This window comes from Paraburkholderia tagetis, assembly GCF_022213065.1.
Classification (GTDB): domain Bacteria; phylum Pseudomonadota; class Gammaproteobacteria; order Burkholderiales; family Burkholderiaceae; genus Paraburkholderia; species Paraburkholderia tagetis.
Genome location: NZ_JAKLJA010000012.1, coordinates 57672 through 115342, shown reverse-complemented (window position 1 = coordinate 115342; position 57671 = coordinate 57672). Strand labels below are relative to the sequence as shown.

Here is a 57671-nt window from a genome sequence, read left to right as displayed (position 1 = left end):
TGGTGGCGTCGAACGGCGTGGCCGTGGGCACGGTGGACTGCGCGTTCAGGTTCAACTGGGCCGTGATGCTGCTCGTCGTGACCGGCGAGATATTGGTCGTGGGCACCTGAAGCGGCACCGTCTGCGCCGAGTTCACGACGCTGTTCGTGCCGGCCGCGTAGCCCATCAGGTCGTTACCCGCCGCGTCGGTGATATAGCCGTCCTTGTTGAGCTGGAACACGCCATTGCGCGAATAGGTGACGGTGCCGTTGTTCGACATCTGGAAGAAGCCGTTGCCGTTGATGGCGACGTCGAGCGCCTGGCCGGTCGTGGTGATCGTGCCTTGCGAGAAGTTCTGCTGTACTTGCGAGAGCGCCGCGCCCAGGCCGATCTGCGTGTTGACCGAGGTGGCGACGGTATTCGCATAGACGTCCGCGAACTGCGCCGTGCTCTGCTTGAAGCCCACCGTGTTCGCGTTGGCAATGTTGTTGCCGATGACGTCGAGATCGTTCGACGCAGCGGCGAGGCCGCTCAATCCTTGCTGGTAGCCCATGAGTGTCTACTCCGCGTGTGTCTTGTCTGGTTCAGAGAATGCCGGCCACGCCCGAGAGCGAGACCGTCTTGCCGTTGGCGAGCGAGAGGCTCGCGCCGCCGTCCGATTGCTGGATCACGGCCTGCACCTTGCTCGCGACGAGCGCCGTGGCCGTGCCGGCCTGGCCGTTGACGGTCGCGCTCGCGCTCACCGTGTAGGTGCCGTCGGCGACGGCGTTGCCCGCCGCGTCGGTGCCGTTCCAGGTGATGGGCACCGTGCCCGCCGACTGCGCGCCGAGATCGAGCGTGTTGACGACCTGGCCCGCCGCGTTGGTGATCGTGAGCTTCACGTCCGAGGCCGCCGAGGGCAGCGTCACGCCCAGTTGCGGCGCCGCGCCGCTCGCCACCGTCATGCTGTTGCCCGGCGCGAGCACGGTCGAGCCGATCAGCAGCGCGGCCTGCGCGTTCTGGCCCGCCGAAAGTTGCGTCGACAACGACGAGAGCGACGTGTTGAGCTGCTGGATGCCCGTGACCGTGTTGATCTGCGCGAGCTGCGAGGTCATCTGCGAGCTGTCCATCGGATTGGTCGGATCCTGGTTCTTCAACTGCGTGACGAGCAGTTGCAGGAAGGTGTTTTGCAGATCGCTGCCGCTCGTGCCGCTCGTCGAGGATTTGCCCGAAGCGCCCGACGTGCCCGATGCGGCCGACGGGTTCATGGTGTCGAGCAGTTGCTGCGACACGGTGGCGGAGCTGCCGCCGATGGTGGTGTTGCTGGAGGTCAACGCGTTCTCCTCGGATACGCTCGGTGTTGCTCGATGTTGCGCGGTGTTGCGCGATGTCCCGTTCTCGCGCAGCGCTGCTCAGGTGCCGACGCTCAGGTGCCGATGGTCAGCGTCTTGAGCATCAGCGTCTTGGCGGTGTTCAGGGTTTCGATGTTGGCTTGATACGAGCGCGAGGCCGAGATCATGTTCACCATCTCCTGCACCGGGTCCACGTTCGGCATCGTGACGTAGCCATTGGCATCCGCCGCGGGGTTGTCGGGCTCGTAGCTCTGCTTCATGGGCGTCGGATCGTCGATCACGCCCGTCACTTTCACGCCGCCCACCTGCTGGCCCGACGCGGTGTGCGCGCCGCCGAGCGGGTTGACCGCGAACACGACCTGCTTGGCCTTGTAGGGCTGGCCGTCGGGGCCGGTCGTGCTGTCGGCGTTGGCGAGATTGGACGCCGTCACGTTCAGGCGCTGCGACTCCGCCGACATGGCGGAGCCCGCAACGCTGAAGATATTCATCAGGGATGGCATGGTTTCGTTGTCCTTTCGGATGGCTATTGCGTCTTTGCCTGCTTAACGTTTGTGTCAGCTCGAACCCGACTGGATCGCCGAGAGCATCGTCTTGATCTGTTGCGAAAGCACCGTCATGCCCGACTCGAAGTGCAGCGCGTTGTCGGCGAACTGCACGCGCTCGGTGTCGAGATCGACGGTGTTGCCGTCGAGCGCGGGCTGCGTCGGGATGCGGTACATCACCGGGCTTTTGTAGGTGTCCGCCGGGCCGCCGGTCGGGATCAGCTTCGCGTTGCCGCCCATGTGGCCCGCCTCGGTCGCGGCCATCGACATGCCGCTCGTCACGCCGGCAGGCTGCGCCAGCGCGAGCGGCTGGAAGTTGCCGCGGGCTCCACCCGCTGCACCCGTTGCGGCGGAAGCGCCCGGCGTAGCGACGCCCGACGTAGCGACGCCCGGCGTGGCCGCGCCCGCCTGTTTGAGCGCACCCGCGAGCGAAGCCGAAAAATCGACATCGCGTGCCCGGTAGCCCGGCGTATCGGCGTTCGCGATGTTCGAGGACAGCAACGCCTGGCGCGTTGCGCGCACATCGAGCGCTTCGCGGCCAAAGGCGAATTCGGCGTCGAGTTTGTCCAGCATCGGGCGTTCTCCGTGACTCGAAATGAGGGGCTGCGCGGGGCGCGCATGAGCGCATGCATTGCGCATCCGGCAACCGGGCAAGGCGCAAAGGCCTTTTCGCATGGAGACGAATGTTAGGCGTGGCTGGCAAGAACCAATCGGACGAATAGCCGGTAAAGGCCCCCTCTATTCGACGCAAGCGCGCAGGGTGCGCCGCCTAGAATGCGAGGCGTGTCAATGCAATGAATGGAGAACGACGATGCCGCAGACAGCCCCCTTGCGCGCGCGCCGCGCGGCAGCGGCGAGCCGCGCGCACCGAGGTTCGGCCATGCGCGCGCTGGCTCCCGCGCTTGCGGCGCTGGGCGTCGCCGCCGCATTGACCCTGAGCGGCGCGGCGCACGCGCAAAGCGAAGCGCCAGATCAGCAGATCTATATTGCGGGGCCCGGCGATCGCGCGGGCTCGGACGCCGCGCAGATGAACGCGATGCTCGCCCAGGCGAGCAAGGCGAAGCCGGGCGGCGGTGCCGGCTCGATGGGGGCCTCGGTCAATGGCAACGTCAACGCCAACGCCAACATCAACGCAAACGCCTATGCGCAGAACGCGGCCATGCTCGCGCGCGGCGCGCAAAGCGATGCACTAAACCGGCAACAAGAGCTGGCGCAAGCGCAAAGCCAGCCGGGCATGATCACGATCCCCGGGCCCGGCGAGCGCGGACGTACAGCCGAAGCGGCGACGCCCGAGATCGTCACGATTCCCGCGCCGGGCGCACCTGGTACACCTGGCGTACCGGCAACGCCCGCGATGCGTCCCGCTCTAGCGCGCGCCGTGCAGCCGATGCGCGTGAACGTCGTCACGCCGTCGCGCGCCGTTGCGCCCGTCGTCGTCGAAACCGCCGCGCCGGCTGGCGCCGCAAGACTGCCCGCCGTGCCGGTGTCGCGTGCGCCGGAAACGCGTGCGCCGACTGTTGCCGCCCGTCCTTCGCCCGCCGCAAGCATCAGCGCCGTGGCCTACGGCCAGACCGCGCAAATACCGGCCGGCCAGGAAGACGGCGAGCGCATCCGCGCCACCGCGCTCGCCTTCCTCCAGCAGCAATCAGCGGGCTTGCCGGGCAAGGTGAGCATCACGGTCGGGACGGTCTTCCCGCGCGGCCTCGCCGCCTGCGCCGCGCTCGAGCCCTTCATGCCGCCCGGCGCGCGCATGTGGGGCCGCACGACCGTGGGCGTGCGCTGCGTCGGCGCGAAGCCGTGGACGCTCTACGTGGTGGGGCGCGTGGCCGTCGACATCACTTATTACGTGGCCGCCCGCCAAGTCGACGCGGGCCAGACGCTCTCCGCCGCCGACTTCGCGCCGCGCGAGGGCGACCTCGCGAGCCTGCCGCGAACCATCATCACCGATCCCACGCAAGCCAATGGCGCGGTCGCGCTCGCGCGCATCACGGCAGGCCTGCCGCTGCGCACGGACATGCTGCGCAGCGCCTCCTCGGTGGTGATCGGCCAGACGGTCAAGGTGATCGCCGTGGGCTCGAACTTCACGATTTCCTCGGAAGGCAGCGTGCTCAACAACGCCGCGCCCGGCCAGATGGTGCGCGTGCGCACAGCCGGCGGGCAGATCATCAGCGGTGTCGTGAAAGACGCCGCAACGGTGCAGGTGCAAATTTAGGGCGCGAGTCCTGGAAACCGCGGATTCTGGAAACCTCGCGGATCGGGGAAAGCTCGGAAAACGCGGTGTGGCGAAGGTGTGGCGGAGGGGGCGGCAGTGGGCGCAAGGATACGTAACAGCATGTAACGGCAGGATTTTCGCGCTAAAGTTCGCGCGAGCCGTTGCCGTTATCAAGGCCATACGGATCAGGAAGCCATATCGTGAAAATCGACCCCTCCCCTCGCAACGACGCGCGCTCGCTCCAGGATGGCCCGGCGCGCACTCAGCAAGGCGAATCCGCGAGCGCGCTGGGCGCCAGCGGCACGGCATCCGGCGCCGCATCGAGCGCCATTGCATCGGGCACCAGCGGAGATGCCAACGTGAGTCTTTCGTCGCTTTCCTCCTCGCTGCGCTCGCTCGCAGCGAGCGGCGCCGCCGACATCGACATGGGTCAGGTCCAGTCGATCAAGGACGCCATCAAGAACGGCACGCTGCAAATCGACGCCGGCAAGATCGCCGACGGCATTATCGAAACCGCGCGCGGCCTGCTCAAGCCGGCCTCGGGCGGCTAACAGCACAGGCGGGCACGGGCGCGGGAGCACCGCGGCACGCGCCGGCCCGCAATCCGCATTTTCAGGTGGTCCCCGATGAAAGACGCGCTTCTCGCCACATTGATCGACGAACACGCCGCGGTTGAGGCGTTCGCCTCGCTGCTCGCCTTCGAGGAGAAGGCGCTCACGACGGCGGACGGCATCGGCACGCTGCCGCGCATCGTCGAAGAGAAGGCGACGCTCACGCAGCGTCTCGCGGGGCTTGAGAAGGCGCGCGACGCGCAACTGGCCGGGCTCGGCCTGCCGGGCGGACGCAAAGGCATCGAGATGGCCTGCGACGGCGACGCGCGGCTCGCGGGTCAATGGGCGCTGCTCAAGGGCTCGACCGAGCGCGCGCGCCGCCAGAACCTCACGATCGGCATGATGATCCGCACGCGCATGGAACATAACCGCCGGGCGCTCGCGATCCTGCGTGGTGAAACGGGTGGCGGTGGGTCGATGTTGTATGGGCCGGATGGACGGTTGCCGGCGTTTGGGTTGTAGGCGGGGTTTTTGTGCGGTGAGGGGTTGGGTGGGGGATTGGAAAGCCGAAGCGGGCGGGCTTCGGCTTTTTTGTTTTGGGGCGCAGCGTGGGGTGCACTGGGGGTGCACTGGGAGTGCGCCGCGAACGTCCGGAGCACTGGAATTGTCCGGTTGAATGTAGGGATCGGCGGGCGCAAAAATGACTCGCAACCCATTGATTTATATTGCCTTCTTCTGAATATTGCAGCGGCCAATGTAGGTTTCAATGTCGCGTAGCAAGCCGTCTCAGCAAAGTCCTCAGGCCGCGCTCACGACAACAAAAAAAGCCGGGACGCTCCCGCGCCCCGGCTTCCCCTCCCTGTCGGGCGCCCAAACCCCGGCGCCGCGCCTGATGATTAATTCTCCGTGTCCGCCCAGGCCATCTCGCGCAGCCGCGCGCGCAGGCGCGCGACGGCCTGGCTGTGCAACTGGCACACGCGCGACTCGCTCACCTCCAGCACCGCACCAATCTCGCGCAGGTTCATGCCGCGCTCGTAGTAGAGCGACATGAGCAGCTTCTCGCGCTCGGGCAGCCGCTCGATCGCTTCGACCAGCGCGCCGCGCAGGCTGTCGTCGAGCAGCGCCGAGAGCGGGTCCGAGTGATCGACGCAATAGCGGTCGAGGAACGGCTCGTCGTCGGCGGCGCGGTCGAAGTCCTCGTAGTAGATGAGCTGGCTGCCGTGCAGGTCCTGCAACATGCTCTGGAACTCGTCGAGCGGCATCTGCAAATGCTCGGCGATCTCGGTTTCGCTCGCCGAGCGGCCAAGCCGCTGCTCCACCTTATGCACCGCGCTTTCCACTTCGCGCGAGGTGCGCCGCAGGCTGCGCGGCAGCCAGTCGTTGCTGCGCAGTTCGTCGAGCATCGCGCCGCGAATGCGCTGGCTCGCGTAAGTCTCGAACTGCGCGCCCTGGTCTTCCTTGTAGCGATTCGCCGCGTCGAGCAAGCCGATCATGCCGGCCTGAATCAAGTCGTCGAGATCCACGCTCGCCGGCATCTTCGCCACGAGTTGCAGTCCCAGCCGCCGTACCAGCGGCGCGTATTTCGCGAGCACAGCGGCCTGCGAAATCTTTCCCTGAGCGTTGTACATCTGGCTCTCCTATGTCCGTCACGCGTGCTGATGGGCCGTGCGCTGCACGGGCGGGTCCGCCCGCCATCGCGCATGAGCCGGCGCAGGCGCGGATGGAACGCCCGTGACCGATGAAACGAATGAATCTGCTGAATTGGCCGGGTTTGCCGCGTTTGCCGGAAGTGCCTGGGCGTCGCCCGAGGCCGCAAGCGCGGGGCGCATCGGCCAGTGCGGCAACTCGGCGGCCACGTGGCGAAAATCGCGCGCGGCGGCCGTCGACGGAAATGCATCGACGATGCAGCGCGCCAGTTGCAGCGCGCGCGGCATGTGCGGGTCGGCGGCCACGCTGCCCGCGCTTTCGAGCGACACCGTGAGGTAGCGGCTCGCCACGTCCGCGAGATTCTCGAGTGCGGCTTGCGCGTCGGTGGTGCTCGCCACGTGGTTTGCGAGTACGCGGAACTGGCCGATCGCGTGCGCGAAATGCAGCCGCTTTATGCATGCGTAGGCGTCGGTGATCGCCTGCGCGGCCACGCGCATCACGATCAGCACGTCGTGCGCATGCAGTGCGAGCGGCGAGAGCGCGCCTTCGGCGTCGAGTTGAGCGTCGATCAGCACGAAATCGGCGGGACCGGCCAGCACTTTGCTCAACTGCGCGTTCATCTGCGCCTGCGTGTACGGCGCGCGCGGCTCGCGCGGCGCGGCCAGCACGCCGAAGCCGAGCGCATGGCGCCCCACGGCTTCGTCCAGCGCCATCTCCCCGCGCATCACCGCCGCGAAGTTATCTGCGAGGCTTCTGGCGACGTTGCCTGCGAGGCTTCCTGCAAAGCGGCCGGAGGTGCTGCCCGCGCCGCGCACGCCGCCGAGCTGCGCGTTCACCGAGCGCGGGCCGAGGCATTCGTCGATGACGAGCACGTCCTTGCCCTGGGCCGTGAGCGCAGCCGCAAGATTGATCACGACGGTCGTGCGCCCGGGAGCGCCGGGGCCGCCCGCCACGGCGATCACGCGCGAGCCTTCGCGCGCGAGCAGCCGTCGCAGGCCTTCTGCCTGATCGATCACGAACTTATCCAAACCGGACCTCGGGGGCTTGTGTGTTCGAACGCGTCGAGAGCGCGGAGAGCAGCGCGGGAATGTCGTCCTCGTGCGGCACGAACGGCGAGCGCTCGCGCGGCACGCAGAACGCGCTGCGCACGAGGAAGCGGCGCGTGGCCACGTACAGGTTCTCGGGCACCTTCTGGCCTGTCGAGACGTAGTGCACCGGCAGCTTGTAGCGCAGGACCGTGTCGAGCGTGCTGCCGAGGTTGGTCGCCTCGTCGAGCTTGGTGAGGATGCAGCCCGTGAGCGGCGAGTTGTCCGGGCCGCTCTGGTACGCCTGCACGACTTCGTTGAGCGTGTCGCCGTGGCTCGTCGCCGAAAGCAGCAGCAGGCGCTGCACCGGACGGCCCGCGCTGCACAGCATGGCGATCTGGTCGGCCACGGCGCGGTCGCGCTGGCTCATGCCGATCGTATCGATCAGCACGATGTGCTTGCTCTTGAGTTCGGTGAGCGCGAGTTGCAGATCCGCGCCGTCGCGCACCGCGTGCACGGAAACGCCGAGGATCTTGCCGAAGATGCGCAGTTGCTCGTGGCCGCCGATACGGTAGCTGTCGGTCGTGAGCAGCGCGACCTTGCTCGCGCCGAAGCGCATCACGCAGCGCGCGGCGAGCTTCGCCGTGGTCGTGGTCTTGCCCACGCCGGTCGGACCCATCAGCGCGAACACGCCGCCGCGCTCCATGAGCGACTCTTCGTCTTCGAGCACGGGCAGGTTCGCTTCGAGCACCGACTGCACCCATTCCATGCCGGCTTCTTCGGTTTCCACGCTGGGCAGGCGGTCGACCACCATCTTCACGAGCTGCGCCGAGAAACCGGCCGCGAAAAGCTGCTTCGTGAGCGTGCTCTGCACCGGGTTGCGGCGCTGGCGCTCGCCCCACAGGAGGCCCGCGAACTGCTCTTCCATCATGCCGCGCATGGAGGCGAGCTCATGCATGACGGTTTCGTTGACGACCTGCTCGATGCGCGCGCGGATCGCCTCGCTCACTGTGTGTGCGGTGCTGGACGCGGCGGGCTGGGCCATTGATGCGGCCGTGGTGGTTGCGGTGGCCGAGGCGTGCTGCGCGGCGTGGGTGACATGAGCAACGTTGGCGACATTGGCGGCGCCATGGGCGACGGGTGCCGGGCCGGCCGCATCCGGGCTCTGGCCGATGCTGCGGGCGGCGCGACGCGCCGCGACGTGCGCGGCCTGGCGCGCCCATTCGGGGGTGCTCGCCTCGACATCGGCGGCATGCACGGGGTCGGCGGCCACGCCGAGACCGCGCGCCATGGCGGCTGCGGGCGTCATGCCGGCCTGCTGGGCTTGATCCTGCTGGCCCGACTGCTGGCTCGCAATGCGGCGTGCGTGATCGATCAGCCAGGGGTTCGATTCGGCCATCGTGCGCGGCGCGCCAGATGGATCGGCTAGCGGCTGTGTGGCAGCCTGTTCGAGCCGCATGGCGGCGTCGCGGTCCGCTACGCTCGCCAGAGCGCGGCTCATGGCGCTAGCAGTCCGCGCGGCGCCGAACGGCTGGGCGGCTTGCATCGTCTGCGCGGTCGGCGGCATCGTCAACTGCTGCGCGGCCTGGGCGGCTGCTGCACGCGAGGCCGCGAACGGCTGCGCCACGGCTTCGGAGGCTTCGGCGCTGAGCTTCGCCTGGGTGGCTTGCGCGAGCGAGACGGTGGCGTCGTCGCCGCCGTCGGCTTCGTCGTGCGCTTCGTCGTGCGCGTGGGCGTTCGATCCGGTGGCGTCGCGCTCGACACCCACTTCCGGGCTCGCGCCGAACACCGACGAGAACACGTCGGGCATGCCGCCGCTTGCGTAGGGGTTGCCCACGGGAGCGGCCACGGCGGCGGGTACCGCTGCGTTCGCGGCGGGCTGTGCGCCAAAGGCAGTACGCGGCGGCTTTGCCGCGAAGCCCGCGCCGCCTTGTGCCTGACCGTTGCCGAACGCAGCGCCTGCGGAAGGCGCGCCGCCAGAGGGCGCTCCGCCATCCGCCGGCGCGATCGCCGCGAGGTCGCGGTCCGCGAGCGCGACGATCTCGACGCTGCCATCGTCGAGCGTACGGTTCGACAGCACGACGGCGTCCGCACCCAGCGCTTCGCGCACGAGGCGCAACGCGTCGCGGCTGGTGCCACCGATGAATTTGCGAATGTTCAAGCTATGCCCCTGATGAGGTGGGCGGCCTGTGCCGCCGGTCGATCACGTCTGGATGGCTGCGAGCCTGGCGCTCTCGCGCGGACCCTTCTCCGATGTTGGAATTATTTCGAAGGTGAGCCCTCGACGATCGGTGGATCAGGGCGGGGAAAGGTGGGTAATTCGGGGGATGGGGGGAGGCGCCTGTGGTTGTGCGCGAGGCGGCGGTGCAGGTCGATCATCGGGGCCATGCGCCTTGATTCGAAGCAAGGCGTAGGTCGGTGCGGAGCCCTTAAAGTGGCGCCCTGGCCCCGGCGAAGGCCATGTTGCGCAACCGCCAGCCCCTGCCTTTCACCACGGAGAATCCACACGATGGAAACGCTAACCCCTCAGGATTCAGTCGACATCGAAGACCTGAAAACCCGCCTCGAAGCCATTGTGGCGTCGGCCGATCATCCGGTGGCCGTCCTGCAAGACAGCAAGCCCGTGGCGTTCCTCGTGCCGGCTGGATTGTGGGAGACGCTATGCGAGGCGCTCGAAGATATCGAGCTGTGCCGCATCGTCAGGGCTCGCCAGAACGAACCCATGGTCGCGGTGAAAGTGAGCGAGCTGTGAGTTGAAAAAGCGACAAGGCCCGCGTTGAGCAGGCCCGCTTCCAATTTGGGCGCGCGTCAGCGCCCCCACCTCACCCCGCCCCCACCCCATTCACCACCCGCACATTGCGCGTATCCGGCACCTCGGCATACGAGAGCACCTTCAACTGCGGCAGACTCCGGCGCAAAAAGCGCGAGAGCATCGGCCGCAGCGCATGCTGCACCAGCAGCACGGGCGCGAGTCCCAGCGCCTGCTGACGCCCCATCGCCATTTCGGTCTGCGTGAGCAGCGTATGCGCGAGGCCCGGCTCCAGCCCCGGGTTTGGCCCGGAGGTGAGTGTCTGCGACAGCACGCGTTCGAGATTGGCGTCGAGCCCCATCACCTGCATGTCGCCGTTGCCGGGGAACCACTGCTGCGTGATCGCGCGGCCCAGCGAGATGCGCACCGCCGCCGTGAGGTCGTGCGCGTCGGGCATGCGCGGCGCGTGCTCCGCCAGCGACTCCATGATCGTGCGCATGTCGCGAATCGGCACGCCTTCTTCCAGCAGGTTCTGCAGCACCTTTTGCAGCGTCGTGAGCGCCAGCACCTTCGGCACGAGGTCGTCCACGAGCGATGGCGTGTCCTTCTGCACGCGCTCGATGAGCGCCTGCACTTCGCGGCGCCCGAGCAGTTCGGCGGCGTGCGTCACCACGAGGTGATTGAGGTGCGTCGCCACCACGGTGCTCGAATCGACCACGGTATAGCCGAACACCTGGGCCTGCTCGCGCATGTTCGAGTCGATCCAGATCGCGGGCAGCCCGAACGCCGGGTCGGTGGTCGGCGTGCCGGGCACCACCGCGCTCACCTGCCCCGGATTGATCGCGAGCCACTGGCCCGGAAACGCCTCGCCCGAGCCCACTTCCACGCCCTTGAGCGCGATGCGGTAGGCGTTCGGGCGTAGCTCCAGGTTGTCGCGAATATGAATGACCGGCGGCAAAAAGCCGATTTCCTGCGCGAACTTCTTGCGGATGCTCTTGATGCGCTTGAGCAGTTCGCCGTCGGTGTTTTTGTCGACGAGCGGAATGATGCGGTAGCCCACTTCGAGCCCGAGCGTGTCGATGAGCGCCACGTCGTCCCAGCTCGCCTCCGCGTTCTCGGTGGGGGCGGCTGCGGCCGGCAAGACTTCCGCGAGCACGGCGCTCGCCTTCTTCGCCTCGGCGCTCTTTTTCATCACGCGGCCGAGCTGGATCGCGCCCGCGCCCAGCAGCAAGAACGCGAAGTGCGGCATGCCCGGAATCAGGCCCATCACGAGGATGATGGTGCCGGTGATCATCAGCACGCGCGGGTTCGTGAAAAGCTGGCCGGTAAGCTGCGTGCCGATGTCCTCGTTGGTCGCCACGCGCGAGACGATCACGCCCGCTGCCGTCGAGATCACGAGCGACGGGATCTGCGCGACGAGGCCATCGCCGATGGTAAGCAGCGTGTAGGTCTCGCCCGCCGCCGCGAACGGCATGCCGTGCTGCACGACGCCCACAATCAGCCCGCCGATGATGTTGATCGCCATGATCAAGAGGCCCGCGATGGCGTCGCCGCGCACGAACTTGCTTGCGCCGTCCATCGAGCCGTAGAACTCGGCTTCCTGGGCGATCTCGGTGCGGCGCTTGCGCGCGGCTTCCTCGTTGATGAGGCCGGCGTTGAGGTCGGCGTCGATCGCCATCTGCTTGCCGGGCATGGCGTCGAGCGTGAAGCGCGCCGACACTTCCGCGATCCGCCCCGCGCCCTTGGTGATCACCATGAAGTTGATCACCATGAGGATCACGAACACGACGATACCCACGGCGAAGTTGCCGCCCACGAGGAAGTGGCCGAACGACTCGATCACCTGGCCGGCCGCGCCCGGGCCGGTGTGGCCTTCGAGCAGCACGACGCGCGTGGAGGCCACGTTCAGCGAGAGGCGCAAGAGCGTGGAGAACAGCAGCACGCTCGGGAACGCCGCGAAATCGAGCGGCTTCATGGTGTACATGCTGACGAGCAGCACCATCACCGAAAGCGCGATGTTGAAGGTGAACAGCAGATCGAGCAGGAACGGCGGCAACGGCAGAATCATCATGCCGAGGATCATGCAGATCAGGATCGGTCCAGCGAGCGCGCGCAGATTCGTGCTTTGCAGCACCTCCGGGCGCCGCGCGAGGAAACCGGTGCGGGCGTTCATTCTGTGGCTCCTTCATTGCCGCCGCGCGCGTTATTGCTCGCTGCGTTGCGCGTGTCAGTGCGATTCGCATTGGAATCCGCGTTGCGCGCGGTATTCGTTGATGCGGTGCTTGATGCTGTGCTTGATGCGGTATTCGATGCCGCGTTTGGTGCGCTACCGGGTGCCTTGCCGCTGGCCGTGCGGTCCTCGGGCGAGAGCGCCTCGTCGGCTTCGTCGGCGGCGTCTTCGTCGCTTATGGCGCCCTTGTCTAGCTCAGGCGGCACGTCGAGATCGGTCGGCGCCATCGGCACGTCGCCGCCATGTTCGCGAAAGCGCTTCAACTGGTAGACCCACGCGAGCACCTGCGCGACCGCGCCATAGAGCGGGCCGGGAATCTCGCGGTTGATATCGACGTTGTAGTAGAGCGCGCGGGCGAGCGGCGGCGCTTCGAGCAGCGGCACGTTGTGCTCGGCGGCGAGTTCGCGGATACGCGCCGCCACGAGGTTCACGCCCTTGGCGACCACTTTGGGCGCACGCATTTCGCCATCGGTGTATTGGAGCGCGACGGCGAAGTGCGTCGGGTTGGTCACCACGACGTCGGCCTTGGGCACCTGCGTCATCATGCGGCGGCGCGCCATGGCGCGCTGCTGCTGGCGAATGCGGCCTTTCACGTGCGGGTCGCCTTCGTTCTCGCGGTGCTCGCGCTTCACTTCTTCCTTGGTCATGCGCAGCTTGCGGTGATACGACCAGAGCTGGTACGGCACGTCGATGGCGGCCACCACGAACATGCCCGCGACGGTCGTGCCGCAGCACACGGCGATCAGATGGAATGCTTCGGCGAATGCGCGCGGCGGGGGCTGCATGGCGAGGCCGAGGATCTCGTCGCGCCGCACCCACAGCGCCGAGCCGCCGATGCCGCCCACCACGAGCGTCTTCGCGAGCGACATGCCAAGCTGGATCGGCCCGTTCACCGAAAAGATGCGCCCGAGCCCGGACACCGGATTGAGGCGGCTGAATTTCATCTCCAGCGACCGGGTCGAGAACAGCCAGCCGCCCAGCGCCATGGGCGCGAGCAGCGCGGCCGCGCCGGTCAGCAACAGCACGGGCAAGAGCGCGAAGAGGCCTTCGCGCGCGGCCACGCCGGCGCCCGTGAGCATGCGTTTCGTCTCGAAGGCGCCCGCGTGGTTGAAGGTGAGCGCGCCGCGCAACATCGTTTGCAGATGCTCGCCGATGGTGCCCGAGAGCATCCACGCGCCAAAGCAGCCCGCCGAGAGCAGCGCGAACGTGGCAAGCTCCCGCGAACGCGCGACCTGCCCCTCCTCACGCGCCTTTTCGAGGCGCTTGGGAGTGGCTGATTCGGTCTTTTCGAGGTCGCTGTCCTCTGCCACGGATGCTCCGGTCGGCGGCGCACGCGCACCCGCCACCCCTGCGGTGACGGCGCACGCCCTTTTTCAGTGAGAGCGATTATTGCCTCGGGGCGCAAGCGGCGATTGGCGGAGTAAGGCAGGGAAACCGGGGTATTTCGCGGGATGGGATTGCTGCGCGGGAAGCGGAGAACGAAGGGAGAACGAAGGCAGGAGAACAAAAGCGCCCGGCACGCATCGGGCGGTGTGCCAGGCATGCGCGCCCGCCACAGCGGCGGCGGACGCGCAGAAGACACGGCGTGTCAGAAGGTCAGAAGGCCACGTAGGGCTTCTGCGTGCCCGTTGCGTTGATCGCCTGATCCTGGCCGTAATACACATAGCGCCCGTAGAAGAACGGCAAACCGAGGTCGAGGTCTGCGCTCGACCCAAACGATCCGGCGAGGTCGTTGAGCGCGAAGTTGCTGCCGCTGTTGAGCAGCGCCGACGCGCTCACCACGTTGAAGTTCACGTTGCCCGAAATGCCGTTCGCGTCGGTGAGCGTCGCGCTGAGCGCGAGCGGCTTGGCCGGGCAGTAGAACGTGCCGAGATTGCCGCCGCACTGCGCAATGCCGCCATCGGAGAAAAAGATGCCGTTCGAGCCCGAGTCGAGGAACGCCCCTAGCGAACGCCCGTTGTACGAGCCGGTCATATTGCCCCAATGGTTGGTCGCGAAGCGCTGCACGGAGGTCGGTATCGCGTTGTTCGACTGCGTGCCGATGCCGAACACCAGCGTGCCCGTGGCCGAGGCCTGCCCGCTGTTGGAGATGGGCGGCATCTGCAGGATCACGCCGTTGTTGTCGACGGGGAGGTGCGGGACGGGATTGGCCACCTGGTTGTTCAGCGCAACGGCCGTGGTGGCGCAGTTGTTACTGTTGGTGCCGTTGGGGCACGCGTAGTAATTGCTCGTGCTGGCGCTCGTGCAACCCGAGCCGCAATCCCACGGTGCAACGCCGACACCGAGAATGCCGTTCGCGCCGAGCGCCTGCGTGGAATTCTGCGCGGGGCCGAAGTTCGAGCAGGCCGTCGGGACCGTGGACGTTGCGAGGTCGCCGATCACCTGGATCGGAATGCCGCTGGCCGTCTCGCCACCGATCTTCACGTCGGCGCTACGCACCGTGCCCCACGTGTAGCCGTCGGCGAACGCTGTGCATTCCGCGAGCGTGGCGCCGTTGCTGGTGGTCGTGGGCAAGGTGCTGTTGAAGGTGCCGAGCGCCGAGGCAAGCACGCGCAGACCGAACGAAGCCGTGTCGACCTGAATGTTGTTGATCGTCTGGCACGTGCCGGTACTTGGCACGCAGATCGTCACGCTCACCGTGGGAATGTTGGGCATGTTGCCGGTGATGCCCCGGTTCACGGTCACGGCCACGGTGTTCGCAGCCGTGGCGGCGATGGGCTGCTGCTGGGGACCCGCGGGCAGCGAGGCGATGTCGCCACTGCTACCGCTTGCGCCGCTGCTAGCAGAGCTGCTGGAGCCGCCATTGGAAGAGCCGCCACCGCCGCCGCAGGCGGCAAGGCCCGCCGTGAGCGCGAGCAGCGCGGCAAAGAGGAACGAACGCGAGAAGGAACGCGAGAAAGAACACGAAAAGGCGCGCGGCGCGCGCAGCGCGCGAACGAAGGCGTTGAGGATTCCGTAGCTGGACACGTCGCCTCCCGGTCGTTATTGGATATCGGACGTGCTGACGCCGGCCGGCAGCGCCTGCGGCAGCCACGCCTGGCCGGAGAAGGCGCCCATGTGGCCGCCCGAGTGCACGACGAGGCCGCTGTTATCGACCGTGCCGGAACCGCGCACGCCTCTCGCGCGATTGGCCTCCACGCCTGAGACGTACTGCGGGAAATAGCTGCCGAGCAGCGCCGCGAGGTCGGGCGGCTGCGGCCCGCTCCAGGCCACGCCGAACACGGTGCCCGCCTGCGAGAGGTACTCGCGCACGACGGTGCCGTTCGCGAGCGTGGTCTGCTTCACGCTATACGCGGCCGAGCCGCCGGTAGCCGAGGCAGAGGATGCCGCGCTGGCCTGGGCCGCCTGACGCATGAGCGCGGACGAAGCGCCCTGGCCCGCCGCGCTGGCTGCGGCATCCGGCACGGTGACGCTCGCGCCCGGAGGCGTGCTCATGGGCGCGCCGCCCAGCGCGGCGCTGGCCGGCTGGGCGATCCCCCACGTCCCTATTGCGCATGCGAGCGTGGCGGCAAGACGCCATGCCGCGCTGCGGCTGCGGGCGACCCAACGCCGGCGCCGGGCCGAACCATGCGCTGAAAGCGAAGCTGAAGATGACGATGAACTGGACACGCCAGGCGTTCCGTCCGAACGGGACGAGCCGGCATAGTGAGGCGCGCGAGGCGCGGTGGACACAACGGTCGATGCGTGCGAAGACAAGATGGCCCTCCCCCTTTCTCGGTCGCACGTTCCTCCGCGCGGCGCCCGCGCTGCACGACTGGCGGCTACGGGCGACGTCTTGACGGAGAACGGCTGGCAACGCTGCAATGCATCATCGTGGCGAGCGCCACGACAGCAATCAGCGAATGGGCTCTAGTATGCCTGTGCTACATGACATTCGGGGACTAGCCGCACGGCCAGGCAACCGGCCCGCCGTGCAACCGCCTCGCAACCGCTGCGCAATCGTCACCGGACGGTCGCGCAATCGCTGCGCGACCACGGCGCACTCCACGCGTTAAAACCCAAGGCTCGCAAGCAGGTCGTCCACCTGAGCCTGATCCTGCATCACATCGGCCTTGCCTTCGGGATTGATCTGCGGGCCGTTCAGGAGCGCTTCGGGGCTACCGGTGCCGCCAGCCGCCTCCGCGAGCAGCGCGGCGGTCGCCGCGAACTGCTCGCGCCGCTCCGGTGCGATGTTCTCGACCAGCACCGTCAGCAGTTGCTGCTCGATTAGATAGACCACGTCCATGATCTTCTTGATCACCTGGCCGGTCAGGTCCTGGAAGTCCTGCGCGAGCATGATTTCAAGCAGTTGCTGATTGGTGGCCGCCGTGGACTGCGGCACGCCCTCCAGAAACTGGCGCGTGTCGTCCATCAGCAGGCGCACTTCCTCGCGGCCGATTGGCGCGTCGTACCACGTGGCCCAACGCGTCGAAAGCACCTTCGCGTCGCTTTCGAGCTGGACCTGGATCGGCTTGGCGACCTCGATCGCGGAGAGCACGCGCTCGGCGGCCTGCTCCGTCATGTTGGCGACGTAGCGCAGCCGGTCGCGCGCGTCGGGCACCGCCTCGGCCGCGCGCTCCACGTGCTTGTCGAGACCGAGCTCGCGCATGGAGTCGCGCAGCGTGCGCGTGAGCTGGCCGATGCGCGCGAGAATGCGGTCCGATGCGAACTCACCCGTTTCGGCGCTGGCGTTGTCGAGCACGCCAGCGAGCGCGGCGGCGGCCTGCACGTCGGTGGACTCGTTCACGTCAGCTCCCTGCCTTCGCCATCTTTTCGAGAATCTTGTTGAGTTTCTCGTCGAGCGTCGCCGCTGTGAACGGCTTCACGACATAGCCGCTCGCGCCCGCCTGCGCTGCGGCAATGATGTTTTCCTTCTTCGACTCCGCCGTCACCATCAGCACTGGCAGATTCGAAAGCGTTGCGTCGGCGCGAATGGCCTTGAGCATCGCGAGGCCGTCGAGGTTCGGCATGTTCCAGTCGGAGATCACGAAGTCGTAGCTGCCGCCGCGCAGGCGCGCGAGGCCCGCTGCGCCGTCTTCGGCTTCGTCGACGTTCGCATAGCCCAGTTCCTTGAGCAGGTTGCGGACGATCCGGCGCATCGTCGGAAAATCGTCCACCACCAGAATCTTCATTCCCTTATCCATCTCGGTTCCATTCCTCCAGGTCACAACCCGGGCAGTGATCCAGACGAGCCCAACGCCCTTCCGGATCGATTCATCGTCATCGAGCGTGTGTGCCTTGCATGGCCACACGCTCGCTCAATACGCTACACGCGCTGCACGCGCTCGCCCATGCTGGCAAGGCGCGTCATCACGCGGCGGCTCATCTCTGCGAGGGGAGCGATCTCGTCGGCGGCGCCCATTGCGATTGCCTCGCGCGGCATGCCGAACACGATGCAGCTCGCCTCGTCCTGCGCGAGTGTGAACGCGCCGGCCTGGCGCATCTCCAGCAGACCGGCCGCACCGTCGCGGCCCATGCCCGTGAGAATCACGCCGATCGCGTTCTTGCCCGCGTGCAGCGCCGCCGAGCGGAACAGCACGTCCACCGAAGGCCGGTGCCGGTTCACGGGCGGCTCGTCGGACAGATGGGCGATATAGTTCGCGCCGCTTCGCGCGAGCAGCAAATGCGCGTGGCCCGGTGCGATATACGCATGGCCGGGCAGCACGCGCTCGCCATGCTCCGCTTCCTTCACGGTGATGCGGCACAGGCCGTTCAGGCGCTGCGCGAACGACTTCGTGAAGCCGGGCGGCATGTGCTGCGCGATGAGCACGGCGGGCGCGTCGGGCGGCAGCGGCTGGAGCACTTCGCGGATGGCCTCGGTGCCGCCCGTCGACGCCCCGACGATCACGAGCTTCTCGGTCGAGACGAGCGGGTTGTTGAGCATCGGCGCGGCGTGAGCCGGGGCGTGCGCGCTGTGCGCTGCGTGAGCGGCGACGCCGGAGGCCGCCGTCGTCGCAGCCGTAGCGCCGGTTGCCGTGGCTGCCGTGGCAACCACGGGCGCATGCGCCCGCGCGGCGGGACGCACGCGCGCGCGCGCGGCGGCGCGCACCTTGTCGGCGAGTTTTTCGGCGTATTCGAGCATGCCGTCGCGAATGCCCACTTTCGGCTTGGTCACGAAGTCGACCGCGCCCAGCTCCAGCGCGCGCAGCGTGATTTCGTTGCCGCGCTCGGTGAGCGAGGACACCATCACGACCGGCATCGGCCGCAGGCGCATGAGCTTCTCGAGAAAGTCGAGACCATCCATGCGCGGCATTTCGACGTCGAGCGTGAGCACGTCGGGGTTGTGCTGCTTGATGAGCTCGCGCGCCACGAGCGGGTCGGGCGCGGTGGCGACGACAGTCATGTCCGGCTGGCTGTTGATGATCTCCGTCATCAGGCTGCGGATCAGCGCCGAATCGTCGACACATAGAACCTTGATTTTCTGCACGGCGTTCACGCCTCCTCTACTGTCCTGGCGTTGTTTTGACCGGATAGCCGCGAAGCCTGCGACGAACGCGCACCGAACAATTCGATGCGCGGACGCGCCGGCTGCGGCGGGGATGATTGAAATGTGCTGAGGTTCGCGGCGGCACTGCCTGCACTAACCGCGCTAACCGAATTGGCGTCGCCCGGGTTCGCAGCGCCGCTGCGCGCCGCGCTGCCGAGACCGAACAGCTCCACGCGCGCGCGGGCCCGCGCGAGACGCTCGGCGCGCGCTTCGGGCGTTTCGGGCAGCCGGCGCGCGAGTTGCTGCTCGCGCTCGGCCACGCTGGCCTCCTGCGAGAGGCGCAGCTTCTTGACCATGACCTGGCCCGTGCGCGGCAGGAACGCCACCTTGCGCGGGTGCGAGCCCTGCAAGTCCTCGGCGACGATGCGGATGCTCTCGGTCGCGAGATAACGGCGCACGAACGCGGCATTGCGGTCGCCGATATTCATCGTCGTCATGCCCGCGAGCACGGCCGCGCCGCCGAACACCTTGGCCTCGAAACGCTCGCGCCGGCCGCCCGCCTTGATCAGCTCGTTGATGAGCACTTCCATCGCGTAGGCGCCGTAGCGCATTGCGTCGGAGGCGGCGGGCAGTGTGTTGCTGGCGTCGGCGCCGTCGTCGGGCAGCATGAAGTGATTCATGCCGCCGATGCCCGCCGTGCGGTCCTGAATGCAGGCGGCCACGCACGAGCCGAGCACGGTGACTAGCACCATGTCGTCGCTCGTGGTGAAAAACTCGTTGGGCAGCAGCTTCACGCCGGGGCGCTGGAAGTGCGAGTCGAAATAGCGATTGGTCGCGATCGGCAGGCTGGCACTCATGCGCTCGCCCCCACCGGTTCGGCTTGCGCGCCGTGGCGTGCGGCGGCAACACCGGCGAGCGCGCCCGGCACACGTTCATACACGGTCTGGCCGCGCAGGCGGAAGGCCTGGGTCACATAGGTGAAATTTTCCGAATGCCCCGCGAACAGCAAGCCATCCGGCTTCATCAGCGGCTCGAAGCGCGCGAGCACCTGGGCCTGGGTCGGCTTGTCGAAGTAGATCATCACGTTGCGGCAGAAGATGGCGTCGAACGTCGTGCGCAAACCATAGTCCGCGTTGGTGAGATTCAGTTGCTCGAAGCGGACCATCTGGCGCAGCTCCGGGCGCACTTTCACGAGGCCCGCGTGCCCACCCGTGCCCTTGAGGAAAAAGCGCTTCAGGCGCTCTTGCGAGAGATGCTTCACCTGGTCGAAGGCGTACACGCCCGCGTCGGCTTTCGCGAGCACCTGGGTGTCGAGATCGGTCGCGAGCACGCGTGCCTCGCGCGCGCCGCGCTCGCCGAGCGCTTCGATCAACGTCATCGCAATCGAATACGGCTCCTCGCCCGTCGAGGCCGCCGAACACCACACCGAGACCTGCGAGCGGCGCTTGACGAAATCGGCGAGGATCGGGAAGTGATGCGCCTCGCGAAAGAACGCCGTGAGGTTGGTGGTGAGCGCGTTGGTGAACGCCTCCCACTCGCTCGCGTCGTTGCGCTGCTCGAGTTCGTCGAGATACGCGCGGAAACTCTCGTGGCCGAGCGCGCGCAAACGCCGCGCGAGACGGCTGTATGCCATGTCGCGCTTGTGGTCCGAGAGCGAGATGCCCGCGCGGCGATGGATCAGCGCGCGAATGCGCTCGAAGTCCGCCGATGTGAACTCGAAGTCGCGTGCGGCGCCTTCGCCTGGTGTGCCCGGTGCACCCTGTTCGCCTGCCGCCCCGGACATCGACGTGCGGGGGGCCTCACCACGCTCCACGCGCTCCACGCGTTCCGTGCGAGCGGTGCGGGAAAAACGCAGTGCCTTCATGACACCGCTCCTGCGAGCAGCGTGCGCCCTGTCGGCATTTGCGCCGCCGTGCCATTCACTACCGCAGCGGCATGCCCGCCCCTCTGCAATGCGTGCGGCGCGCGCCCGGCGTGCAGCGCCTGCGCCGCCTCGTGGGCCGCGTTGCGGTGCAAATCTTGCCGTTTCTGTGCGCTCATGTGCATTGCCGTGCTCGTTACTGTGCTCGTTACTTGTGCTCGTTGCCTTGTTCGTTTCAGCGTGCGTCAGCCTGGTCGGGCTTGATCCCGCTATCCAGAGCGACTCAGAACGTTTCCCAATCGGCATCGTCCTTCACGGACGCCGCCGCGCTAACCGCTTGCGGCTCGACTCGTGCCGCTGCAACCGGCTTCTTCTGCGGCCGCGCTGCAACCGCGTCGGCAGCAGCAGCCGGCTTGGCGCTCGAACCCGCCGTGCTGCCAGCCGTCGACGGCGTGCGCCTTGCCGCTGTAGCTGCTGTAGCCGCCGTCGCCGGCGCCGCCCTGACTTCGGACTTCACCGCATGCGCGCTCGCCGCCGCTGCGCTGGGCACGCCCGCCGCGCGTGCTTCGCCGCCGTGGCTGCCCGCGTGGTGGGTCCCATTCGTGCGCCAGGTTCCCAGCACCGCCTGCAGATTGCGCGTCTGCTCTTCGAGCGACGCCGCCGCCGCCGCCGCCTCTTCCACGAGTGCCGCGTTCTGCTGCGTGACGGTGTCCATCTGCGTGACGGCGCGGTTCACCTGCTCGATGCCGCCCGACTGCTCCACCGAAGCCGCGCTGATCTCGCCCATGATGTCGGTCACGCGACGCACGGCCTGAAGAATGTCCTCCATCGTCGTGCCGGCTCGGCCCACCAATTCCGATCCGCTTTGCACCTTCTGCGCCGAATCGTTGATGAGATCCTTGATTTCCTTGGCCGCGCTCGCGCTGCGCTGCGCGAGGCTGCGCACTTCGCCCGCGACCACCGCGAAGCCGCGCCCCTGCTCGCCCGCGCGCGCGGCTTCCACGGCCGCGTTGAGCGCGAGAATGTTGGTCTGGAACGCGATGCCCTCGATCACGCTGATGATGTCCACGACCTTCGCCGAGCTAGTGGCAATGTCCTGCATCGTGTCGACGACTTCGCCCACCACCACGCCGCCGCGCGTCGCGATATCCGATGCGTTGACGGCAAGCTGGCTCGCCTGGCGCGCGTTCTCGGCGTTCTGGCGCACGGTGCCGGTGAGCTGCTCCATGCTCGACGCCGTCTCCTGCAACGACGCGGCCTGCTGCTCGGTGCGCTGCGAGAGGTCGGTGTTGCCCATCGCGATCTCGCGCGCGCCCACGTCGATGGAGCCCGCCCCCGTATGGATGGCCGAGACCAGCGTGACGAGGCTTTCCTGCATGCGCTTGATGCCCGCGAACAGACGCCCCATCTCGTTCTTGCTGTACACCTCGATGCGCTCGGTGAGGTCGCCGTGCGCGATGCGCTCGAACGACTGCACGGCATCTTCGAGCGGCTGCACGATGAGGCCGCGCAGCGCGAAGCGAATCGCCACCACGAGCACGAGCGCCACCGCAATCGCCACGCCGATCAGTGTGCGCATGAGCGAGATTTGCGCACGCGCGCTTTGCTCGCGCGCTTGCGCGCCGTCCTGCAACTGCTGCGCGATTGGCGCGGCGGAGTTGTCGTACTCGACGAACATCGGGCTGATCTTCGTGCGCGCGATCGCCTGGTATGCGGCGATATCGCTTGCGCGCAGGGCCGCGAATTCGGGCTGCACGCCGTCTTGCAGCAGGCTCGCGTGCTTTGCGTTGAGCGTATCGAGCGACCCGGCTTCGATGCCCTGCTTGGGCGCGGACTGGAACGCCTTCCATGCCTCGTTCGACTTGCCGAGCAGAAAGTCGGCGCGGTCGATGACCTTCTTTGCCTCGTCGCTCTGCCCTGCCTCGGTCAGCGAATTCGCACGGTCGAGCGAGACGCGCGCGCGCAGCAGATACGACGACGAATCGCTGAGCGAATGCATGGCGACGAGGTCGCCGCGCGCGATCGTGCCGAGCGACTCGCTCGCATTGCCGAGCGCGACAAGCCCGAGTGCGCCGACGAGCGCCGTCAGCGCCAGCAGAATGACTCCGACGCCCGTGAGCGTCGTGCGGATCGACCACCTGTTCAACATCTCGTTTGCTCCTGTCCTGTGTGGCGGGTGCCCGATGCCTGCAAAGCGCGAAAAGCATGGCGGTGCGCCGCTCTTGTCCGTGCGCGTGACTGCGTGCGCCGGCGGCTTTCCGCTCTTCCTCTATCGCAGGCCTCGTGGCCCGACCCCCGTAGCAACTCTGCTTTTTGCGTTCTTGCCGATGAAGCCCGGGCTCACGCGCCGAGCGCTTCGATCAGCGCCATCTCGCGGCTCGTCATGAGCTTTTCGATGTCCATCAGGATCAGCATGCGGCCGTCCACGGTGCCGAGCCCCGTGAGGTACTCGGTCGTGAGCGTCGCGCCGAACTCGGGCGCGGGCATGATCTGATCCGTTTGCAGCGTGAGCACATCGGACACGCCGTCCACCACCATGCCCACCACGCGATGCGCGACGTTCAGGATGATCACGACGGTCTGGTGGTCGTACTCGACGCGGCCCAGATGGAACTTGATGCGCATGTCCACGATCGGCACGATGATGCCGCGCAGATTGATCACGCCCTTGATGAACTCAGGCGCGTTCGCGATGCGCGTCACGCTCTCGTAGCCGCGGATCTCCTGGACCTTGAGAATGTCGATGCCGTACTCTTCCGCGCCCAGCGTGAAGACGAGGAATTCCTGGCCGCCTGCATCGGCTTGTTGCGCGTCGCGGCGGTGCGCGCCAGCTACGGCGCCTTGTGCGCCGCTGCCGTGAATGGATTGGACTTCTGCCACGTTAGCCCCTGAACGGTTGGGAAATGGTTGGTTGACTGCGTGCTCAAGCGAATTCGACGAACGACCCTGCGTTGTTGGCGAAACTCGCGCCGGCATGCGCGCCCATGCTTACGCCGTGCGAAGCGCGCGTCTCGCGGTTGAGCGCGGCCACGTCGACGATCAACGCGACGCTGCCGTCGCCGAGAATGGTCGCCGCCGAAATGCCGTGCACCTTGCGATAGTTCGTTTCGAGGTTTTTCACCACGACCTGCTGCTGGCCCACGAGCTCGTCGATGAGCATCGCGAAGCGCCGGCCTTCCGTCTCCATGATGGTGACGATGCCCTGGGTGGGATCCGTGCGCGCGCCTTCCACGTTGAACACCTGGTGCAGCGCCACGAGCGGCAGATATTCGCCGCGCACGCGCACCACGCGGTCGCCGTTGGTGACGGTGTAGATGTCTTCGTGACGCGGCTGCAGCGACTCCATCACGAAGTTCAGCGGCAGAATGAAAATCTCGTTGCCGACCTTCACCGACATGCCGTCGAGAATCGCCAGCGTGAGCGGCAGCACGATGCGCGTCGTGGTGCCCTTGCCCGCGTGCGAGGTGATCTCCACGTGGCCGCCCATCGACTGGATGTTGCGCTTGACCACGTCCATGCCCACACCGCGGCCCGAGACGTCCGTCACCTGCTCGGCGGTCGAGAAGCCCGGCATGAAGATGAGATTCCAGACCTCTTCGTCGGCCATGGTCTCGCTCACCTGCATGCCCTGCTTGATCGCCTTCGCGAGGATCTTGTCGCGGCGCAGGCCCGCGCCGTCGTCGCTCACTTCGATCACGATATTGCCGCCGTGGTGCGCGGCGGAAAGCACGAGCTGGCCCATGCCGTCCTTGCCTGCTGCGCGGCGCGCCTCCACGGTTTCGATGCCGTGGTCGAGCGAGTTGCGCACGAGGTGCGTGAGCGGGTCGATGATGCGCTCGATGAGGCTCTTGTCGAGCTCGGTCGCCTGGCCGAACGTGACCAGCTCCACTTCCTTGCCGAGCTTCGCGGCGAGATCGCGCACGAGACGCGGGAAGCGGCTGAACACGTAGTCCATCGGCATCATGCGGATCGACATCACCGCTTCCTGCAAGTCGCGCGCGTTGCGCTCGAGTTGCGCCATGCCGTTGAAGAGGCGGTCGTGCAACGCCGGGTCGAAGGCGCTGGTGGTTTCCGCCAGCATCGCCTGGGTGATGACGAGCTCGCCCACGAGGTTGATGAGCTGATCGACCTTCTCCACGCCCACGCGAATCGAGCTGCCTTCGGTCGATACCGCCGATGCGGCTGCTGCCGCGCGCGGCTTGCGGTCGTGGTCGGCGGCCGGGGCGGCCGGTGCGGCCGTGACGGGGGGGCTCGCTTCGGCTTGCGCTTGCGGTGCGGGTGCCGGTGCGGACGTGGGCACGGATGTGGACACTACGGCCGGGGCCGCCTGGATTGCTTGCGCCGCCGGGGCCGCCTGCTTCGTGGGTTCGAACGCGGGTTCGAATGCTTGCGCATGCGCAGGCTCATGTTCAAGCGCGGCTGCGGGTGCGGCAACGGCGCTCGCCTGCGCAGCAGACGCCGCATTGTCCTCGCCTTGCGGCGGCGAGCCGCGACCGATCACGATCTGGCTTTCGTCGATCACAAAGCAGCACACGGCGATGATGTCGTCGGCGGACACATCGGTTTCGAGCCACAGCGTGAGGTCGTCGCCGGTCTTCATCTGGCCGACAACGCGGCCCAGGTTGGCGAATTCCTCGGCGAGCAGTTCCTGATCTTTTGCATCCACGCTGCGCAGCGTGATGCGCAGGTGCGGGCCTTCGGCCCCACCGCCCGCCGCTGCACCCGCCGGCGCGGCGGCCATCGCCTCGTCCACCACGTGCTCGGGAGCGCCGGGCATCGCTACATCGGGCGTCGCAGCGCCGGGCGTCGCCACGCTTGCGCGCGCAGCCATTGCCGCCGGCAGGTTCGCTTCGAACGCGGCTTCGAGATCCTCTTCGGAGTCGGCTGCGGAGTCGACCCCGGAGTCGGCTGCGGACACAGAAGCGGGCACGGCCATAACCGCCTCAACGACCGCCTCAACTACCGGCGCGGGCGCTGGCGCGGCGAGGCCGCGGCTTTCCGCGTGGAGCCGTTCGAGCTTCGCGCGCACGGCGGCAGCGGCCGCCGCATCGGGCTCGGCGCTCGCGCGATAGGCCGCGAGCTGGTCGGAGAGCACGTCCTTCGTTTCAAGGAACGTGTCGATCATGTCCTTGCGCAGCACGAGTTCGTTGTTGCGCGCGCGGTCGAGCAGCGACTCCAGGATGTGGGTCGTCTCGGTGAGCGCCGTGAAGCCGAACGTGGCCGCGCCGCCCTTGATCGAGTGCGCCGCACGGAAGATCGCCGCCAGGTCCTCGGGGTCGGGCTGGCCGACGTTCAGGTTCAGCAGGAGCTGCTCCATCTGCGCGAGCAGCTCGTCCGCCTCGTCGAAGAACGTCTGATAGAACTGAGTGATGTCGAGAGTCATTGCTCTTTCGCCGCGATAATTGCGTGACCGGCGCTGGTGCGTCGGCCCACATGCCTCGTGTATTTGCTCATTGGTCCGCTTCGCCAAGCGCGCTCGCCAGATCGACGAGCAGCTCGGGGTCCACCGGTTTTTCGATCCAGCCCGTTGCGCCCGCATCGCGCACCGCCGCCTTGAAGCCTTCATCCGATTCCGTGGTCAACACGAGAATCGGCGTTTCCTGGTACGACGGGTTCGCGCGCAAGTGCTTGATCAGGTCGAGCCCGCCCATGCGCGGCATATACAGATCGGTGAGCACCAGATCGAAGCGCTGCGCGAGCGCGTGCTCGAGCCCGTCCTCGCCGTCGTTGGCCACCGTCACTTCGTAACCCGCCGATCCGAACGCCGCACACAGGATCTCCCGCATGGACGCCGAATCGTCGATCGCCAGAATATTTCTGATCATCCTTTCCTCGTTCGCGCACGCTTTCGGTTCGCGCATTGAGTTCGCGCATTGGGTTCGCGTTGCCGGTTCGCGCGTTTTCGCCTGCGTTTTCGCCTGTCGTTGCGTCGTTCCCGCCGTTCCCGCCGTGCCCATCCTTCCCGCCGTCACTCCCGTCTCGCCCGCGCCTCACTGCTCCAGCGGCTTGCCCGGCATGCCGGGCGCCTCGGGTGCCAGCGCGGGCGCCACCGACTGCGCCACCGGCGTGAGCTTCACGCCCGCCGGCGCGGCGTTGGGCAACGGCGCGGGCGCGAGCGCCGGCAACCGCGCAGGCGGCACCTTCATCGCACCGCCCGCGCCCGTCACGAGTCCGGGCAACTGCCCAGGCAGCAGCGTCTTGCCCGAGCGCGCTGCGTCGTCGGAGAGCGTGGTGGTCGTGGTGTCGTCGCGCATCAGCGCGTCTTCCGATTTCCGGTTGAGCACGATGATGCTGATGCGGCGGTTCTCCGGGTCAAGCGGGTCGGCCTTGTTCAGGTTCTGCGTCGAGGCAAGGCCCAGCACGCGCAGCACCTTCGCTTCATCCATGCCGCCCGCGACCAGCTCGCGGCGCGACGCGTTGGCGCGATCCGCCGAAAGCTCCCAGTTGCTGTAGCCGCGCTCGCCGCCCGCATAGGGCACGGCGTCGGTGTGACCCTGCACGACGATGCGGTTGGGCACGTCGTTCAGCGTCTTGCCGATCGCTTGCAGGATGTCGCGCATGTATGGCTCGACCACGTCGCGCGCGGTCGCGAACATCGGCCGCTTCTGCGAGTCGACAATCTCGATGCGCAGGCCCTGCAACGTCGAGTCGATACGAATCTGCTGCTTGAACTGGCGCAGCACCGGGTTCGCCTCGATGGCGGCCATCAGCTTGACCTGGAGGTCGTGCAGGCGCACCTGCTCCTGGCGCTCGAGCGAGCCTTCCTGCTTGTTCTGCGACTGGTCGTCGGCGTGCGTGACGGTGCGCTCGGCATGCGCTCGCGTTCCGTCGCTGCGGCGCGTGACGCCCTGCTCCTGCGAGGAGATATCGCGCCCGCCGCCCTTCACGATGCTCGAATCCTCGGCGCTGCGATCGCCGCCCCAGAGCGTGATCTTCAGCGGCTGATTGAAGTAGTCGGCAATGCCGCGCAACTGCACCGTCGAGGCCGACGAAAGCAGCCACATCAGCAGGAAGAACGCCATCATCGCGGTCATGAAGTCCGCGTAGGCGAGCTTCCATGCGCCGCCGTGATGGCCGCCCTTCTTCGGCGCGGCGCGCTTCACCACGATGGCGCGGTCCTTGTTGGCGCTCATCGGCCGCCTCCCGTGTTCATTGGCTGCATCGCGTGCTGCTCGTCTGTCTCGTGCATTGCTGGCTTCATGATCGTCGCTGCCCTCGCTGCGCTGCCGCGCTTGCTTCGCCCTTGCTCGCTTCGCCCTTATTTCGCCCTTATTTGGCCTTCACGCGGCGCACGTGCTCTTCGAGCTCCGTGAACGACGGACGCTCGGTCGAGAACAGCACCTTGCGGCCGAACTCGACGGCAATGGCGGGCGCGTAGCCGTTCAGGCTCGCGAGGATCGTCACCTTGATGCACTGGAACATCTTGGTCGACTCGGTCACGCGCTGCTCCGCGAGGCTCGCGAGCGGGCCGATCAGACCATACGAAAGCAGAATGCCGAGGAAGGTGCCCACCAGCGCCTGGGCGATCATCTCGCCGAGGATCGCGGGCGGCTTGTCGGCGGAAGCCATGGTGTGCACGACGCCCATCACCGCCGCGACGATGCCGAACGCCGGCATCGCGTCGCCCACCTTCGCGAGCGCGTGCGCGGGCGCCTCGCCTTCGGCGTGGTGCGTCTCGATCTCCTCGTCCATGAGGCTCTCGATCTCGAAGGCGTTCATGTTGCCGCCCACCATGAGCCGCAGGTAGTCGGTGAGAAATTCGACGATGTGATGGTCGGCCAGGATCTTCGGGTATTGCGTGAAGATCGGGCTCTTCTGCGGATCGTCGATATCGGCTTCGAGCGTGAGCGTGCCTTCCTTGCGCGCCTTCGCGAGCAGGACATAGAGCAGCGCGAGCAGCTCCATGTACACGTCCTTGTTGTACTTGGCGCCCTTGAAGAGCGACGGGAGGACGCGCAGCGTCCCCTTGATCGTCTTCATGCCGTTGCCGAGGATGAACGCGCCGACGCCCGCGCCGCCGATCATCAACAGCTCCATCGGCTGCATGAGAGCCGCCAGATGGCCGCCCTCCAGCGCATAGCCGCCGAAGACGCAGACGATCGTCACGAGTGTTCCCACGATAATCAGCACAGCGGTCCTCACTGGAAAATTGCGCCGCGAGCCGCCATCGGCCCGCGCCCTTGATTGGGTTTACGGCACCGGCGCGGAAAACTTTGAGAGCGGGCAGACGCGCGTTTACCGCAGGTGCAAACGGTTTGAGGGCCGGGTCGGCAAGCCGCGCCGCGCGGACAGGGTTACGAACCCGGCGGCGCACTGGCGACGAGCGCGTCGCCAGCAGGCGAAACGGCGGGAATGAAACCTTGGTCGGGAACCCGTCAGACGGGAACTGCGCGCAAAACGGCGCGCAGGCGGAACGGCGCGGGAATGACGTATGGGCAGACGCGGGACGGCGTGGATGTCGGCGTGGATCGGCGTAGACGTGGTGGCTCAGCCGGCCTGCTCGACGCCTTCAGCGGCCATGAGTATGGCCGCGCGGACCTTCGCGGCTTTGCCCTTCTCGGCGAGCGCGCTCAGGATGGCGTGCTCGTCGAAGCGAAAGCGGCACAGGAGCTGGCTGGCCGCGGCAAGGCGCGCGGTTTGCGCAGCGGTAAGCCGGATCAGCACGTCGGCCAGTTGCTCCGAGATGCCCATGCGGAACATGCCGGCCGGCCGGTCTTCGCGCAGCAGCCGTTGCGCGAGCAACAGGTACGACAGATTGACTTCATTGATCTCGCTGAGCATGTCGCTTGGCGTCGTCGCGCTCATGGATTCCCCCCGAATTCGAAACGTAGCGGCTGGTCAGGCCTGTAGCGGAAACGTTTGCTCGTTCGTTCAGACGCTCACAGTGCGCATCAGGCGCACGGCAGGACGAACGGCCCGTTTAGTGGTCGTCCGAGCATTGTGGCGAGGGTGCAGACAAATGGAAATCGGACGGATGCCGCGACGCACTGCGAGAAAAAACTTCCTTTTTATGTAGGAATTTTTCTGACAAACAACGGGGATCGAGATGGGAGGCTGCGCGAAGGATGCTTCAGACATATTTTCGCTAGACAGTCCAGCGATTATAAAAGCCTTTTCATTGATGCGTAACAAATATGTGCTCAGGGTCGGACCGTATTTAGCGTATAGGCACGCAAATTGCGCTCAGCCGCGCTTCTGTGCGTCACGCTTTGCAATGGCTGCTTACAGGCGGTGTTTCCCCCTGTAACAACATTAAGTGATTGCAAAACCGCTCGTATTGCACATGCGGATGTTCATAATCGAGCTCAGGGATTACCCGACACAACAGTGCCCGCATCAGCCGAGTGCGTCTGACCGGTCACATTGCAATGTCAGTCGCACACCAAGCGGCATTTGCCAAGGAGAGCCAGCCAATGCGAATCGCACAAATTGCGCCACTTTACGAAGCCGTTCCGCCGAAGCTCTATGGCGGCACCGAACGCGTCGTGTCCTATCTGACCGAAGCGCTCGTCGACCTCGGCCATGACGTGACGCTGTTCGCCAGCGGCGATTCGGTCACCAAGGCAAAGCTCGACGCCGCCTGGCCGCGCGCGCTGCGCCTGGATCCGACGATCCGCGACGCGCTGGCCCCGCACATCGTCCTGCTCGAGCGCGTGCGCCGCATGGCGCACGAGTTCGACGTGCTGCACTTTCACCTCGACTATCTGCCGTTCCCGCTGTTCTCGACGCTCGACACGCCGTTCGTGACGACGCTGCACGGCCGTCTCGACCTGCCCGAGCTGCAGCCGGTGTTCGACTCGTTCTCCGAGGCGCCCGTGATTTCGATTTCGGATTCGCAGCGCCAGCCGCTTGGCCAAGCCAACTGGCTGAACACGATCTATCACGGCCTGCCGAAGAACCTGCTCACGCCGCAAACCAGCCGCAAGCCCGAGTACCTCGCGTTCCTCGGTCGCATCTGCCCCGAAAAGCGCGTGGACACCGCCATCAAGATCGCGGCGCTCTCGGGCCTGCCGCTGAAGATCGCGGCGAAGGTGGACAAAGTCGACCAGGACTACTTCAAGACCGAGATCGAGCCGCTGCTTTCGCAGGCGCACGTGGAATTCGTCGGCGAAATCAACGAAGCGCAGAAACCCGAGTTCCTCTCGGGCGCCAAGGCGCTGCTGTTCCCGATCGACTGGTCCGAGCCGTTCGGCCTCGTCATGATCGAGGCGATGGCGTGCGGTACGCCCGTGGTCGCCTTCAACCGCGGCTCGGTGCCCGAAGTGATCGATCCGGGCCTGACCGGCTATATCTGCGAAGACGTGCAGGGCGCCGTGGCGGCGCTGCAGAACATTGATTCTCTTTCACGCGAAGCCATTCGCGCGCAGTTCGAGCAGCGCTTCACGTCGCACATCATGGCCAGCAATTATGTTGAAAGCTATTCGGCCCTGATCGAAGCCACCCGTCGTCCTGTGCTTCGCCGTGTCGCAGCCGCGGGCTGAATGCGCGCAATGCCTCACTTTGAGATAAAAAGGCAAAAAAAAGCCGCATGAATCGTTTGCGCACAGTGCAATAGCACGATTGTCCGCACGCAAAAAAGAGCCGCATGTTACATGCGGCTCTTTTTATTTGGATAAGTGAACGCGCCAGGGTTGTCTCGCGCGACCCGCCCGGCATCGCGCGACCTGACAATTACATAACGGCAATCACGCGATCAAATAACGCTCGCGATTCTTTCCCGCGATCCATTTGGGCGGCTTTCCGCGCCCGCTCCAGGTCGAGCCCGTCTTCGGATCCTGATAGCGCGGAGGCAGCGGAGCCTTCTTGGGCGGGCGTCCGCGCTTTGCGGCTGCCGCAAAGCCAAGGTCCTGGGCAGACAGCCCGTACTCGACGATCTTCTCGCGGATCATCGTGATGACATCGGCGATTTCGGTGCGCCGCGCTTCTTCGGCCTGCGTCTGAAGTTTGGCGATCTGGGCTTTGAGTTCTGAATATTGCGACATCCCCCCTCCCCTTCATTGTCGACTTAAGTGAGTCGATCCGAGATTAGACGTAAATAAGAGAATTAGCAATTGAGACTAATACTGTTTTATCAGGACGCTTTAACAATTGCGCTCTGGAAGCGGCATTCGATGTGCACCTGCCGCAATAATAAGAGCAATTACGGCAGAATTGACAATCCTTGACACCCCCACTTTTCGTGATTCCCTAGAATCTGGCCTCTGCTGGCGCCGGCATTTTTTACTGGCTTCCGTCAAATATCTTTTCGAGGCATCACGAAATGCACTTATCCAAACGACTTCTCGCCGAACTATTCGGCACCTTCTGGCTCGTGCTCGGCGGCTGCGGCAGCGCCGTGCTCGCTGCTCATTTCGACGGCCCGGTGCAAGGGCTCGGCATCGGCTTCGTGGGCGTCGCACTCGCGTTCGGCCTGACGGTGCTCACCATGGCATTCGCCATCGGCCATATTTCGGGCTGCCATCTGAATCCCGCAGTGAGCGTCGGCCTCATGGTCGCCGGCCGCTTCCCGGCACGCGACCTCGTGCCTTACATCGTGGCGCAGCTGATCGGCGCCACGCTCGGCGCGGCCGCGCTCGCGTGCATCGCCAGCGGCAAGCCGGGCTTCGACCTCGTCGCGAGCGGCTTCGCCACCAACGGCTACGACCTGCGCTCGCCGGGCCACTACACGATGGTCGCGGCATTCGTCTGCGAAGTCGTGATGACGGCGTTCTTCCTCTTTGTGATCCTCGGCGCGACCGACAAGCGTGCGCCCGCAGGCTTCGCGCCGATCGCCATCGGCCTGTGCCTCACGCTCATCCACTTGATCTCGATTCCGGTCACCAACACGTCCGTGAACCCGGCGCGCTCGACCGGTCCGGCGCTGTTCGTGGGCGGCGAGGCAATCTCGCAGCTGTGGCTGTTCTGGGTCGCACCGATCATCGGCGCAGCGATCGCCGGCGTGGTCTATCCGATGATCGCGGGCCTCCGCGAAGCCGTGGCGGAACTGCCGGCGCGCGTGCAGGCATAGCCGGCACAGGCGTGGTTCGGTACACGGGCGCTTCACGAGCACTTCACGGGCACTTCGGTGCCCGTTTTTTTGCTTTCGCGTTTCTTCTCGCTCCCGGCGAGATGCGAGGCCAGGCGAAGCAGTTGAGACGGCGCTGCTAGAATCGGGCGATCTCTTATCCCGAATTCAAGGCGCACCGCATGAAGCGTTCACGACATTCGCCGGGCCGCTTCGCCATATCGACGGGACGTGCCGCTTTGGCGCCTCGATCGGTCTGGCGCAAAGCGGCGATTCTGGCGACGACGTTCGCGATAGCCAGCGGCGGCGTACTCGCGAGTGCGAGCGCAGCGTTCGCCGAAAGCACACAGGACATCGAAACACTTGTTTTCGTGCGTCATGGCGAAAAGCCCGCCGAAGGGCTCGGCCAGCTCAACTGCAAGGGATTGAACCGGGCACTCGCGCTGCCCGCGGTGATTGCGGCGAAGTACGGCAAGCCCGACGCGATCTACGCGCCGGACCCAAGCGAGCTGAAAGACGACCGCGGGCATGCTTATTACTATGTGCGCCCGCTGGCGACCGTCGAGCCCGCGGCCATCCAGTTCGGCCTGCCGATTCAGACGCCCTGGGGCTATGCCCAGACCGACGCGCTCGAAAAAGCGCTGCTCGATCCGGCGTGGCGCAACCGCACGGTGCTGATCGGATGGGAGCATCGCGAAATCGAGACGCTGGTGCGCAAGATCGTGGCCGAGCATGGCGGGCAGGCGTCCGACGTGCCCAAATGGAAGAGCGCTGACTTCGACAGCATCTACGTGGTGCGCATCGACTGGAGCAGCGCCACACCGCGCGTGCGCTTCAGCCACGACCGCGAGGGCCTCGACGGCCGCTCGGACGATTGCCCGTGCGCGGCGCTTCCCATGGCGCAATAAGCGAGGTGGGAAACACGCACGCCGGCTCCGCGCCCGCGCATCGCGGAGTCGCGACGCGCGACGGTTAGCGTGGGGTAGCGGGGATTAGCACGGCGAGCGTGGATTAGCGCGCCAGTTCGTCGTCCAGCGCGAAGAGCTTACGCAGATGATGGGCGACACCCGCCTCGAAGTTATTGCCGATGCGCGGCACCTGAGGCAGGCGCGCGATCAAATCCGGATTGGCGTTGTTCATCATGAACGGATGGCCCGCCGTTTCGAGCAGATCGATGTCGTTCATGTTGTCGCCGAACGCCACGCAACGCGCGGCATCCAGATTCAGGCGGTCGAGCACGACGCGCAACGCGCGCCCCTTCGAAACGCCGGCGACCATCACCTCCAGGCAATCGGGCAGGGAGTAGGTGATATAGAGCGCGTCGCCAAACTCGCGCTCGAGACGGCGCTGAATGGGCGCGAGGTCGGCCGGGTCGCCAATATAGAGCGTCTTGGCAACGCCCGCGCCGCCGAGCGCGCCGAGATCCTCCGTCACGCGATACGTGAAGCCCGAATCCTGGTGGTAGGCGAGCAGTTCGGGCGCATCGCGGTTGATGAACCACTCCTTGTCGGTAAAGAGGCTCACGATCACGCGGCCATGCGCGCCCACGGTGTCCGGCGCGACGAGGCGGCGCACCACCGGATCGGGCAGGTCGCGCGTGTGGATGAGCGCGTCGTCCGGACCGTGCACGCGCGCGCCGTTCGAGGTAATCAGATACGCGGAAACGCCGAGCAAGCCGCGGATGCTCGCCACGTCGCAGTAGTGACGGCCGGTCGCGATGATGAACTGCAACCCTTGTGCGTCGAGCTTGTTGAACGTGGCAACCGTGAACGGATCCAGTTGATGGTCGGCATTGAGCAGCGTTCCGTCGAGATCGGTTGCGATGACCTTGTACATGGCGATTCGGGGGGCGGGGGAAACCCGTAATGCTAGCACCTGACGGCGGGCACCGCCCCAGAGGCCATTTTTGCGATTGCTCCCGGTCGCATTGCCGATGGCGGCTGCATTTTTGGCCTTGCCACCCGAGCATCGCAACCCGAGCGCAAAGTGACGACGTTGGCCGCCCGTCGCCCGCGCTGCGGTTAAGGTCTGCGGTTAAGAGCTGCGCTTGAGGGCAGCGCTTAAGGTCTACGGTTAAGTGCTGCGATCAAGCTCCACCTCTAAGCGCCCGCGAGTCGTTCGGCCTCATGCTGTGCGAGCCACAAGGCCCCGCAGGCGGAATCGGCGAGGGGTTCGCGCAGCCGCTCGCGCACGGCTTGCGGCACCCATTCGCGCAGCGGCGCGCCAAGCCCGCCGGCCAGCGCCGCGGGCAACGCGGCTTCGGGATCGAGCGCCACGATGAGGCGCGCCACGGCCTCGCCGGCCTCGGCCAGCAGCTTCGCCACGAACGGGTGGTCGCAGTGCGCGAGCACCACGGGCGCGAGGCTCGCATACGCAGTCTGATTGGCCGCGCATTGCCAGACGATCAGGCTCTCGCGGTCGGCCGCGCCGACCTGGGCGAGCAGCGCTCGCGAAAGCGCATCGGGCTCGACGCGGCCATCGAGCGACTGCTGAGCCCACACGATCGCGCGCAAGCCGAACCATGCGCCGCTCGCCTCGTCGCCCGATGGAAAGCCGAAGCCGCCCGCGATGCGACACGCGCCATGCGCATCGAGCGCGGCGGCGATGCTGCCCGTGCCGAGCGCGACGACCACGCCCGGCTCGCCGCCGTGCGCGCCGAGCAGCGTCGTGTAGGCGTCGCTCTCGACGGCGAGGCCCGCGACGGGTGGGGCCGCCGCGCGAAATGCGGCAAGCCAGTCGGGATTGTTCACGCCGGCGAGACCGCAGCCGAGCACGCAGCGCGACCAGTCGAACGCCAGCCCGGCTTGCGCAAAGGCGTCGCGCGCGCCTGCTTCGATCGACTGCCAGGCGCGTGCGATGCCGAGCCCAAGCCCCGAAGGGCCCGCGGACGCGCGTGCGAGTTCCGTGCCATTGAGGTCGCCCAGCGCGACGCGCGTGCCGGTGCCGCCGCCATCCACGCCGATCAACCAGGAATATTTCTGCATGATGTTTGCCGCGCCGTGCGCGAGCCAGTGAGTTGAGGGGCATCGAGCGATGTGCCGTGCCGCAGAGACTAACGGCTCGGCGCCTTTCGCACAATTGGCCGGACGGCCAGGTGGCGGCGCATGGTCAATCCGCTATCCTTGCTGGGCTACTCGCAAGGAGAACTCACCGTGACACACCGCTGCAACTGGGTAACGGCCGGCGCGTCGCCGCAGTATGTGCAATACCACGACGAGGAGTGGGGCGTGCCCTCGCGCGACGACCAGCACCTCTATGAAATGCTCGTGCTCGAAGGCGCGCAGGCGGGGCTGTCGTGGTCGACGATTCTCAACAAGCGCGAGGGCTATCGCCGCGCATTCGCCAACTTCGACATCGAAAAGGTCGCGCGCTTCACGCCCAAGCACGTGGAGGCACTTCTGCAGGACGCCTCGATCGTACGCAACCGCGCCAAGATCGAGGCCGCCATTCTGAACGCGCGCGCCGTGCAGCAAATCCAGGCGGAGCATGGCTCGCTTGCGGCATTCGTCTGGTCGTTCGTCGACAACAACCCCATCCAGAACGATCTCGCCTCGTATCGCGACGCGCCTGCATCCACCGAAATCTCCGACGCGCTCAGCAAGGCGCTCAAGAAGTACGGCTGCAAGTTCGTCGGCACCACCATCTGCTATGCATTCATGCAGGCCGTCGGCATGGTCAACGACCACGAGCGCGACTGCATCTGCCGCAAAACCTGTGCTGCGCTCGGCGGCGTTACATCGCGGGCGAAAGGCAAGACCGCAGCCACGAAGGCGCGCACCGCAGCCGGTGCCTGAGTCACCGCTCGAGCCGCCAACTGAGCAGCCAACTGCGCCCTCACCGAGCCCCCACCCGAGCCGGCGCGACCGGCCCCGATCCGAAGTTGCACGAGCTGCGATCGGCGCGAGTTCCTCCCGCCTTGGTGTGCGGCCTAACGGTTTTCTTCCGGTGCGCCGTTATAACTGACAACGGATACGTCTGCCGTTGTTGCGTCGACAGAAGGCGCAACGCGGGGAGCGCCCGCCGCGAGGCACGCGGCGGCGTATCTGCAGGACCTTACCGCTGTGCGTCGCGCAGGGGGCTGAAATGAAAAACGTGCACTTCCTGACTCATCAGGAAATTTTCGACCGCGCCGTGGCGCATCTTCATGGGCAAGGGCGCACCGCGCTCCTGCCTTGCGGCGGCGGGGCCTACCGGGGTGGCTACAGCGGCGGCTCGCGCAACTACGGCGGCTGCCCGGTCGGCAGCTTTATCCGCGTGCGCGACTACATGAGCGCGATGGAAGGCATCCCTGTGCGCTATCTCGCTCGCGAGGCAAACGAGGTACCGGCCTGGATGGACGTGGGCCTCGCCGCCCTGAAAAAGGCACTCCTGCGCGCCCACATCAACATATACGATCCCAACACCATTGCTCTTCTGAGCTGCCTGCAAAACGTCCACGACGTATTCGGCGTCTGGGAATGGGACGACCGGCTATTTTCGATCGCCACGCAGTTCGGGCTTTCGCCGCAGCGGCTCCGGGACGCCGCCTGTGCCGGGGCGGCATAACGCAGCGCGACCCACGCGCCGCGCCTGCACTCACACGATCGAACCCAAACCGGCGCCAGAAACCGGCACCAGAAACGCAAACGGCGGCGCAGCTTCTTTCGAAGCATGCGCCGCCGTCTGGCGGAAGCTGAAGCGGGCTCTTAGTGGAGCTTCTTCGGCAGCATCTGGCTACGCAGACGCTTGTGCAGGCGCTTCACAGCAGCTGCCTTCTTGCGCTTGCGCACGGCCGTCGGCTTTTCGTAAGACTGACGCTCACGCAGCTCGGCGATCAGGCCATTCTTTTCGATTGCACGGCGGAAGCGGCGAATGGCCACTTCGAACGGCTCGTTTTCCTTCAGAAGAATCGTCGTCATGTATTTCCTAACTCAATCGCTTGATACGGTTCAAAGGCGCAAACGGCAAAACCCGTTCACGCACCGGCCCTCCGGTCGTTCGCCACGATGGGGCGTAACGAGAGGCAAGGCGGCCACGGAGGCCGGAAAAGAGAAGTAGGGGGTTCACAGCGGAACGCGATCAGGTCGACCTTGCTGCAACACACCTGACCGCCGGTTTGCGGCCGCCAACAGTAACGAACACGGCAACAAAACAGGCAAAGATCTCAATTCACTCTCAATGATATCAGGAAAAGATCTCACCAGCCAGGCTTTCTTGATTCTACTCAGACACTTGCGTGACGGCCCCGCCCAACGGGACCGTCACATACCTTCAGGAGTCCTGGATGAGCGCTTTTCGCACCAGTCCGAGGCGAGATCGAGGATTTTAAGCGCTGGCGTCGTTGAGCGCCTGGATGTCCGCCGGGTCGAGCTTCAGGCGCACTGCCGCCACGAGACTATCGAGTTGCTCGAGCGACGTCGCACTCGCGATCGGCGCTGTGATGCTCGGCCGCGCGATCAGCCACGCGAGCGCCACGGCCGCCAGCGAGCTGCCATGGCGTCCGGCCACGAAATCGAGCGCCGCGAGAATGCGCACCCCACGATGGTCGAGATAGCGCTCGACGCGCGAGCCGCGCGTGCTCTTCGCGAGATCTTCGCGCGAACGATACTTGCCCGACAGAAAGCCGCTTGCGAGGCTGTAATAGGGCACGACCGCGAGCTTCTGCGCGAGTGCCACCGGCTCGATATCGGCCTCGTAGGCCGCGCGGTCGTACAGGTTGTATTCGGGCTGGACGATCTGATACGCGGGCAGTCCGGTCTTGCGCGCAAGCGCGAGCGCTTCCTCGATGCGCGCGCCCGTATAGTTCGACGCGCCCACCACACGCACCTTGCCCGCTTCAATAAGACGCTGGTACGTGCCGAGTGTCTCCTCGAACGGCACCTTCTGGTCGTCCTCGTGCGAGAAATAGACGTCGATGTAGTCGGTTTGCAGGCGGCGCAGCGAGTCTTCCACGGCCGCCTGAATATTCGCGGCCGAGAGGCCGGGGCGGCGCGGGTCCTTCGCCACCTTCGTTGCGATCACCACCTTTTCGCGCTTGCCGCTTTTGGCGAGCCATTTGCCGATGACGGTCTCCGACTCGCCGCCCTGGTTGCCGGGCGCCCAGGCCGAGTAGACGTCCGCGGTATCGATGAAATTCAGGCCGGCGTCGGTGAACGCATCGAGAATCGAGAACGAGGTGACCTCGTCGGCGGTCCAGCCGAACACGTTGCCGCCGAACATGAGTGGTGCGACCTGCAAGGCCGAAGTGCCGATCCTGCGTAGTTCCATGATTGCTCCTATGTCGGCCAGAGTTAGTGCTTCAGCACTTACTCGGGTCCCATGCAGAGCTGTCGGCCAGAGCGGGTGCGAAAGCGCAAAGGGTTGAGCATACGCCCGCTCGCGCGATGCCGCAGCGCGTCGCGCCGTTACGGACATGCGCCCTGCCGCATAGCGAGTGCCCGCTCCGGCACTCGCGCAAAATTGCTGCCGCAAATAGAAAAACCGCGTGGCCGGGATCGCACCGGTCACGCGGCATTGCTGGCGCCACGCGCCAATCAGCCAATCAGCCAATCAGTTCAATCAGCCCTTCACCGGCCCCGGGTCGCTCTGGCTCGGCCGGCCCGTCTCGAGATGGCCCGCAAAGCGGCGCACGACTTTGTCTGACGCGCCGCCTACCGTCGTCGCCGAGATATTCAGGTCGTACCAACCATGGCTCGAGCTGAGCTCCCAGTGGTCCTGCATCGTCTGGCCGGCTTGCACCGTGTACTGGCGTGAGTTGGCGTTGCTGTACGCGTTGTCGACGCTCACGCTGCACGCAGCGGCGCCCGTGTTGCGCAGTTCGAGATACACGTGGCGATTGCGCACGTCATAGCCGATGCGCGCCTCCGGGCTCGCGTGGTGGCCATCGGTCGCGATTTGCACGTTGCCCTGGAATTCGCACAGGTATCCGTTCGGGCCGTAGACCGCGAGATGGTACGCACCCTGCGCAGCCGTCGTGCTCCAGTAATCGGAGAGTTGATCGCGCGCCGCGACCGTGTAGCGGCGCGGCGGATTAGCTGCGTTCAGGCGGTCGTAGACGTAGAACGCCGCGCCTGCCGCACCGCTGTTCGCGAAATCGAGCCACAGATTGCCGTCATGGCCGCTCACCCGGCTGTGAACGAACACTTCGTAGGGCAGCGCCCGCGCCGGGCGCGCGCCGGGCTCCTGCGCCGGCATGCTCTGCTGCGCGGGCACCTGATACGCCTGGCCGGCCGTCTGAATGTGCTTAGGCACCGCGAAGCTCACCGTCGACGTGTCCGGCTTGCCGGAGAAGTCGAACGCGGACGTGAGGTCGCCGCAAACCGAACGGCGCCACGCGCTGATATTGGGCTCCTGCACGCCGAAGCGCGCCTCCAGAAAACGCAGCACCGACGTGTGATCGAACGTCTCCGAGCATACCCAGCCGCCCTTCGACCACGGCGAGATCGCGATCAGCGGCACGCGCGGGCCGAGGCCGATTGGCTGGACGCCGCCAGGATCGGCGCCCGGGATCAGCGGCCCCATCTCCTGCGGATACCGGCCGAGGTCGAGGAATTCGTCGCCGATATTCGAGAGCAGGCTCGACGACATCATCCCCTGGCCGTTCGGCCCGCTCATGAGCGGCGGCACCGGCGGCACGACGTGGTCGAACAGGCCGTCGTTCTCGTCATAGTTGAGGATGAACACGGTCTTCGCCCACACGTCCGGGTTCGACGTCAGCGCCTCGAGAACCATGTTGATGTAGAACGCGCCGTCGGTGGGCGACGCGGACGGATGCTCGCTGTACTTGTACGGCGCGACGATCCACGACACCTGCGGCAACTGGTTCGCCTGCACGTCCGCCTTGAAGCCGGCAAGCGTGCGGTCCGACGCGCCCTTGTCGACGAGCGGGCCGCTCGCGCCTTCCTTCACCTGGAACTTCTTGAAGAACATCAGCGAGTTGTCGGTGTAGTTGTCGGTCGGGTCGCCCGGAATGCCGGTGCCGCCCTGGTACACCTTCCAGCTGACGTTCGCGTTCTCGAGACGCTCGGCATACGTCGTCCACGTGTAGCCGTTCACGTCGTCGCGCTCGCCGATGCCGGGGCCGTTCGGCGGATTGCCGTAGACGTTGCGCGGGTCGATCGTGCCGGTCCACAGGTAGATGCGGTTCGGTGCGGTATCGGCGTGCGCGGAGCAGTGGTACGCGTCGCAGATCGTGAACGCATCGGCGAGCGCGTAGTGATACATCACGTCCTCGCGCTTCAGATAGCCCATCGTCAGCACGTCCTGCTTCTGGTTCACCCACTGGTCCCACTGGCCGTTGTTCCACGCAAGGTGGCCGCTGCTCCAGCCGTGGTTCGTGCCCGGCTGGAATTCGGTCGTCTGCTTCGGATCGAGATAGAACGGCAGCACATAGGGCGCCGACGGGCTCAGACCGCGCGCGTGGTAATGCGACGTCTGCACGGACGCGGGCGGCTGCTGCCAGACCGGCGCGCCGCTCGGGAGCAGATGCGGGCGCGGATCGTTAAAACCGCGCACGCCGCGCAAGCCGCCGAAGTAATGGTCGAACGAGCGGTTCTCCTGCATGAAGATCACGACGTGCTCGACGTCCTGAATCGTGCCGGTGCGCGTCGCGGCGGGCATCGCGAGCGCCTTGCGGATCGCGGGCGGAAAGCCCGCATAGGCAGCCATCGCGCCGGCCGAGTGGGCAGCAAGGCGCAGGAAGTCGCGTCTGTTTTTCGACGACATGGGAAATCCTGTTGTTATGGGGAGGAATCGGAAGGAAAGGAAACGGAGAATGCGCTCTGCGAATCAGTGCGCGCCGCTCGCGCCGGAGCCGGGCGCCCAGTGCATGTCGGGCGCGCCCGGCGGGTTGTCTTCGGCGCTCGCATTCGCGCTGGCGCCCGCCATCTGCTGGCTGCTCAGTTGATTGCTCATCTGGTTGCTTAGTTGGCTGCTCTGCTGGCCGCTCATCTCGCCGGCTTGCTGGCTGTTTTGCTGACTGCGTGTGCCTGGCGAAGCCGCCGAGCCGTCGCTATCGTTGCCGCCGCACGCGGCAAGCGCGAGGGAAAGGAGAAGCGCAGCCCAGACGGCGCGCGAATCGATTCGACGCATGAGGATCGGTCCGTGGATAACGAATGCAGCCATTAACGCATTGGCGAATGTCCTGGCAGTGACCGGTTCCATCAGGTTTCTTTCGGTGTACCTCAGCTTTTTTGTTTGAAGCTTTGCTGGACGTTTTGCCTGCTCGACGGGCGCGCGCGTCATGCGGCGGACACATCGGCCCATTACGCTGACGCGCGGGTGTGCAGGAAAAGAGGCAGGACTTTGTTCGATCAGCTAAAGGCGTTCCACGCGACGGTCCGGCAGGGCAGCATCACGCGTGCGGCGCGGCACCTCGGCGTGAGTCAGCCGACCATCGCCGCGCAGATCCGGCAGATCGAGCAGCTATACGGCGTCGAACTGTTCTACCGCAGCGGACGCCGCCTCGCGGTCACCGAAACCGGCGTCGCGCTCTTGCCGGTCGTCGAGAAGATGATCGAATTCGAGGCGCAGGCCGACATCATGCTGCGCAACGTCGGCGGCCTGTTCGAAGGTCAATTGCGGATCGGCGCGACGGGACCTTACTACATCATGGACGCGATCGGCCGCTTCTCGAAGGCGCACCCAGCGATCGCGCTCACCTGCCGGATCGGCAATTCGGAAGACATCCTCAATGCGCTGCACGAGTTCCACATCGACCTCGCGGTGTCGTCGCAGCGTAACGATGCGGATGGGTTCGAGCGGCGCGTGATCTCGAGCGATCCACTCGTGCTCGTCGTGCATCACAGCCATCCGCTTGCGCGCCATGAAGCGATCGACGCCGAACGGCTTGCCGACGTGCGTCTTTTGATTCGCGAAGCGGGATCGGTCACGCGCCGTTGCACCGAGGAGATTCTTGCGAAGGCGGGTGTCACACCGGCTTCGGTCGCGGAGATCGGCAGCCGCGAGGCCATTCGCGAAGCGATCCTGCACGGCGTGGGCGGAAGCATTTTTCCGCGCGGCGAGGCGGAGCGGCATCCAGATATGCGCGTGATCGCGCTGCGCGACGTCGATACGACGATCGACGAATACGTTTATTACCTGAAGGCTCGCCGGCAAAGTCCGGCGATTGACGCGTTTCTGGCTTGCCTCGTGCCGCAGGGAGAGGGGCTGGGACGGGTGATGGGAGTGCTTGAGGCGTCGGTGGGGTGTTGAGGGGGACGCTCTGAAAGGAGTCCCGCGCCCCGAATCCCGCGTCGAATCTGCCGAAGGGACTTGTTTTGTTTTACGGGGATCTACGCGAATCTTGTCGGTGGCGCGCCCGGCTGGGATCGAACCAGCAACCCCTGCCTTCGGAGGGCAGTACTCTATCCATTGAGCTACGGGCGCATATGCATCGCTTGTTAAGCGAAAGCGCCGCCAGCCAGACCGCAGAACACGGCGATAGCAGCGCTGTAGAGTCCGAGAGAATACCCGGTTTCGATGACGACGTCCACCGCGCGCCCTTGACGGACGCGCCCGACGCCCAACGCCGCTAGCCGCCGATCGACCGAGCCCGCCCCAAGATCCGTCACCATTTACCAGAATGCGATCCCAATGTCCGCCGCTGCGCTGCACCACCTCGGGTAAACGCCCGCTGAAGAGCCCTCGCCCGTGGCAACCGGCCGCCAAACCTTGTGTTTATAATCTTCCGTGTTTGATCCATCACAAGGCTGTTGCCGTCCTGCTGTACCGCTCACCACAATACCAACGGGAGACGAGACAAGCATGAGCGAAGCACCCCACGGAGCCCCGATCAAAACGCCCGGCCAGTTGATCGCCGCTGTCATTGCCGGGTTTGCTGTCCCCATCGTCATCATCATTCTGCTCGCTTATTACGTCGACAACACGACGCGCACTGGCGCGGGCACCGATGAGCTCTCCACGCAGCAGGTCGCCGCGCGCATCGCGCCGATCGCCCAAGTATCGGTGCACGACGCCAACGCGCCGCGCGTCTACAAGACGGGCGAGCAGGTCTATCAGGCCGTCTGCGCGGCGTGTCACGCGAGCGGCGCTGCGGGCGCGCCCAAGTTCGGCAATTCGGGCGACTGGGCGCCGCGCATCTCCCAAGGCTTCGACACGCTCCTGAAAACGGCGCTCTCGGGTAAAGGCGCCATGCCGCCGCGCGGCGGCACGAGCCCCGACGACTACAGCGACTACGAAATCAGCCGGGCGATCGTCTACATGGCGAACCACGGCGGTGCAAACTTCCAGGATCCGCCCCAGCCCGCGCCGGGTGCCGCTCAAGGTGCATCGGCGGCCGCGAGCGCTGCGCCGGCTTCGGGCGCCGATGCAACCGCCAGCGCGCAAGCTGCCGCCGCCGCAGCGGCCATCGCCGCGATTCCAAAAGAATCCTCCGCGCCGGCCGCAGGCGGTGCGGGCCAGAGCGCCGACGCCTCGCAGGCGGGCAAGGCGCTCTATCAGCAGGTCTGCCAGGCGTGCCACGCTGCCGGCGTGCTCGGCGCGCCGAAGTTCGGCAACAAGGACGACTGGGCGCCGCGCCTGAAAGATCCGATGGACAAGGTCTACAACTACGCGCTGCACGGCAAGGGCCAGATGCCGCCCAAGGGTGGTTCGAGCGCCACCGACGACCAGGTGAAGGCCGCCGTCGACTACATGGTGAACGCGGCAAAGTAGGTGCTCGCTCATGTGCGCCGATGTGCCGCCGATGTGTCGTCAATGTGCCGCCAGTGCACCGGCGGCATAAGGCATAAAGCACAGGCACCGGACGCACAAGACAAAGGGCTGCATCTCGCGATGCAGCCCTTTTTGTTCCCCAAGCCATAGCAGCAGAGAGCCCGCCCGCGCTCAGCCCTTTTGCAGCAACGCCTTCAGGCTCGCGAGCCGATCCTTCGGCGACATCGGCGCTTCTTCGGGCGTGGGCGGCGGCGCATCGTCCAGCCCCATCTCGGGGATAAAGCGCGACGCCTCGCACACCACGGTTTCGCGCGCCCGCTTGCGCTTCTTGCACCAGTTCAGATGCAGGCTGCGCTGCGCGCGCGTGATCGCCACGTACATGAGGCGGCGCTCTTCCTCGATGCGCGCGTCGTCGATCACGTCGTCCTCGGAACCACCCCGGTGCGGCATGATTCCCTCTTCCACGCCCACCAGGAACACGTGTGGATACTCCAGCCCTTTCGATGCGTGCACGGTCGAGAGGCGCACCGCGTCCGGGTCCTCTTCCTTGCCTTCGAGCATCGACATCAGCGCCACGGTCTGGATCAGGCCCATCAGGTTTTTGCCGGTGTCGGCGAGACCGTCGGCGTTGTCATAACCCGTGGCTTCGCTGTCCTCGCCGATTTCTTGTTCAGGCTTCGTGCCCTTGCGCTTGAGCCACTCCAGGAACTCCAGCACGTTCTGCCACTTCGACTGCGCCTGGCGCTCGTCGAACGCATCGTAGAGATACGCCTCGTAGTGGATCGCTTCCATGAGGTCGTCGAGCACGACTGTCGCCGGATCCTTGTGCGCGCGCTCGGCGAGGCGCTGCATGAAGTCGCAGAACACGCGCATCGGCTCGACCTGGCGCGCCGATAGCCGCGCCTCGATGCCGCCCATATACACAGCCTCGAACAGCGACACCTTCGCTTGTCCCGCAAACGAACCGAGCGCTTCAAGCGTGGTGTTGCCCACGCCACGGCGCGGCGTGGTGATCGCGCGGATGAATGCGGGGTCGTCGTCGTGGTTGGCGATCAGGCGCAGGTACGCGCAGAGGTCCTTGATCTCGGCTTTGTCGAAGAACGACTGGCCGCCCGAGAGCACGTAGGGAATGCGCTCGCGGCGCAGCACCTGTTCGAAGATGCGCGCCTGGAAGTTGCCGCGATAAAGAATTGCGTAGTCGCGGAACTGCGCGCGGCGCTCGAACTTGTGCGCGGAAAGCCGGAACACCACCGACTCGGCCTCGTGCTCCTCGTCGTTGCAGGGCGTGACGGAGATGGTGTCGCCCATACCGTGCTCGGACCACAGCTTCTTCTCGAAGAGCTTCGGGTTGTTGGCGATGACGTTGTTCGCCGCCGTGAGGATGCGCACCGTCGAGCGATAGTTCTGCTCGAGCTTGATCACATGCAGCTTCGGGAAGTCCTTGCCGAGCTGCGCGAGGTTTTCGAGCGTGGCGCCGCGCCAGCCGTAGATGGCCTGGTCGTCGTCGCCCACGGCCGTAAACGCCGCGCGCGGGCCCGCCAGCAGTTTCAGCAAGGTGTACTGGCAGGCGTTGGTGTCCTGATACTCGTCGATCAGCAGATAGCGCAGCTTGTTCTGCCAGCGCTCGCGCACCTGCTCGTTCTTCTCGAAGAGCTCGGCGGGCAGGCGGATCAGATCGTCGAAGTCGACGGCCTGGTACGCGTGCAGCGTGGCCACGTAGTTGCGGTAGACGATGGCAGCCTGGTGCTCGTCCTCGTTCGATGCGGTGGCGAGCGCCTCTTCGGGCATCACGAGGCCGTTCTTCCAGAGCGAGATGATCGACTGGATCTTGCGGATAAAGCCCTTGTCGGTCGAGCCCACCTGCTCCTGGATCATGGAGAAGCAGTCGTCGGCGTCCATGATCGAGAACTGGGGCTTCAAGCCCAGATGCTCGGCTTCCTGGCGCAGGATCTGCACGCCGAGCGAGTGGAACGTGCAGACGGTGAGCTGGTTCACCGGCACCTTGCGGCCTTCCTTGCCGGGCGTGGTGAGCGTCTTGCCTTCGAGCAGCTTGCCCACGCGCTCGCGCATTTCGGCGGCGGCCTTGTTGGTGAAGGTGACGGCCGCGATATGGCGCGGCTCGAAGCCTTTCGCTTCGATCAGGTGCGCGATCTTCTGCGTGATCACACGCGTCTTGCCGCTGCCCGCGCCGGCGAGCACGAGACAGGGACCGTCGAGATAGCGCACCGCTTCGCTTTGAGCGGGATTCAGGCCTGCGGACATCGTTGCTGGATTGGAAAAACGGGTGGTACGGCTGGGAAGCGTGCGGGCTTTCGTGCTTTCGTGACGCCGCGGCTTCGGATCAAGGCGGGCGTTGCACGGCAAGCCGCACGGCGCGAGGCGCGCGAAACTTCGCAGCGGCCTCTCACGCGAGAGGTGCGATGTTAACACGAGGCGGCTGCGCGCCGATGCGGCCCCGACGCGATCCACTCGCCCGCCCCGTGAACGGTGCCGAGCCATCACGGCACGCCTGCGCGCCCGCATCTGTCCCCGCCCGTCGCCACGAGCAGCCGTGCAACACGCCTGCCACGCGTGCCACAATGACGGGCCCCGTGACGGGCCCCCGCCACCCGCGGCAGCGGCCCGTGCCGTGCCGCTTCATTGCTGGAAAGAGGACGCGCTTCATGACTGCACCGCTGCAAATCGGCCTGATGGGCTACGGCTTCGCCGGCCAAACCTTCCACGCCCCCGTGATCGCCCATAGCGGCGCCGCCACGCTTGCCGCCATCGCGACAAGCCAAGCCGAACGCGCGCAGGCCGACTACCCGGACGCCGCAATCGTCCCCGACCTCGACGCCCTGCTCTCGCTCGACGCCATCGAATGCGTGGTGATCGCCACGCCCAACGACACGCACTACGAGCTTGCACGCCGCACGCTGGAGCGCGGCAAGCATGTGCTCGTCGACAAGCCGGTCACGCTCAGCGCCGAGGAAGCGCGCACGCTCGCGGCGATCGCGAAGCAGCGCGGCCTCGTGTTCGCGCCGTTCCACAACCGCCGCTGGGACGGCGATTTCCTCACCGTGCGCGAGCTGCTCGCGAACGACACGCTCGGGCGCGTCACGCACTTCGAGTCGCATTTCGACCGCTTCCGCCCGCAGGTTCGCCAGCGCTGGCGCGAGGACGCGACGCGCGGCGGCGGCCTGCTCTACGATCTCGGGCCGCATCTGATCGACCAGACGCTCGCGCTTTTCGGCGCGCCCGAGGCGGTCACGGCGTTCGTCCACACGCGCCGCGACAACGCCAGCGCACCCGACTACGCGCATCTCGTGCTGCGCTATCCGGGCCACGACGCCGTGCTGCACGCGAGCGCGCTGGCCGCGTTTGCGCCGCGCTTCGTCATTCACGGCACGCGCGGCAGCTACCTGAAGAACGGGCTCGATACGCAGGAGGATCAGTTGAAGGCGGGGCTGCGTCCGGGCCAGCCCGGCTTCGGCGACGGCAATGATGCGGGCCGCCTGCACGCACTGGCTGCGGATGGCACGGAAGCCGAAACCGAAGTGCCCAACGCCGCCGGCAATTACGCGGATCTCTATCGCGCGCTGGCCGCCGCGATCCGCGATGGCGAGCCGTTCCCGGTGAGCCCGCAGGACGCCGTCGACGTGATGAGCATCATCGAACTCGCCACGCAAAGCGCCGCCGAAGGCCGCACGATTGCGTTCACACGCGCGGCTTAATCAAGTAAGCAAGTAAGACGAGCCGCCCCGGGCGGCGGCACGAGTCATCGCGACTTTGCCGGCCCCGGGTGGCGGGCCTTGCGCTCGATGCCCGAGCGCAGTCCGCCCTTGTATCTTGCGTCTGCGCGACGCGGCTGAAAGGTCTGAACAAACGGTTACAAGTGCGCACCGCGCCCAGGTCATCGGGCGGTGCGCACGACACGTTTTCCGACGAGCGACGTGAAAAATACAGCAACAACGCCCCGAAGCCGTGACCACAAGGAGAGTCTCAATGACCCGTTTGAACCGTGCCATCCGCTACGCCGCTGCTGGCGCGCTCGTCTCGATACTCGCCGCGTGCGTGGTCAACCAGCCCGCGCCCCCGCGCACCGTCGTCGTGAATCCCGGCCCGAATCCGCATGAAGTGGCCGTGGACCGTCTGCATCAGGTCGACGGACGCATCGATAACCTGGGCCGCCGCATCGATCTGCGCGTGAATCAGGGCTACTATCCGCCGCCCCAGGGCGCCGCGCTGCATCATCGCCTCGACACGATCCGCGGCGAAGCGCACGACATGGCGAGCCAGCACGGCGGCGGCATCTCCGGCGACGAACAGCACGTGCTGAACCAGGAACTGGATACAGCGGCGCGCGCGATCGGAGAATAAGCCGCCACGGCACCTGCCCCCGATTTTTTCCGCATTGACACACCCACAGGCGTCGCGCACAATCGCTGCGCGCGCCGGGAGAGCGCGCCGTTTGTCGCACCCCGCCATTGAGCGAGTGCAATGCGCGGCGCCGCCGAAGGGGCAACCCACAAACTCTCAGGCAAAAGGACCGTGCGCGCCGGACCGCTGAATCGCCCTGCTGCGTGCCTTTGCGCGCAGCGTTCGAAACGGCATGAAGTCCGCAACTCTGGAGAGCGGCAGTAGAACGGCGGCGGAAAAGTAACTCCGGACGTTCAAGCTGCCCACCGAAGGGGCGCGCGCCGGCATGCTCGGCGCAATCTCTCAGGTATCGAGGACAGAGGGGCCATGCAAGAACCGACCCCAGGCATAGTGCCTGTGGCGTTTCCTGCATGGCCTTTTTCGTTTTCGCGCGATTTTTCGTGACCGCCTGAGGCCCCATGACCGAACTCAAACGCACCCCGCTGAACGACTCGCACCGCGCGCTCAATGCCCGCATGGTCGACTTCGGCGGCTGGGACATGCCCGTCAACTACGGCTCGCAGATCGACGAGCATCGCGCCGTGCGCACCGACGCCGGCATGTTCGACGTCTCGCATATGTGCGTCGTCGACTTCTCGGGCGCGAAAGCGCGCGAATTCTTCGCCCGCGCGCTCGCCAACAACGTCGCCAAGCTCACAACAGCGGGCCGCGCACTCTACTCGTGCATGCTGAACCCCGAAGGCGGCGTGATCGACGACCTGATCGTCTATTACTTCGCCGACGACGTATTTCGCACCGTGGTCAACGCGGGCACGGCCGAGAAAGACATTGCCTGGTTCGAGAAGCTCAACGCCGAAGGCGGCTTCGGCCTCACCATCACGCCGCGCCGCGATCTCGCGATCGTCGCCGTGCAAGGCCCGAATGCGCGCGAAAAGGTCTGGCAAGTCGCGCCCTCCTCGCGCAGCGCCACCGAAATCCTCAAGCCCTTCAACGCCGCGAAGATCGAAGCCACGCCATTCGGCGAGCTGATGGTCGCGCGCACGGGCTACACCGGCGAAGACGGCTTCGAAATCGTGCTGCCCGCCGTTGCAGTGTGCGAATTCTGGGACGCCTTGCAGCGCCAGGGCGTGAAGCCCTGCGGCCTCGGCGCGCGCGACACGCTGCGCCTCGAAGCAGGCATGAACCTCTACGGCCAGGACATGGACGAGCACGTCTCGCCGCTCGACGCGGGCCTCGCCTGGACCGTCGACATGAAAGAGCCGCGCGACTTCGTCGGCCGTGCCGCGCTGGAAGCCAATGGCTCGCGCATGGCCTTCGTCGGCCTGATCCTGCAAAAGGAAAACGGCAAGGCGGGCGGCGTGCTGCGCGCGCACCAGAAGGTGCTCACGTCGCAGGGTGAAGGCGAAATCACGAGCGGCACGTTCTCGCCGACGATGCAGGAATCCATCGCCTTCGCGCGCGTGCCCCAGGGCGTGCAGCCGGGCGACGTCGTGCACGTGCAGATCCGCGACAAGGCCCTGCCTGCAAGCGTGGTAAAACTGCCCTTCGTGCGCAACGGCAAGGTGCTCGCCGCCTGATCCACGAAGATCCGCGAAGACTCGAGCCACGCACGCCCCCCTCTTTCAAGCCATAACGAACCACGCACTGGAGCAACCCCTATGAGCATCCCGGCCGATCTGAAATACACCGAATCGCACGAATGGATCCGCACGGAAGCCGACGGCACGCTGACCGTCGGCATCACCGACCACGCACAAGAAGCGCTCGGCGACATCGTCTTCCTCGAACTGCCTGATGCGGGCCGCGCCGTCACCGCCGGCGACGCCGTTGCCGTGATCGAGTCGGTCAAGGCCGCCTCGGACATCTACGCGCCGGTCTCGGGCGAGATCGTCGAATCGAACAGCGCGCTCGTCGACACGCCCGACCAGGTGAACGGCGCCCCGTACGAGTCGTGGCTCTTCAAGATCAAGCCGGCCGCCGACGCCAAGCTCGACGCGCTGATCGACGCCACCGCCTACCAAAAGGCCATCGGCGCCTGATTGGGCAAACCCCGCTGGCACCCCGTCTCAACCGCAAAGGCGCGGCGGCGGGCGTGGCCTGAAAAGTCCACGCCGCCCGCGCCCGCAGGAAATCCTATGAAGCTCGAACACCCGGATCGTCTGATGAACACGCCGCTTTCGGCTCTTTCGCTCGCTGTACTTGAAGCGCACGACGCCTTCGCCGCCCGCCACATCGGGCCCGACCAGGCCGACCAGCAAGCGATGCTCGACACGCTCGGCTTCGCCTCGCGCGCCGCGCTGATCGACGCGGTCATCCCGGCCGCGATCCGCCGCAAGGACAAGCTGCCGCTTGGCCCCTTCGGCGAGCCGCGCTCGGAAGCCGAGGCGCTCGCCGCACTGCGCGCGCTCGCAGACAAGAACCAGGTGTTCCGCTCCTATATCGGGCAGGGCTACTACGACACGCACACGCCGGCCGTGATCCTGCGCAACGTGCTCGAAAACCCGGCCTGGTACACGGCCTACACGCCGTACCAGCCGGAAATCTCGCAGGGCCGCCTCGAAGCCCTGCTGAACTTCCAGCAGATGATCGTCGACCTGACGGGCCTCGCGATCTCGAACGCGTCGCTGCTCGACGAAGCCACCGCCGCCGCCGAAGCCATGACGCTCGTGCAGCGCGTGGGCAAGTCGAAGTCGAACGTGTTCTTCGTCGCCGACGACGTGCTGCCGCAAACCATCGAAGTGGTGAAGACGCGCGCGAAGCCGATCGGCATCGAGGTGAAGGTCGGTCCCGCCGCTGAAGCCGCCAGCGCTCAGGCCTTCGGCGTGCTGCTGCAATACCCGGGCGTGAACGGCGACGTGCGCGACTACCGCGAACTGGCGGCCGCCGTCCACGCGGCCGGTGGCTCGGTGATCGCCGCCGCCGACCTGCTCTCGCTCACGATGCTCGCGCCGCCGGGCGAATGGGGCGCCGATGTTGCCGTGGGCAACTCGCAGCGCTTCGGCGTGCCGATGGGCTTCGGCGGCCCGCACGCCGCGTATCTCGCGGTGAAGGACGAATTCAAGCGCCAGATGCCGGGCCGTCTCGTTGGCGTGACCGTCGACGCTCAAGGCAACCCGGCGCTGCGCCTCGCGCTGCAAACGCGCGAACAGCACATCCGCCGCGAAAAGGCCACCTCGAACGTCTGCACGGCGCAGGCGCTGCTCGCGATCATGGCGAGCATGTACGCGGTCTATCACGGCCCGCAGGGCCTCAAGCGCATCGCGCAACGCGTGAACCGCGTGGCGGCGATCGTCGCGGCGGGCGCCAGGCAACTCGGCTACACGCTCGTGAACGAGTCGTTCTTCGACACGCTCACGGTCGAAGCCGGCGCGCGCACCCAGGCGCTGCACGACGCGGCGCTCGCGCGCGGCATGAACCTGCGCCGCGTGAGCGAAACGCGCGTGGGTGTGTCCGTCGACGAAACCACCACGCGCGCCGATCTGGCCGACCTGCTCGCCGTGTTCGCGCAAGCCGCGTTCGCGAGCGATGCGCCTTCGGTCGACGCGCTCGACGCCGCGCTCGCTTCACAGCCCGCGCAAGAGACGGTGACGTTCCCGGCCGCGCTCGTGCGCGAAAGCGCGTACCTCACGCATCCGATCTTCAACCGCCATCATTCGGAAACGGAAATGCTGCGCTACCTGCGCAGCCTGGCCGACAAGGACCTCGCGCTCGACCGCTCGATGATCCCGCTCGGCTCGTGCACGATGAAGCTCAACGCCACGTCGGAAATGCTGCCGGTCACGTGGCCCGAGTTCGGCCGCATCCACCCGTTCGCGCCCGCCGAGCAAACCGTCGGCTATCGCGAGATGGTTGATCAGCTCGAGCAGATGCTGGTGGCCGCAACGGGCTACGCCGCCGTCTCGCTGCAACCGAACGCGGGCTCGCAAGGCGAATATGCGGGTCTGCTCGTCATCCACGCGTACCATGAGTCGCGCGGCGAAGGCCACCGCAACGTCTGCCTGATTCCCGCTTCGGCGCACGGCACCAACCCGGCTTCGGCGCAGATGGCCGGCATGCAGGTCGTGGTGGTCGCATGCGACGCGCAGGGCAATATCGATCTCGCCGACCTCAAGGCCAAGGCCGAGCAGCACTCGGCCAGGCTCGCGGCGATCATGATCACCTACCCCTCGACGCATGGCGTGTTCGAAGGCAACGTGCGCGAAGTCTGCGAGATCGTGCACGCGCACGGCGGCCAGGTCTACGTGGACGGCGCGAACATGAACGCAATGGTGGGTCTCGCCGCTCCCGGCCAGTTCGGCGGCGACGTCTCGCACCTGAACCTGCACAAGACCTTCTGCATTCCGCACGGCGGCGGCGGCCCGGGCGTCGGCCCGGTGGCGGTGGGCGCACACCTCGCGCAATTCCTGCCGAACCAGCTTTCGTCGGGCTACAAGCGCTCGACCGACCAGGGCAATGGCATCGGCGCGGTGAGCTCGGCGCCCTACGGCTCGGCCTCGATCCTGCCGATCTCGTGGATGTACATCGCGATGATGGGCGCGGCCAACCTCGCCGCCGCAACGGAAGCCGCGATCCTCAACGCGAACTACGTCGCGAAGAAGCTCGCGCCGCACTTCCCGGTGCTCTATAGCGGCCCGGGCGGGCTCGTTGCGCACGAGTGCATTCTCGACCTGCGCCCCATCAAGGACGCGAGCGGCATCACGGTCGACGACGTCGCCAAGCGCCTGATGGACTACGGCTTCCACGCGCCCACCATGAGCTTCCCGGTGCCGGGCACGCTGATGGTCGAGCCGACCGAATCGGAGTCGAAGCAGGAGCTCGACCGCTTCATCGACGCCATGGTTGCGATCCGCGAAGAAATTCGTGCCGTGGAAGAGGGCCGCGCCGACAAGGAAGACAATCCGCTGCGTCATGCGCCGCATACGGCGGCGGTCGTGGTCGCCAACGACTGGCAACACGCCTACTCGCGCGAGCAGGCGGCGTATCCGGTGGCATCGCTCGTCGCGCAGAAGTACTGGCCGCCGGTCGGTCGCGCCGACAACGTCTATGGCGACCGCAACCTGTTCTGCTCGTGCGTGCCCGTCAGCGAATATGCGAGCGAGCAAGCCGGGCAAGGCGAATAAAACGCCTCCGTTCGCCCCGCCCAACCGGCCCAACCGGCCTGCACAGCCGCCGCGCGCTCCGCGAGGAGCCGCGGCGGCTTTTGCGCGCCGCACATTTGCCGCCGCAAACCCGCGCCAAACCGTTAACATCACACACCTGTCAGCCTTGAATCAGGGAGTCGCGCATGGCGCGGAAGGTGGGAACGGCCTTCGTCGGGCATGCCCCGGCGGCAACGTGGGCCATGAGCGCGTCGGGCCAGCACGCGCGCGGCGGCGCACGCACATTCGAAGCGGCGTTTGGGCCGGTGTCCAGGCCAACTTCGGCACGGCGGCGAAGCCCCGGCCGCACGCTCGCCACGGCCTGGCTGGTCGGCATGGGTATTGCGGGTCTGGGCGTAACGAATCTCGCCCATGCGGCCATGAACTTCTGCGCGGCGCCCGCGCTGCAAACGAGCGAGCGCACCAATTCCGACCCGGGCGTGAAGGTACTCGTGGCCGAGGTGCAGTCGCACGTGAACGATGCGCCACATCCGCTTGCGAAGCTGCATACGGAAGGCACGCTCCCGCACGAGGGCATTTACGACCAGAGCGTGGAGGCCGAGAAAGAGCTCGATTTGATGCGCAACGCGGCGCTCGCCTGGCGCGCCACGAGCGACGACCGCTATCTGAAACTCGTCGACCGCTTTCTGCTCGCGTGGGTCACGACCTATCAGCCGAGCTTCAACCCCATCGACGAAACGCACTTCGACGGGCTGATTCTCGCCTACGACATGACCGCGAGCGCGCTGCCCGTGAAGACGCGCAACGCCACGATGCTGTTCCTGAACCGGTTCGTGAACGGCTACATCAAGCAGGTGGATGCGCAGTCGCGCCCGCTCACGGGCACATTCGCGAACAACTGGCAGAGCCATCGGGTCAAACTGATAGCGATGACGGCGTTCACGCTCGACAACCGCAAGCTGATTGCGGCGGCGCAGCGATTGTTCATCGAGCATATCGGCGACAACATCGCGCCCGACGGCTCGACCCTCGATTTCACGGAGCGCGATGCACTGCACTACGTGATCTACGACTTGCAGCCGCTCGTGACGGCCGCGCTCGCCGCGCGCCGCCACAACCGCAACTGGCTGCCCGAGCGGGCGGCCAGCAGCGCGACGCTCGCGAGCGCGCTGAACTGGCTCACGCCCTATGCGATGGGCGAAAAAACGCACGAAGAATTCGTGCATTCGAGCGTGCCGTTCGACGCCAGGCGCCGCGAGGCCGGGTTGCCCGGCTACACCGGCGCCTGGGATCCGAAGAACGCCGCCGAGCTGTATCACCTGGCCGCCCGACTGGACGGCCGCTATACGCCGATTGCGCTGCGTCTCGCGCCCACGCCGCCCGCGTGGCTGGCCGTCTGTCTGCCGTTGCCGGCGCGCTGAAAGGCGCGCAGTGGTGGCGGTGAGTGCGGCGGCGAACAGAGCAGCAAAGCGCAACCGGCGCCCATTGAAACCGACTAGACGATGCAGGAGCAGTACCCATGGCAGTAAGCGTTTTCGATCTCTTCAAAATCGGCATCGGGCCGTCGAGCTCGCACACCGTAGGGCCGATGCGTGCGGCGCTGATGTTCGCCGAAGGACTCGAGCGCGACGGACTGCTCGCGTCCACCGCCTCCGTGAAGGTCGAGCTGTACGGCTCGCTCGGCGCCACCGGCAAGGGCCACGGCACCGACCGTGGCGTGATGCTCGGCCTGATGGGCGACGCGCCCGACACCGTCGACCCCGACACCATCTCCGAGCGCCTCGAAGCCGTGCGCGACTCGCGCCAGCTCGCGCTGCTCGGCAAACACCCGATCCCGTTCGTGCAGAAGGAGCACATCGCCTTTTATCGCCAGGCGCTGCCCGAGCATCCGAACGGCATGAAGCTGCGCGCGCTCGACGCGGGCGGCGCGACGCTGCGCGAGAGCACCTATCTCTCCGTGGGCGGCGGCTTCGTCGTCACTGCGGGCGCAGCCAACTCCAAGGTGCTGTCGGCCGTGCAGCAGTTGCCGCATTCGTTCCGCACGGGCGCGCAGATGCTCGCGCTGTGCGAATCGACGGGTAAGAGCATCGCTCAACTGATGCTCGAAAACGAGCGCGTCTGGCACAGCGACGAGGCTATCCGCTCGGGCCTGCTGCGCATCTGGGACGTGATGCAATCGTGCGTCTCGCGCGGCTGCGGCATCAACAACCCCGACGCCGAAGGCACGCTGCCCGGCCCGTTCCAGGTGAAGCGCCGCGCCGCGCAACTCTATCGCGCGCTCACCGGCAACCCCGAGCGCGCGCTGCAAGACCCGCTCTCGATGATCGACTGGATCAACCTCTACGCGATCGCCGTGAACGAGGAAAACGCCGCGGGCGGACGCGTCGTGACCGCGCCCACCAACGGCGCTGCGGGCATCATCCCGGCCGTGCTGCACTACTACGTGCGCTTCACGCCGGGCGCCAACGAGCAAGGCGTGATCGACTTCCTGCTCACGGCCGCCGCCATCGGCATTCTCTACAAGCTCAACGCGTCGATCTCGGGCGCGGAAGTGGGCTGCCAGGGCGAAGTGGGCGTGGCCTGCTCGATGGCCGCCGGCGCGCTCGCCGCCGTGCTGGGCGGCACGCCGCAGCAAGTGGAGAACGCCGCCGAAATCGGCATGGAGCACAACCTCGGCCTCACCTGCGACCCGGTGGGCGGCATGGTGCAGATCCCCTGCATCGAGCGCAACGCGATGGCCTCGGTGAAGGCCGTGAACGCCGCGCGCATGGCGCTGCGCGGCGACGGCGCGCACTACGTTTCGCTCGACTCCGTCATCAAGACAATGCGCGAAACCGGCGCAGATATGAAGACGAAGTACAAGGAGACGTCGCGCGGCGGGCTCGCGGTGAACATCGTCGAGTGCTGATGCGGCGCTGAGCGGGCTGTTGCGCTTGCGCCGATTCGTGCCGATCAACCTGACGTAAATCGGACGTAGATCGAACGTATTCACGTAACGAACGAAGGAGACTTGACCGTCATGCAGCAGCCGAACGATTCAGCCCGCGCTTCCGATTCCGCGACCGTCACCGGCGCGCGACTCGTCGTGGATGCGCTCGTCGCCAACGGCGTCCAGCGTGTGTTCTGCGTGCCCGGCGAGAGCTATCTCGCCGTGCTCGATTCACTCTCGGACGAGACCGCGCGCATCGACACCATCGTGTGCCGCCACGAAGCGGCGGCGGCCAACATGGCGGAAGCAGTCGGCAAGCTCACGGGCAAGCCCGGCATCGCGCTCGTCACGCGCGGACCGGGCGCGACCCATGCGGCGATCGGCGTGCACACGGCTTTTCAGGACTCCTCGCCGATGATTCTCCTGATCGGCCAGGTCGCGCGCGATCAGATGGACCGCGAGGCGTTCCAGGAAATCGACTATCGGCGCATGTTCGGGCAGATGGCAAAGTGGGTCGCGCAAATCGACGACGCGCGCCGCGTGCCCGAGTATCTGAGCCATGCGTTCCATGTCGCGACGTCGGGACGTCCAGGCCCGGTCGTGCTCGCGCTGCCCGAAGACATGCTGAGCGGCGCGATTCCTGCATCGGAAGCACAGCACACTGCGCCTGCGGCGCAACGCGTGCAGGCGTCGCCCTCGGCGGCGCAGATCGAACAACTGCGCACGCTGCTCGCGAATGCGAAAAAGCCGTTCGTGATCGCGGGCGGTCATGGCTGGACGCGTGAAGCCTGCGCAGACCTGCAACGCTTTATCGAGCACTGGCAGTTGCCGGTGGGCCTCGCGTTCCGCTTCCAGGACACGCTCAACAACGATCATCCGAACTACGCGGGCGACGTGGGCTTGGGCATCAATCCGGCGCTTTCTGCGCGCATCCGCGAAGCCGACGTGCTGCTCGCGCTCGGTCCGCGCCTCGGCGAAGCCACGACGGGCGGCTACGCGCTCCTCGACATCCCCAAGACGAAGCAAACGCTCATTCACGTGCATCAGGGCGCGGAGGAACTGGGCCGCGTCTATGCCGCCGATCTGCCGATCGTC

Annotated in this window: 50 protein-coding genes, 1 tRNA gene, 1 pseudogene and 2 riboswitches (2 of these 54 cut by a window edge); of the genes and pseudogenes, 19 read left to right on the top strand and 33 right to left on the bottom strand. The window is 66.3% G+C overall.

Annotated elements, in window-relative coordinates; genetic code table 11:
- The 4 genes from flgE to L5014_RS16690 form a co-directional block, all read right to left on the bottom strand.
- Positions 1-532, bottom strand: the start of a protein-coding gene (gene flgE, locus L5014_RS16705; protein WP_238464836.1) for a flagellar hook protein FlgE. It extends 722 nt beyond the left edge of the window; only the first 532 of its 1254 coding nucleotides appear in the window; the start codon lies at positions 530-532; its stop codon lies off the left edge, out of view.
- A 31-nt stretch (positions 533-563) separates the two neighbouring features.
- Positions 564-1226 carry a flagellar hook assembly protein FlgD gene (locus L5014_RS16700; RefSeq protein ID WP_238464900.1) on the bottom strand — a complete coding sequence of 221 codons (663 nt, stop codon included), beginning with the start codon at positions 1224-1226 and terminating at the stop codon, positions 564-566.
- A 158-nt stretch (positions 1227-1384) separates the two neighbouring features.
- Positions 1385-1810 carry a flagellar basal body rod protein FlgC gene (gene flgC, locus L5014_RS16695; RefSeq protein ID WP_238464835.1) on the bottom strand — a complete coding sequence of 142 codons (426 nt, stop codon included), beginning with the start codon at positions 1808-1810 and terminating at the stop codon, positions 1385-1387.
- Between the two features lie 54 nt (positions 1811-1864).
- Positions 1865-2425 (bottom strand): flagellar basal body protein, encoded by a 561-nt coding sequence (locus tag L5014_RS16690; RefSeq protein WP_238464834.1) that lies wholly within the window; start codon positions 2423-2425, stop codon positions 1865-1867.
- Positions 2426-2663: 238 nt separating this feature from the next.
- On the opposite strand from L5014_RS16690, the gene flgA reads away from it, so the two are divergent.
- The 3 genes from flgA to L5014_RS16675 all read left to right on the top strand — a co-directional run bounded on the left by flgA (position 2664) and on the right by L5014_RS16675 (position 5137).
- Positions 2664-4064, top strand: a complete 1401-nt coding sequence (gene flgA / locus L5014_RS16685) for a flagellar basal body P-ring formation chaperone FlgA (RefSeq protein WP_238464833.1) — start codon at positions 2664-2666, stop codon at positions 4062-4064.
- Positions 4065-4264: 200 nt separating this feature from the next.
- Positions 4265-4615, top strand: a complete 351-nt coding sequence (gene flgM, locus L5014_RS16680; protein WP_238464832.1) for a flagellar biosynthesis anti-sigma factor FlgM — start codon at positions 4265-4267, stop codon at positions 4613-4615.
- A 75-nt stretch (positions 4616-4690) separates the two neighbouring features.
- On the top strand, positions 4691-5137 hold the full coding sequence (locus L5014_RS16675) for a flagella synthesis protein FlgN (RefSeq protein WP_238464831.1): 447 nt from the start codon (positions 4691-4693) through the stop codon (positions 5135-5137).
- 374 nt (positions 5138-5511) lie between these two features.
- Here L5014_RS16675 and L5014_RS16670 read toward each other — a convergent pair whose 3' ends face one another.
- The 3 genes from L5014_RS16670 to flhF are packed head-to-tail and all read right to left on the bottom strand — an operon-like array spanning position 5512 to position 9448.
- Entirely contained in the window at positions 5512-6243 is a 732-nt protein-coding gene (locus L5014_RS16670) for an RNA polymerase sigma factor FliA (protein WP_238464830.1), read from the bottom strand.
- 18 nt (positions 6244-6261) lie between these two features.
- Complete coding sequence (locus L5014_RS16665) at positions 6262-7290, bottom strand: MinD/ParA family ATP-binding protein (protein ID WP_238464829.1); 1029 nt, start codon at positions 7288-7290, stop codon at positions 6262-6264.
- Positions 7283-9448, bottom strand: coding sequence for a flagellar biosynthesis GTPase FlhF (flhF, locus tag L5014_RS16660; protein ID WP_238464828.1), 2166 nt, complete (start codon positions 9446-9448; stop codon positions 7283-7285). Before flhF ends, L5014_RS16665 begins: the two co-directional genes overlap by 8 nt.
- A gap of 348 nt (positions 9449-9796) precedes the next feature.
- Here flhF and L5014_RS16655 point away from each other — a divergent pair, with 348 nt between their 5' ends.
- Positions 9797-10039 carry an HAD family hydrolase gene (locus tag L5014_RS16655; protein ID WP_238464827.1) on the top strand — a complete coding sequence of 81 codons (243 nt, stop codon included), beginning with the start codon at positions 9797-9799 and terminating at the stop codon, positions 10037-10039.
- A 70-nt stretch (positions 10040-10109) separates the two neighbouring features.
- Here L5014_RS16655 and flhA read toward each other — a convergent pair whose 3' ends face one another.
- The 17 genes and pseudogenes from flhA to flhD form a co-directional block, all read right to left on the bottom strand.
- A complete protein-coding gene (gene flhA / locus L5014_RS16650; protein ID WP_238464826.1) occupies positions 10110-12209 on the bottom strand; it encodes a flagellar biosynthesis protein FlhA in 2100 nt (699 codons plus the stop codon).
- Positions 12210-12397: 188 nt separating this feature from the next.
- A pseudogene (flhB, locus tag L5014_RS16645) lies at positions 12398-13576 on the bottom strand (flagellar biosynthesis protein FlhB); the annotation flags it as partial.
- 286 nt (positions 13577-13862) lie between these two features.
- A complete protein-coding gene (locus L5014_RS16640; protein WP_238464899.1) occupies positions 13863-15125 on the bottom strand; it encodes a DUF3443 domain-containing protein in 1263 nt (420 codons plus the stop codon).
- 123 nt (positions 15126-15248) lie between these two features.
- Positions 15249-15755, bottom strand: coding sequence for a DUF2844 domain-containing protein (locus L5014_RS16635; RefSeq protein WP_238464898.1), 507 nt, complete (start codon positions 15753-15755; stop codon positions 15249-15251).
- A 502-nt stretch (positions 15756-16257) separates the two neighbouring features.
- Positions 16258-16947: a protein phosphatase CheZ gene (gene cheZ, locus L5014_RS16630; protein ID WP_238464897.1), complete on the bottom strand. Its 690-nt coding sequence runs from the start codon at positions 16945-16947 to the stop codon at positions 16258-16260.
- Positions 16948-16993: 46 nt separating this feature from the next.
- Positions 16994-17389 (bottom strand): chemotaxis response regulator CheY, encoded by a 396-nt coding sequence (gene cheY / locus L5014_RS16625; protein ID WP_238464825.1) that lies wholly within the window; start codon positions 17387-17389, stop codon positions 16994-16996.
- 122 nt (positions 17390-17511) lie between these two features.
- On the bottom strand, positions 17512-18672 hold the full coding sequence (locus tag L5014_RS16620; protein WP_238464824.1) for a protein-glutamate methylesterase/protein-glutamine glutaminase: 1161 nt from the start codon (positions 18670-18672) through the stop codon (positions 17512-17514).
- A 5-nt stretch (positions 18673-18677) separates the two neighbouring features.
- Positions 18678-19529 carry a chemoreceptor glutamine deamidase CheD gene (cheD, locus tag L5014_RS16615; protein ID WP_238464823.1) on the bottom strand — a complete coding sequence of 284 codons (852 nt, stop codon included), beginning with the start codon at positions 19527-19529 and terminating at the stop codon, positions 18678-18680.
- Positions 19526-20455 carry a CheR family methyltransferase gene (locus L5014_RS16610; RefSeq protein WP_238464896.1) on the bottom strand — a complete coding sequence of 310 codons (930 nt, stop codon included), beginning with the start codon at positions 20453-20455 and terminating at the stop codon, positions 19526-19528. Before L5014_RS16610 ends, cheD begins: the two co-directional genes overlap by 4 nt.
- A 77-nt stretch (positions 20456-20532) precedes the next feature.
- Positions 20533-20712: a hypothetical protein gene (locus tag L5014_RS16605; protein ID WP_238464822.1), complete on the bottom strand. Its 180-nt coding sequence runs from the start codon at positions 20710-20712 to the stop codon at positions 20533-20535.
- Positions 20713-20816: 104 nt separating this feature from the next.
- Positions 20817-22682, bottom strand: coding sequence for a methyl-accepting chemotaxis protein (locus tag L5014_RS16600; RefSeq protein WP_238464821.1), 1866 nt, complete (start codon positions 22680-22682; stop codon positions 20817-20819).
- A 191-nt stretch (positions 22683-22873) separates the two neighbouring features.
- On the bottom strand, positions 22874-23413 hold the full coding sequence (locus L5014_RS16595) for a chemotaxis protein CheW (protein WP_238464820.1): 540 nt from the start codon (positions 23411-23413) through the stop codon (positions 22874-22876).
- Positions 23414-23456: 43 nt separating this feature from the next.
- Positions 23457-25916: a chemotaxis protein CheA gene (gene cheA, locus L5014_RS16590; protein ID WP_238464819.1), complete on the bottom strand. Its 2460-nt coding sequence runs from the start codon at positions 25914-25916 to the stop codon at positions 23457-23459.
- 67 nt (positions 25917-25983) lie between these two features.
- The gene (locus L5014_RS16585; protein ID WP_238464818.1) at positions 25984-26358 is read right to left on the bottom strand and encodes a response regulator; all 375 of its coding nucleotides are present in this window, start codon (positions 26356-26358) and stop codon (positions 25984-25986) included.
- A 165-nt stretch (positions 26359-26523) separates the two neighbouring features.
- Positions 26524-27666, bottom strand: coding sequence for a flagellar motor protein MotB (gene motB / locus L5014_RS16580; protein WP_238464817.1), 1143 nt, complete (start codon positions 27664-27666; stop codon positions 26524-26526).
- A gap of 136 nt (positions 27667-27802) precedes the next feature.
- Positions 27803-28663: a flagellar motor stator protein MotA gene (gene motA, locus L5014_RS16575; protein ID WP_238464816.1), complete on the bottom strand. Its 861-nt coding sequence runs from the start codon at positions 28661-28663 to the stop codon at positions 27803-27805.
- 357 nt (positions 28664-29020) lie between these two features.
- Positions 29021-29338 carry a flagellar transcriptional regulator FlhD gene (gene flhD, locus L5014_RS16570; protein ID WP_238464815.1) on the bottom strand — a complete coding sequence of 106 codons (318 nt, stop codon included), beginning with the start codon at positions 29336-29338 and terminating at the stop codon, positions 29021-29023.
- Positions 29339-29946: 608 nt separating this feature from the next.
- Here flhD and L5014_RS16565 point away from each other — a divergent pair.
- Entirely contained in the window at positions 29947-31014 is a 1068-nt protein-coding gene (locus L5014_RS16565; protein WP_238464814.1) for a glycosyltransferase family 4 protein, read from the top strand.
- A 204-nt stretch (positions 31015-31218) separates the two neighbouring features.
- Here L5014_RS16565 and L5014_RS16560 read toward each other — a convergent pair whose 3' ends face one another.
- On the bottom strand, positions 31219-31515 hold the full coding sequence (locus tag L5014_RS16560) for an H-NS histone family protein (RefSeq protein WP_238464813.1): 297 nt from the start codon (positions 31513-31515) through the stop codon (positions 31219-31221).
- Positions 31516-31793: 278 nt separating this feature from the next.
- On the opposite strand from L5014_RS16560, the gene aqpZ reads away from it, so the two are divergent.
- Both aqpZ and L5014_RS16550 read left to right on the top strand, forming a co-directional pair.
- Complete coding sequence (gene aqpZ, locus L5014_RS16555; RefSeq protein WP_238464812.1) at positions 31794-32540, top strand: aquaporin Z; 747 nt, start codon at positions 31794-31796, stop codon at positions 32538-32540.
- Positions 32541-32719: 179 nt separating this feature from the next.
- On the top strand, positions 32720-33445 hold the full coding sequence (locus L5014_RS16550; RefSeq protein ID WP_238464811.1) for a histidine phosphatase family protein: 726 nt from the start codon (positions 32720-32722) through the stop codon (positions 33443-33445).
- 103 nt (positions 33446-33548) lie between these two features.
- On the opposite strand, the gene L5014_RS16545 is transcribed toward L5014_RS16550, so the two are convergent.
- Positions 33549-34373 (bottom strand): Cof-type HAD-IIB family hydrolase, encoded by an 825-nt coding sequence (locus L5014_RS16545; RefSeq protein WP_238464810.1) that lies wholly within the window; start codon positions 34371-34373, stop codon positions 33549-33551.
- A 263-nt stretch (positions 34374-34636) separates the two neighbouring features.
- Positions 34637-35521: a glucosamine kinase nucleotide-binding domain-containing protein gene (locus L5014_RS16540; protein WP_238464809.1), complete on the bottom strand. Its 885-nt coding sequence runs from the start codon at positions 35519-35521 to the stop codon at positions 34637-34639.
- Between the two features lie 120 nt (positions 35522-35641).
- On the opposite strand from L5014_RS16540, the gene L5014_RS16535 reads away from it, so the two are divergent.
- Both L5014_RS16535 and L5014_RS16530 read left to right on the top strand, forming a co-directional pair.
- Positions 35642-36331 (top strand): DNA-3-methyladenine glycosylase I, encoded by a 690-nt coding sequence (locus L5014_RS16535; protein WP_274389392.1) that lies wholly within the window; start codon positions 35642-35644, stop codon positions 36329-36331.
- Positions 36332-36620: 289 nt separating this feature from the next.
- Entirely contained in the window at positions 36621-37082 is a 462-nt protein-coding gene (locus tag L5014_RS16530; RefSeq protein WP_238464808.1) for a hypothetical protein, read from the top strand.
- Positions 37083-37222: 140 nt separating this feature from the next.
- Here the strand turns inward: L5014_RS16530 and rpsU are convergent, their stop codons facing one another.
- The 4 genes from rpsU to L5014_RS16510 form a co-directional block, all read right to left on the bottom strand.
- Positions 37223-37435 carry a 30S ribosomal protein S21 gene (rpsU, locus tag L5014_RS16525; protein ID WP_006401410.1) on the bottom strand — a complete coding sequence of 71 codons (213 nt, stop codon included), beginning with the start codon at positions 37433-37435 and terminating at the stop codon, positions 37223-37225.
- 406 nt (positions 37436-37841) lie between these two features.
- Positions 37842-38783 (bottom strand): aldo/keto reductase, encoded by a 942-nt coding sequence (locus L5014_RS16520; protein ID WP_238464807.1) that lies wholly within the window; start codon positions 38781-38783, stop codon positions 37842-37844.
- 291 nt (positions 38784-39074) lie between these two features.
- Positions 39075-41240 carry a phosphocholine-specific phospholipase C gene (locus L5014_RS16515; RefSeq protein WP_238464806.1) on the bottom strand — a complete coding sequence of 722 codons (2166 nt, stop codon included), beginning with the start codon at positions 41238-41240 and terminating at the stop codon, positions 39075-39077.
- A 63-nt stretch (positions 41241-41303) separates the two neighbouring features.
- Entirely contained in the window at positions 41304-41759 is a 456-nt protein-coding gene (locus L5014_RS16510; RefSeq protein ID WP_238464805.1) for a hypothetical protein, read from the bottom strand.
- Between the two features lie 60 nt (positions 41760-41819).
- Between L5014_RS16510 and L5014_RS16505 the strand changes: the two genes are divergently transcribed.
- Positions 41820-42728, top strand: coding sequence for a LysR family transcriptional regulator (locus tag L5014_RS16505; RefSeq protein WP_238464804.1), 909 nt, complete (start codon positions 41820-41822; stop codon positions 42726-42728).
- A gap of 98 nt (positions 42729-42826) precedes the next feature.
- Here L5014_RS16505 and L5014_RS16500 read toward each other — a convergent pair.
- Positions 42827-42902 (bottom strand) — tRNA-Arg (locus L5014_RS16500).
- A 378-nt stretch (positions 42903-43280) separates the two neighbouring features.
- Here L5014_RS16500 and L5014_RS16495 point away from each other — a divergent pair.
- Positions 43281-44189: a c-type cytochrome gene (locus L5014_RS16495; RefSeq protein WP_238464803.1), complete on the top strand. Its 909-nt coding sequence runs from the start codon at positions 43281-43283 to the stop codon at positions 44187-44189.
- A 171-nt stretch (positions 44190-44360) separates the two neighbouring features.
- Here L5014_RS16495 and L5014_RS16490 read toward each other — a convergent pair whose 3' ends face one another.
- Entirely contained in the window at positions 44361-46451 is a 2091-nt protein-coding gene (locus L5014_RS16490) for a UvrD-helicase domain-containing protein (protein ID WP_238464802.1), read from the bottom strand.
- A 401-nt stretch (positions 46452-46852) separates the two neighbouring features.
- Here L5014_RS16490 and L5014_RS16485 point away from each other — a divergent pair, with 401 nt between their 5' ends.
- The 8 genes from L5014_RS16485 to L5014_RS16450 form a co-directional block, all read left to right on the top strand.
- The gene (locus L5014_RS16485) at positions 46853-47902 is read left to right on the top strand and encodes an oxidoreductase (RefSeq protein WP_238464801.1); all 1050 of its coding nucleotides are present in this window, start codon (positions 46853-46855) and stop codon (positions 47900-47902) included.
- A 280-nt stretch (positions 47903-48182) separates the two neighbouring features.
- Positions 48183-48548 (top strand): hypothetical protein, encoded by a 366-nt coding sequence (locus tag L5014_RS16480; RefSeq protein WP_238464894.1) that lies wholly within the window; start codon positions 48183-48185, stop codon positions 48546-48548.
- Between the two features lie 65 nt (positions 48549-48613).
- Positions 48614-48729: riboswitch (glycine riboswitch) on the top strand.
- A 56-nt stretch (positions 48730-48785) separates the two neighbouring features.
- A riboswitch (glycine riboswitch) is annotated at positions 48786-48917 on the top strand.
- A gap of 89 nt (positions 48918-49006) precedes the next feature.
- Positions 49007-50125, top strand: a complete 1119-nt coding sequence (gene gcvT / locus L5014_RS16475; RefSeq protein WP_238464800.1) for a glycine cleavage system aminomethyltransferase GcvT — start codon at positions 49007-49009, stop codon at positions 50123-50125.
- An 81-nt stretch (positions 50126-50206) separates the two neighbouring features.
- Complete coding sequence (gene gcvH / locus L5014_RS16470; RefSeq protein WP_238464799.1) at positions 50207-50587, top strand: glycine cleavage system protein GcvH; 381 nt, start codon at positions 50207-50209, stop codon at positions 50585-50587.
- 96 nt (positions 50588-50683) lie between these two features.
- Positions 50684-53668, top strand: a complete 2985-nt coding sequence (gene gcvP, locus L5014_RS16465) for an aminomethyl-transferring glycine dehydrogenase (RefSeq protein WP_238464798.1) — start codon at positions 50684-50686, stop codon at positions 53666-53668.
- A 353-nt stretch (positions 53669-54021) separates the two neighbouring features.
- On the top strand, positions 54022-55068 hold the full coding sequence (locus L5014_RS16460; protein ID WP_238464893.1) for an alginate lyase family protein: 1047 nt from the start codon (positions 54022-54024) through the stop codon (positions 55066-55068).
- Between the two features lie 98 nt (positions 55069-55166).
- Positions 55167-56555 (top strand): L-serine ammonia-lyase, encoded by a 1389-nt coding sequence (locus L5014_RS16455; RefSeq protein WP_238464797.1) that lies wholly within the window; start codon positions 55167-55169, stop codon positions 56553-56555.
- 111 nt (positions 56556-56666) lie between these two features.
- A protein-coding gene (locus L5014_RS16450; RefSeq protein WP_238464796.1) for a thiamine pyrophosphate-binding protein crosses the window boundary here: on the top strand, positions 56667-57671 show its 5' portion. Its footprint extends 720 nt past the window's final position; 1005 of the gene's 1725 nt are visible here — the first part of the coding sequence; it begins with the start codon at positions 56667-56669; its stop codon lies beyond the right edge, outside the window.

Excerpts from the sequence above, each read along its gene's own strand:
- L5014_RS16670 (WP_238464830.1), bottom strand. The coding sequence starts at position 6,243 with ATGTACAACGCTCAGGGAAAGATTTCGCAGGCCGCTGTGCTCGCGAAA.
- L5014_RS16545 (WP_238464810.1), bottom strand. The coding sequence starts at position 34,373 with ATGTACAAGGTCATCGCAACCGATCTCGACGGAACGCTGCTCAATGCC.
- flhA (WP_238464826.1), bottom strand. The coding sequence starts at position 12,209 with ATGAACGCCCGCACCGGTTTCCTCGCGCGGCGCCCGGAGGTGCTGCAA.
- L5014_RS16690 (WP_238464834.1), bottom strand. The coding sequence starts at position 2,425 with ATGCTGGACAAACTCGACGCCGAATTCGCCTTTGGCCGCGAAGCGCTC.
- L5014_RS16490 (WP_238464802.1), bottom strand. The coding sequence starts at position 46,451 with ATGTCCGCAGGCCTGAATCCCGCTCAAAGCGAAGCGGTGCGCTATCTC.
- cheY (WP_238464825.1), bottom strand. The coding sequence starts at position 17,389 with ATGGATAAGGGAATGAAGATTCTGGTGGTGGACGATTTTCCGACGATG.
- L5014_RS16530 (WP_238464808.1), top strand. The coding sequence starts at position 36,621 with ATGAAAAACGTGCACTTCCTGACTCATCAGGAAATTTTCGACCGCGCC.
- flgC (WP_238464835.1), bottom strand. The coding sequence starts at position 1,810 with ATGCCATCCCTGATGAATATCTTCAGCGTTGCGGGCTCCGCCATGTCG.
- L5014_RS16700 (WP_238464900.1), bottom strand. The coding sequence starts at position 1,226 with ATGAACCCGTCGGCCGCATCGGGCACGTCGGGCGCTTCGGGCAAATCC.
- L5014_RS16585 (WP_238464818.1), bottom strand. The coding sequence starts at position 26,358 with ATGATCAGAAATATTCTGGCGATCGACGATTCGGCGTCCATGCGGGAG.
- flgA (WP_238464833.1), top strand. The coding sequence starts at position 2,664 with ATGCCGCAGACAGCCCCCTTGCGCGCGCGCCGCGCGGCAGCGGCGAGC.
- L5014_RS16535 (WP_274389392.1), top strand. The coding sequence starts at position 35,642 with ATGGTCAATCCGCTATCCTTGCTGGGCTACTCGCAAGGAGAACTCACC.
- aqpZ (WP_238464812.1), top strand. The coding sequence starts at position 31,794 with ATGCACTTATCCAAACGACTTCTCGCCGAACTATTCGGCACCTTCTGG.
- L5014_RS16605 (WP_238464822.1), bottom strand. The coding sequence starts at position 20,712 with ATGAGCGCACAGAAACGGCAAGATTTGCACCGCAACGCGGCCCACGAG.
- cheA (WP_238464819.1), bottom strand. The coding sequence starts at position 25,916 with ATGACTCTCGACATCACTCAGTTCTATCAGACGTTCTTCGACGAGGCG.
- L5014_RS16485 (WP_238464801.1), top strand. The coding sequence starts at position 46,853 with ATGACTGCACCGCTGCAAATCGGCCTGATGGGCTACGGCTTCGCCGGC.
- L5014_RS16565 (WP_238464814.1), top strand. The coding sequence starts at position 29,947 with ATGCGAATCGCACAAATTGCGCCACTTTACGAAGCCGTTCCGCCGAAG.
- gcvP (WP_238464798.1), top strand. The coding sequence starts at position 50,684 with ATGAAGCTCGAACACCCGGATCGTCTGATGAACACGCCGCTTTCGGCT.
- L5014_RS16460 (WP_238464893.1), top strand. The coding sequence starts at position 54,022 with ATGGGTATTGCGGGTCTGGGCGTAACGAATCTCGCCCATGCGGCCATG.
- rpsU (WP_006401410.1), bottom strand. The coding sequence starts at position 37,435 with ATGACGACGATTCTTCTGAAGGAAAACGAGCCGTTCGAAGTGGCCATT.
- gcvT (WP_238464800.1), top strand. The coding sequence starts at position 49,007 with ATGACCGAACTCAAACGCACCCCGCTGAACGACTCGCACCGCGCGCTC.
- L5014_RS16550 (WP_238464811.1), top strand. The coding sequence starts at position 32,720 with ATGAAGCGTTCACGACATTCGCCGGGCCGCTTCGCCATATCGACGGGA.
- L5014_RS16515 (WP_238464806.1), bottom strand. The coding sequence starts at position 41,240 with ATGTCGTCGAAAAACAGACGCGACTTCCTGCGCCTTGCTGCCCACTCG.
- L5014_RS16455 (WP_238464797.1), top strand. The coding sequence starts at position 55,167 with ATGGCAGTAAGCGTTTTCGATCTCTTCAAAATCGGCATCGGGCCGTCG.
- L5014_RS16540 (WP_238464809.1), bottom strand. The coding sequence starts at position 35,521 with ATGCAGAAATATTCCTGGTTGATCGGCGTGGATGGCGGCGGCACCGGC.
- L5014_RS16510 (WP_238464805.1), bottom strand. The coding sequence starts at position 41,759 with ATGACGCGCGCGCCCGTCGAGCAGGCAAAACGTCCAGCAAAGCTTCAA.
- flhD (WP_238464815.1), bottom strand. The coding sequence starts at position 29,338 with ATGAGCGCGACGACGCCAAGCGACATGCTCAGCGAGATCAATGAAGTC.
- cheD (WP_238464823.1), bottom strand. The coding sequence starts at position 19,529 with ATGAGTGCCAGCCTGCCGATCGCGACCAATCGCTATTTCGACTCGCAC.
- L5014_RS16655 (WP_238464827.1), top strand. The coding sequence starts at position 9,797 with ATGGAAACGCTAACCCCTCAGGATTCAGTCGACATCGAAGACCTGAAA.
- motB (WP_238464817.1), bottom strand. The coding sequence starts at position 27,666 with ATGAGCGCCAACAAGGACCGCGCCATCGTGGTGAAGCGCGCCGCGCCG.
- L5014_RS16495 (WP_238464803.1), top strand. The coding sequence starts at position 43,281 with ATGAGCGAAGCACCCCACGGAGCCCCGATCAAAACGCCCGGCCAGTTG.
- L5014_RS16520 (WP_238464807.1), bottom strand. The coding sequence starts at position 38,783 with ATGGAACTACGCAGGATCGGCACTTCGGCCTTGCAGGTCGCACCACTC.
- L5014_RS16600 (WP_238464821.1), bottom strand. The coding sequence starts at position 22,682 with ATGTTGAACAGGTGGTCGATCCGCACGACGCTCACGGGCGTCGGAGTC.
- L5014_RS16675 (WP_238464831.1), top strand. The coding sequence starts at position 4,691 with ATGAAAGACGCGCTTCTCGCCACATTGATCGACGAACACGCCGCGGTT.
- L5014_RS16560 (WP_238464813.1), bottom strand. The coding sequence starts at position 31,515 with ATGTCGCAATATTCAGAACTCAAAGCCCAGATCGCCAAACTTCAGACG.
- L5014_RS16610 (WP_238464896.1), bottom strand. The coding sequence starts at position 20,455 with ATGTCCGGGGCGGCAGGCGAACAGGGTGCACCGGGCACACCAGGCGAA.
- gcvH (WP_238464799.1), top strand. The coding sequence starts at position 50,207 with ATGAGCATCCCGGCCGATCTGAAATACACCGAATCGCACGAATGGATC.